Below are 57,671 nucleotides of genomic sequence, written 5' to 3' on the forward strand. Positions count from 1 at the left end.
CTAATAGCTGCACTAATTATTTACTATGTAGCTGATATACGAATGGATCTCGTTACCTTGCCATTAATTGGGAAGATACAGTTAGGAGTCTTTAGCTTACCCATTACATTAATATGGATATTAGCTATTACAAATGCAGTCAATTTAATAGATGGCTTAGATGGATTAGCAACCGGAGTTTCAATTATTGCTCTAACAACCATGGGTATTATTGGGTTCTTCTTTTTAACGATAGCTGATGTAGCTGTTCCAATCATGATTTTTACTCTTGTTGCAGCATCCATAGGATTTTTGCCCTATAACTTTTTTCCAGCGCGTATTTTTTTAGGCGATACAGGTGCTTTATTTTTAGGCTTTATGATATCTATTATGTCGCTTCAAGGGCTGAAAAATGCAACATTGATTACTGTTATTATACCAGTCGTTATATTAGGCATACCGATTACAGATACGGTTGCAGCTATATTAAGAAGACGATTAAATCGAAAACCAATTTCAAGTGCAGATAAAATGCATTTGCACCACCGTTTAATGACTCTGGGACTGACCCATAGACAAACAGTGCTTGCTATTTATAGTATTGCCGCTATGTTTTCATTGATTGCATTGATGTATCCTTTATCTACTTTTTGGGGATCCATTATGTTAACAGTAGGCTTATTGCTTGGTCTAGAGTTATTCATGGAATTGATTGGGTTAGTCAGCGAAGAAAGAAGACCCTTATTATCTAGATTTAGACGTTTTGCCAAAAAATTAAATCGAAAAAGATAACTAAAAAACGAGTACAAGACTAAAAAGTCCTGTACTCGTTTTTTTTAGCTTTCTACTTTTTAGTGTTGATAGCTTAGCTAAATTGACTAAAGCATATTTCTGGAGGAATAAGGTTTGCTTGCGAAGAGCTTTTTAATAAGCATAGTTTGTTAGGCCGTTTGTTTCAAATTCATAATCGTCAGCATCCCGTTCATCTAAAGAATCTAATCCAAGAGCTACTCGGAAACGATGACTGACAAAATCTACACTGTCTGGATAAAGTTCAACCATGCTTGCGCCATCCAACATGAAATCTGTCCATTCAAAAGTATAAGAGTTGAATGCGTATGAACCCTCTAATCCTGTTTGAGCTATTCCTAACATTTCATTGAAAGTCAAATCAGTACGCATGTTTGAGCCAACTGCTTCAATGACATCTGTATATTTTGATATGGAACCAGCACTTAATGCTTTTTTAACAATTGCTTGTATCAACAATTGTTGTCTTTCACCGCGCATAACGTCATTATCAATTTTTCTTGTACGAGCCAGTGCCAATGCTTCTTCACCATTTAACGTTTGATAACCCTCTTCTAAGGTGATTTGATTCATTTTGCCATCAGAATTTTGTTCTGAAAAAGCGATTGGAACATCCATTTCAATGCCGCCTAATGCATCTATGATTTTTAAAAAGGCTTCAAAATCAAAGGTCACATAATAGTGAATAGGAACATCTAACAATTCTTCAACAGTCTCAATGGTTGCTTGTTCTTCTCCTTTACCATAAGCTGCATTAATTTTATCCTCACGCACGTATTCTCCTTGATACATAATTGGAGTATAAGTGTCTCTAGGAATACTGACCATGTTAACTTCATGGTTATTTGGGTCGATAGTCAAATAAATTAATGAATCGGTTCTTGCACTTCCAAGATCGCGTTCTTCTGTATCATCAATACCCATAATTAAAATAGAAGTGGTTTCTTTAATTGGATCTACTACAACTTCTTTACTACGGTCTAGTTCATGATAAGAATCATCAATTGTTTTTTGAGCAGTTGCATAAAGCTTAGCTGCATAAATAGCTGCCCCTAAAATAATAATCATAATTGGAATCAGGATACTAAGAATGATCGTATTCTTTCTTTTTTGTCGTTTATCAATATATGACGCGCTTCTACTAGTATTAGGATGTTTCTTCACACTCATTCTCCTTCAGAAAAATCATTTGCTTTTGAATTGATCATGGCGGTGCTTGTTATCTAGACACATATAGTCTAAAATATCCTGTTCATTTTATCACGAATAAAAACAAGTAGAAAGAATATTCGGAAAAAGTAATCATTTCTTAACATTTAATTTACAATTCTTTTGTCACAATAAACGTCTTTTCCTATTTCAAATGTCACTTGACCATTAAGCCATTCAATAACAGCTGCTTGGAAAGTGGTTAATTGTTCGTGATCGATGAGACATAAAAAGGAAACAACATCAGAATAAAGAGTATCCTCAATGGCATAGTTCGCTTCGCGAAGAGAATTTTCCAATTTCCCTGAGGCTGGATAAGTCACAACAATCGTTACTTGAGTGTGCAAACGTCTTTCAACAACTCCAATCGCATTCAAACCTTGACTGACAGCTTTTCCATAAGCCCGTATTAAACCTCCTGCACCAAGCTTGACACCTCCAAAATACCGAGTGACAACAACGACAACATTTTTAAGATCTTTTTTCTTTAGGACTTCTAACATAGGAACCCCAGCTGTACCTGAGGGTTCTCCATCATCGTAAGCACGTTGGATTTCATTATAATCGCCAATTAAGTAAGCCACACAGTTATGGTTGGCTTTGACATGTTCTTTTTTTATTGACTGAACAAACTTTTGAGCTTCTAATTCATTCGATACTCGTTTTAAGTGACAAATAAAACGAGATTTTTTAATTTCAAATTCAAATTGACCATCTTTTTCAATGGTATTGTAATGAGTTAACATAATTTTCCCTTTCATCAAACTGAATAATTGCCTTATACAAATAGTGTACCTTTAGTGTAAGAGTTGAACAAGAACAATAGAAAAGAATTAGGAAATGTACCTTCCTAAAGAAGACGTTTTAACAAAAAAAAAAGTGTGCTATAATTTTAACTTAGCGACTATACTGCGTAAGTACTTAATAGAGAGGTGAGAATTTGAAAATTGCAGTGGTAACAGATAGCACAGCGTATCTAACGGATGAACAATGTGAGCTGTATTCTATCTATCGATTGCCTTTATCGGTCATAATGGAAAATGAAGTAATAGAAGAAACGGAAATAAGTCCAACTACTTTTTTTGAAGCTGTTAAGTCGATGGAGACTTTACCAACCAGTTCACAACCGCCTATCGGTCAAGCATCAGTATTGTTTAATGAGTTATCTAAAACGTATGATGCTGTGATAAGCATACATTTATCGAGCGAACTGAGTGGAACTTATAATACCATTAAAAGTTTATCTGGCATCTATGAAGATTTTAAAATTTACCCGTATGATTCGGGAATCAGTTGTTCAGCGCAAGGTTACTTTGTGCTAGAGGCTGCAAGAATGGCTAAAGAAGGATATACCGTTGAAGAGATTTTTCAAGTGTTTGAAAAAATACAAAAAACCTTGCAGGCTTATTTTGTGGTGGATGATTTAAACCATCTGGTGCGCGGAGGACGACTTTCTAATGGGTCAGCGCTGCTAGGCTCATTGTTGAAGATAAAACCTATTTTGCATTTCGAAGATAAAAAAATTACGGTTTTTGAAAAAATAAGAACGAAGAAGAAGGCTCTTAAAAGAATCGAACAACTATTAGAAGAAGATGTCGAAAAAGGTTATCCAATCGTTGCAACGATTATTCATGCTAATGCTGAGAAAGAAGCTTTAGCGTGGATGGAAGTTTTAAAACAGCAATACCCAACATTACGTTATGAAATGAGTTATTTTGGTCCAGTTATTGGCACACACTTAGGTGAAGGTGCTTTAGGTCTGACTTGGGCAGAAGATCTGACAAGCAAATAAAGCCATTATATTAGTTTATATAAATAAAAGTAACTGTCATTTTAGAGCGGATAATTGAGTAGGTAAAGGTTTGGGATAAATAGATTCTCAAGCCTTTTTTTGCGTACAGTAAAAAAGAGGTGATAAAAAATGACTCATTTTTTGATGGGAAGAGAGCTGTTAGTGAGTGAATTAAAAGAAGATTGTCTTAAAGAGAACAAAAGTATAATTTCAAGTGGTTTTATAGAAGCAGGAAAACAACAGACTTGCCGGCGTTGTGGATCTAATCAACCAAAAGATCGACAAATAGCTCCTTGTACCTGTGGGGAAAAGTGTTTTTATTGTATTCGCTGTCTTCAAATGGGAAAAGTTAAACAATGTAGTGAGCTTTACCATGTTCCTGAAAAAAATGAGTTTATTCCAGTAAAAGAACCTATTTTGACTTGGCAAGGTCGACTATCGCAACAGCAAGAACATGCATCTAAAGAAATTGAAACATCTATAATATCTGGTCAAACGAGACTGATATGGGCTGTTGCTGGAGCTGGAAAGACTGAAATGCTCTTTAAAGGAATAGAAGGGGCAATCAGAAGTGGGAAAAGAATCTGCATAGCTTCTCCGAGAACGGATGTCTGTCTAGAACTAGCTCCTCGTCTAAAAAGCGCATTTCAACAGGTAGAACAAATCACTCTTTATGGAGAGATGGAAGGAGGTTACAGCTACACTCAATTAGTTATTGCAACTACTCATCAGCTTATGCGATTTAGAGAGGCATTTGATGTCTTGATTATTGATGAAATTGATGCTTTTCCGTTTGATACAGATAAAGCTTTACAATTTGCTGCACAAAAAGCTAAAAAAACTGACGGAACCATTATTTATTTATCTGCTACCCCTAATAAACAAATGAGGCAAGATATTGCACAAAAAAAATTAGCCGCTTCAATTCTGCCAGCTCGCTATCATGGATTTGCGTTACCTGAACCTAAAGCTATTTGGGTAGGCGATTGGCGCAAATCAATTCTGAAAAGGCATAAAAAAGCTGCAATTTTCAAAGAAGTCCAGCGTTTGTTACAAGCAAACCGACGATTCCTAGTATTTGTGCCTAATATTGAGTTGATGCTCGAATTTTCGCGTTGTCTTAAAGATTTTTTTCCCGACTGTTCATTTACAAGCGTTTCTTCGGAGGATGAACAGCGCAAAGAAAAAGTACAGAAGATGCGTGATGAAAGTTATCAGTTCATATTGACTACAACTATTTTGGAGCGAGGTGTTACTTTTCGAGATATTGATGTCCTTGTGTTAGGTGCTGAAGATCGGACGTTCACAGAAGCCGCATTGATTCAAATTGCCGGTCGTGTTGGCAGACATCGTGATTTTCCAGCAGGAGAAGTACGATACCTCCATTATGGACAAACAAAAGCACTGAAGAGTGCTATCACCCAAATAAAAAAAATGAACACATTAGCTCATGAAAGGGGATTGTTGATAGAGAAATGAACTGTCTATGGTGTGGAAAGACAATTAAAGAAAGCATACAATTAAGAGAATTGGTGACTTTTAAAAAAGTTGAACCAATGGTCAGATGTGATTCTTGTTCAGATAAATTAGTGTCGTTACAAAATGGTCCAGTTTGTCGAGGTTGCAGTCGGCACTGGGTAGAAGAAGGACTCTGTCCAGATTGCCAGAAATGGAAAGCTGACTATCCAAGCTATCCCTTCAAACATACAGCGTTGTATCAATACAATACATTCATAAAAGAGTGGATAGAGGCTTACAAATACACGGGTGATTACCAGTTAGGTGAATTATTTAAAAAAGAGATTCAAACTTTTTTTTTAAAGCAAAAGAAACAAGTTGTCCCCATACCGATAAGTGATAAAAGCAAACAATTAAGAGGGTTTAACCAAGTAGAAGGTTTGCTAGACTTTGCCGGAGTAACTTACACTGCCGTTTTAATTCATTGCGGGACCGGAGAAAAACAATCAAGTAAAGATCGGAAAATGCGTATGCTCTCACCCCAACCATTTATGATTGACAAAAATCTTCAGGGTAACATAAAAGGAAAACACCTAATCCTGGTGGATGATATTTATACTACGGGTCGTACCTTTTTTCATGCAGCTGACTGTTTGAGGAGAAGCGGAGCGCAAAGTATTGAAACATTTTCTATTTCTCGTTAAAATTAGTCAAATGTAATCGATTTTATTTGCAATCTTTGGGTGTTGATATATAATAAATTTAAGCATATCATCATTTGAGTGGTCCAATTGATGATGCTGATTCTGATACACAGTCAGATGAAAGGGGAGAGTGTTTATGTTTAAATATAATGTTCGTGGCGAAAATATTGAGGTAACTGCAGCTATTCGTAGTTATGTTGAAAAAAAAGTGGGGAAAGTTGAAAAATATTTTAATGATGTACCTGAAGCAACAGCCCACGTTAATTTAAAAACGTATTCCGATAAAACAGCTAAAGTGGAGGTAACGATTCCTTTACCTTATTTAGTTTTACGCGCGGAAGAAACCTCGCCTGATTTATATGGAAGTGTTGATTTGGTAACAGATAAACTTGAACGCCAAATGAGAAAATATAAAACTAAAGTTAACCGGAAATCTCGTGGATCCAACGTTATTCCACCTGCTTTACCAGGGGAAGAAGAAGTAATGGAAGATGAACTGAATATTGTTAGAACGAAACGCTTATCATTAAAACCAATGGACAGTGAAGAAGCAGTGTTACAAATGGATATGTTAGGACACAATTTCTTCATTTTTGAAGATGCGGATACAAATGGCACAAGTATTGTATACCGTCGTAAAGACGGAAAATATGGATTAATTGAAACTGAATAACTTAAAGTATTGAAAATGAAAAACTTCAAGGCAAGAGAAACTTCTTTCTTGCCTTGAAGTTTTTTTGAATTTTCTTTTTTTTGTTAAAAAGCATCTAGGTAAGGAACGCTTAATGTGGATAAAAAGGTTTCAATTGTGAATCAGTAATGATAGAATTAATAAGAATATTGACTATTATCATAAAAAACGAAAATTCTATCGTGAAGCTGAAGTCAACTTGTCTACTAACAAAGTGAAATTTAACTTAAACTAAACAGAACTATAGATCAAGATATGATAGATCAAAGGAGAAAGATTAATGGCTAATTTTTTACGTAACCTAATTGAGAACGATAAAAAAGAATTAAAAAGTTTAAGCAAAATAGCTAAGCAAGTTGAAGAATTTGCAGATGAAATGGCTAATTTGTCTGATGATGAATTAAAAGCAAAAACACCTTTATTTAAGAAAAGATACCAAGATGGAGAAACGTTAGATGCATTGCTGCCTGAGGCTTTTGCAGTTGTCAGAGAAGCAGCTAAACGCGTATTAGGGTTGTATCCCTATCATGTCCAATTAATGGGTGGGGTCACGTTGCATCGTGGAAACATTCCTGAGATGAAAACTGGTGAAGGTAAAACGTTGACTGCAACAATGCCTGTTTATTTAAATGCGTTAACAGGAGAAGGCGTCCACGTTGTAACCGTAAATGAATATTTATCTAGTCGTGACGCTACTGAAATGGGTGAATTGTATGAATGGTTAGGCTTAACAGTAGGCTTAAACTTAAATTCAAAATCTTCAGAAGAAAAACGTGAAGCTTATTTAGCGGATGTTATGTACAGTACGAATAACGAATTAGGGTTTGATTACCTTAGAGATAACATGGTTGTCTACAAAGAACAAATGGTTCAGAGACCATTAAATTATGCGATTGTCGATGAAGTCGATTCTATCTTAATTGATGAAGCTAGGACACCATTGATTATTTCAGGTCAAGCAGCGAAATCAACAGCGCTATACAATCGAACAGATTTCTTTGTTAAAGGATTGAAAGAGGAAGAAGATTTCACAATAGATATTCCTTCTAAGACGATCGCTTTAACGGAAAATGGAATTGAGAAAGCTGAAAAAATATTTAGAATAGATAATTTATATGACGTAGAGAACCAAGCATTGACGCACCATATCGATCAAGCTTTAAGAGCTAACTTCATTATGCATCATGACGTAGATTACGTTATTCAAGACGGTAAAGTAATGATTGTAGACCAGTTTACTGGTCGTATCATGGAAGGTCGTCGCTATTCTGACGGCTTGCACCAAGCTATTGAAGCCAAAGAAAATGTAGAAATACAAAATGAATCAAAAACAATGGCGAATATAACGTTCCAAAACTACTTCCGTATGTATAGAAAATTAGCCGGTATGACAGGTACAGCTAAGACAGAAGAAGAAGAGTTCCGTGAAATTTACAATATTCACGTAGTAGCTATACCAACCAACAAACCATTGATTCGCGATGACAAACCAGATTTACTTTACCCAACATTAGAAAGTAAGTACCATGCTGTGGTTGAAGAAATCAAAGAACGACACGCTAATGGACAGCCAGTATTGGTAGGGACGGTAGCGGTTGAAACATCTGAACTAATAGCTGGTTATTTAAGAAAAAATAATATTCCTCATCAAGTATTGAATGCTAAAAATCACTTTAAAGAAGCTGAAATCATTACAAATGCTGGTCAAAAAGGCGCAGTAACAATTGCGACCAATATGGCTGGACGTGGGACAGATATTAAATTAGGTGCAGGTGTTCGAGAAGTAGGTGGACTTTGTGTTATTGGTACAGAACGACATGAATCACGTCGTATTGATAACCAATTGCGTGGACGTTCTGGACGACAAGGAGATCCTGGTGTTACTCAATTTTATCTTTCATTAGAAGATGAATTAATGAAGAGATTTGGTTCGGAACGTATCCAAGCAGTTCTTGAACGCCTTAAAGTGAGTGAAGAAGATGCTGTCATTCAAAGTAAAATGATTTCGCGTCAAGTTGAATCTGCTCAAAAACGAGTGGAAGGTAATAACTATGATACACGTAAAAATGTTTTGCAGTATGATGATGTTATGCGTGAACAACGCGAAATTATGTACAATCAACGACTTGAAGTGATTATGGCTGAAGATTCATTGAAACATGTCACTGTTCCAATGATCCAACGGACAATAGCACGCATTGTACAAATCAATACTCAAGGACCAAAAGAAGAGTGGAAATTACAAACTATTCTAGATTTTGCACAGGCTTCACTAGTTCACCCAGATGATATCTCAATGAGTGATTTAGAAGGCAGAACAGTTGAAGAAATTGAAACAGTCTTACTGGACGCTGCAAAATCAATCTATGCTGAAAAAGAGAAACAATTAAATGGTAAAGAACAAGTTCTAGAATTTGAAAAAGTTGTTATTTTACGTGTGGTGGATAGTAAATGGACAGAGCACATTGATACAATGGAACAACTGCGCCAAGGTATTGGACTTCGTGCATATGGTCAAAGCAATCCATTAGTTGAGTATCAAGCAGAAGGGTTCAAATTGTTTGAAGAAATGATTGGTTCTATTGATTACGAAGTGACTCGTCTATTAATGAAATCACAAATTCGTCAAAACTTGCAAAGAGAACAAGTTGCCAAAGGAACAACGGCACGTTCAACAGGTGACGGACAAGTTGTTAAAGAAGCTCAAAAAAAACCAATGAAAATAGATAGTTCAAAAGTAGGTCGCAATGACCCTTGCCCATGCGGAAGCGGTAAAAAATATAAAAATTGTCATGGGAAATTGGATTAAACAAACCATTAATGGGTTGTTCAATTGCCACGTCAACAAAAAATATCATATAGGAAAGAACACGATTTGTAAGATGAGTCGTGTTCTTTCTAAATTGGAGTGAAGATAATGGAATTAAGTGATATTAGAAATAATTTAGAAACTGCGGATAAAAAAATAAACGGTTTTGGGAGGTCTCTTTGACTTAGAAACATTAGAAAGAGACATCGCTGAATACGATGATAAAATGACAGAGCCAACGTTTTGGGATGATGCACAAAAAGCTCAAGCAATGATCAATGAAGCGAATGAGTTGAAAGAAAAATACAATCAATATAAAGACCTTTTAACTGAAAAAGAGGAATTAGACCTATTACTAGAAATGGTAAAAGAAGAAAATGATGAAGAACTAGTAAAAGAATTGGATAGCAAAATCAATCCCTTCCTAGATAAACTAGATCAATATGAGCTGAATCTACTATTGAGTGATCCCTATGATAAAAACAATGCGATTATTGAACTGCACCCAGGAGCAGGTGGAACTGAATCACAAGATTGGGGCAACATGTTGCTTAGAATGTATACACGCTGGGCTGAAAAAAAAGGATTTAAGATTGAAACACTAGATTACCAATCTGGTGATGAGGCAGGGATTAAAAGTGTAACTTTACTGATTAAAGGAATGAATGTTTATGGATACTTGAAAGCTGAAAAAGGCGTCCATCGTTTAGTTCGAATTTCCCCATTCGATTCTGCAGGTCGCAGACATACCTCGTTTGTTTCAATTGATGTTGTCCCTGAGCTAGATGACAGTGTGGATATAAAAATCAATTCGGATGATTTAAAAGTTGATACCTATCGGGCAAGTGGAGCTGGTGGACAGCACATTAATACAACAGATTCAGCTGTCCGGATCACGCATATGCCAACCGGAGTTGTAGTGGCTAGTCAAGCACAACGATCACAATTGAAAAATAGAGAACAAGCAATGAGTATGTTAAAAGCGAAATTGCATCAGCTTGAGGTAGAAGAGCATGAAAAAGAAATGGCGGCTATTAGAGGCGAACAGCTAGAAATTGGTTGGGGATCACAAATTAGATCCTATGTCTTCCATCCTTATTCAATGGTAAAAGATCATCGTACAAATTATGAAACAGGTAATATCAGTCAGGTTATGGACGGCGGAATTGACCCGTTTATACAGGCATATCTGAGAAGTAAAATCTCGAAAACTGAAGAATAACAGAGAAAAGTCAAAATTCCGACAAATTTAGCTTAGTTGTCAGAATTTTGATTTTTTTGTTTGTAATAAAAGAAATTTATCGAATCCCAAAAAAATAGCAAATTTAAGGATAAAGTGGTAATATGAATCCTTTTTTAATCGTATTTAAGTCTTTTTTTAAAAAAAAAGACTTAAAATCGTCTAACACATATAAATAAGACAGTAACGTTACAAAAGGAATACAGTTTGAAATGAATTTGTAAAGTAAATACAACTGACAGAATTTTTTATAGTGCTATAATGATTAAGCATTGAGGCAAAATACCCATGACGGTAGAATAAACACCTGAATTGTGTGTTAGAAACTAAAAAAGTTAGGTGATAAAAAAAATGATTGAAATGCAAAATGTCTATAAGAAGTACCCAAACGGTATTACAGCAATCAATGGTTTATCTGTTCGTATAGAACCAGGTGAATTTGTATATGTTGTCGGACCTAGTGGAGCTGGTAAATCAACTTTTATAAAGATGATTTATCGTGAAGAAAAAGCAACTAAAGGAACAATTAAAGTCGGAGATTTTGATTTAATGACGATTAAAGAAAAAAATATTCCTTTTTTAAGACGTTATGTCGGAGTTGTTTTCCAAGATTTTAAATTGCTTCCAAAATTAACAGTTTATGAAAATATTGCCTATGCGATGGAAGTTGTCGAAAAAAACCCTAAAGCCATTCAAAAAAGAGTATTAGAAGTTCTCGAACTAGTCGGTTTAAAACACAAAGTGCGTATGTTTCCTAATGAATTATCAGGAGGAGAGCAACAGCGAATTGCCATTGCAAGAGCCATTGCAAATACTCCTCATATCTTAATTGCAGACGAGCCAACAGGGAATCTTGATCCGGATACTTCATGGGAAATTATGAAAATATTGGAAGAAATCAGTAATCAAGGAACGACTGTGATTATGGCAACTCATAACAGTCAAATCGTTAACGTCGTTAAACACCGTGTACTTGCGGTTGAGAATGGGCGCATTGTCCGAGATCAATTGGAAGGAGATTACGGTTATGAAGCTTAGAACAGCAAAAAGACATGTTATTGATAGTTTCAAAAGTTTGAAAAGAAATGGTTGGATGTCACTTGCAGCTATCAGTGCTGTAACAGTAACTCTACTATTAGTTGGATCATTTATTGCTATGCTAATGAACGTAAATAAGCTAGCTACTGATATTGAAAATGATGTAAGTGTCAGAGTATATATTGATTTAGCCGCAAATGAAGAGCAACAAAAACAATTACAATCAGAATTAGAAACGCTTGACAATGTTGAGTCGGTTGAATTCTCAAGTCGTGAAGATGAATTAGAGCAAGTAGTCGGCAGTTATGGTGATGAATTTAATTTATTTGATGGAGACGATAATCCTTTATACGATGTATATATTGTAAATACAGATGTCCCAGAAAATACAGCACCTGTTGCAAAACAAATTGAAGAGTTAGATTATGTTACTCAAGTCAATTATGGTGGAGCAACTGCTGATAACTTATTTAAAACAATGAATACAGTTCGTAATGTTGGAGCAGTAGTAATTGTTGCATTGATCTTGACCGCTGTATTTTTGATTTCAAATACGATTCGAATTACGATCTTTTCACGTCGTACTGAAATTGAAATTATGAAATTAGTCGGTGCAACAAATTGGTATATCAGATGGCCTTTCTTAATTGAAGGAGCTTTAATAGGACTGATTGGCGCCGTTATACCAGTAACAATTTTGAGCTTTGTATATATTGCATCATTTGATGCATTAACAAATTTCTTAAAAGGTACGTACTTTGCACTCCTAACACCAAATCCATTCTTATACCAAGTTGGCGGATTAATGTTGGCAATCGGAGTTGTTATCGGTGCAATCGGATCATTTATGTCAATTAGAAAATTCTTAAAAGTATAATCATTTTAACTAAAGACAAAAACTAAACTATTTGGGAAAACGGGGGATACAAAATTGAATAAAAAGTTCATTAATCTAGCATTAGTTGCAGCATTAGGTTTTTCAACCTATGTTGCACCTATGACAGCATTTGCAAGTACAGATGAGGCTATCCAAACATCTACAGAAAAATTGGTTGATCTTGAAAAGAAAGAAGCTTCAGCAGAATCTCAGTTAGCAACCATTGCAGCAACCATCACTGATAACGAAAATAATGCGACATCATTGATAGCTGAAATGAAAGAAACACAAACAAGTTTAAAAGAATTGGAAATAGAAGTTTCTGATTTGACTACTGCTATTGAGCAACGTGAAGCTAAATTGCAAGATCAAGTACGCTCTGTACAAGTTGATGGAGATAATCAAAATTATATAGATTTTGTACTAAATGCTGAATCAATTGCTGATATTATTGGACGTGCTGATGTCGTTTCCCAAATAGTATCTGCAAATCAAGAGTTAATAAAAGCTCAAGCAACTGATAAAGAAGCGGTAGCTGTAAAACAAAAAGAGACTGAAAAAAAAGCTGAAAAGCAAACGTTATTGGCTGCAAAATTAGAAGCTTCTAAGACTGATTTAGAACAACAAAAATTAGAAAAAGAAGCAGTTGTTGCATCAATTGCTGCTGAAAAATCTATTGTAACAAATGAAAAAGAAAAGTTTTTAGCTGTTAAAGCTGCAGCTGAAAAAGGAGCAGAAGAATTAGCACTTGTTAAAACAACATCTTCTGTTGAAAATACAAGTTCTGCAACTGTTGAATTAACGAGTTCTGAAACTAAAGCAAGCGATGCTTCAGAATTAACAGCTAAACCAGTTGAAACAACAAAAGCAGCTACAACAGCAACAAGTCCTTCAAATGGTTCATGGGCAGCAATTAAAAATGCAGCTTATGGGGTTCTTGGAACACCTTATCTTTACGGTGGAACAACTACCAGCGGTTTTGACTGTTCTGGTTTCACTAGCTATGCATTTGCAGCAGCTGGCATCAGTCTTCCACGTACAGCAGGTGCTCAATATGCAGCTTCAACAAAGATTTCGCAATCTGAAGCACAACCTGGTGATTTAGTATTCTTTAACCAAACAGGAAGTATTGATCATGTAGGTATCTATCTTGGAAACAATCAATTCATTGGTTCACAATCTTCAAAAGGTGTTTCAGTTACAACGATTAGTCAAGCTTACTGGGCTCAATACCTAGTTGGTTTTGGTCGTATAAATTAATTCACTTAATAAAATAAAGAATTTTAATCTAACCGTTTCCCAAAAACGTTTTAAACCAATCGCTAACATCATGTTAGCGATTGGTTTTTTTTAGAAAAAAAATAAATATGAGGTATAAACTGCTTTTCATTGTAAAAATCAGGTAAACTATATTTAGAAATAGATAAATTCATGATTATATTGATTTAGTTTGATAAAATAGAAAAGAAGAGAAGGAGTAGATGCAAATGGCAGCAAACTTTTTAATTGCATTAGTGCTATTTTTTATCCAACCTACATTTTTAGTGGGGTTAGTTTTTGCAATTTGGACAAGCCACCGTCGAATCAACCATGAAAGAAGTAATCATCGTGTAGCTGTTTATAGTTCATTGTACGAAATTAAAAATTATTTACTTTTAGGGATTCTTCCAGGAGTGATTGGCTCAGTTCTTTTAACCATTGTTGGTATTCCAGTTACAATGGACTGGATTATTGTGTATCAAATTGTAACAATTTTGAGTTTGATTGTTGGTTATCGATTTGTTCATCCAATATTTACAGTTTCATTAAGTACATTAATTCTGGTAGGACTACCATTAGTTTTAGACAGTTCTAATTTTTCTTTTATACCGAATAACTGGTACCAGCCTTTAAGTCAGAGTGAATTTATTCGTACGCCATTATTTGTGAATAGCTTTATTATTCTTATTCTTTTATTAGGGATTTCTATTGTCACCATTAAAAGAAAAGCGGATACTCATTTATCTGCCCGCTTTTTAAAAACGAAACGTGGAAAACGGATTGCGAAATATCCAATAAAACCATTTTGGGTAATGCCATTGTTATTAGTTGTTCCAGGTGAAGGTTTTCAAGCATTCTTTAGCTGGTGGCCAACTTTTTCAATCGGTAACGAATTGTATTCTTTCTTTTGGCTGCCGATTTTAATTGGTTTTCAATTTACTATTCAATCTCAAGTTCCAAAAGTTGCTGTTTCCAAGTTGGTTAATGATTTAGCAGTAATAACAGGGGTGGCAGTAATAATTGCCATAGCTTCTATTTGGACTCCTTTTGCTCCAATTTTTGGATTTGTTTTTTTGCTTATTGGTGGAGGAGTTGTATTATATCGTCACCGTAAACGAGAAAAAAACTGGAGTGTCCTTTTTGGACCAGCTGAAAATGGGATAAAAATTATTGGTATTCGCCCAGATACGCCCGCGGAAAAAATGAATTTAGTCGTTGGAGACACAATTATTAATTGCAACAATTTGCCGATTGAAACCGAATTTGACTTTTATCAAGCATTGTCAAAGAACAGTGTCTATTGTCATTTGAAGGTTAGAGGAGTAGATGGCGAACTTCGCTTAACAGAAACAGCTATTTATGCAGATTCTCCTCATGAAATTGGTGTAGTGATCTTAGGAAAATAGGTTAAAGCAAAAGAGAAAATTTAAAAATATCAATATAGGCGGGATAAAATGAAAAAGGTATTAATTGTCGATGATGAACAATCTATTTTAACATTGTTAGCTTTTAATCTGGAAAAAGAAGGTTATCAAGTAGATACAGCTTTGGATGGTTTAGAAGGATATGAAATGGCTGTAGCTCACCCGTATGATTTTATCATTTTGGATTTAATGCTTCCGTCAATGGGCGGAATGGACATTTGCAAAAAGTTGCGACAAGAAAAAATTGAAGCGCCGATAATGATGCTAACAGCTAAAGATGATGAACTTGAAAAAATTATCGGTCTTGAATTAGGTGCGGATGATTATATGACCAAACCATTCAGCCCGCGTGAAGTGCTTGCGAGAATGAAAGCTATCATGAGACGGATGAGCAGTAAAAGTAAGGCGGAAGAAGCTTTAAAAGAGTCTGCTAGTACAGCAGAACAAGATGAATTAATTAAAGTAGGAGATATCCAAATAGACCCTAGCCAGTATGAAGTGATTGTAAGAGGAGAAAAAATAGATGTTACTCCTAAAGAATTCGAGTTACTGATGTATATGATCAAACGAATCAATCGAATTCTAAGCAGAGAACAACTGCTGGATGCAATATGGAATTTTGATTATGCTGGAGAAACACGAATCGTTGATGTGCACATTAGTCACTTAAGAGAAAAAATAGAAGTAGACACAAAAAATCCAGTTTATATTCGAACAGTAAGGGGATTTGGCTATAAATTTGAGGCTCCAAAAAAATGAGGAAACTTCAATTTCGGATTTTAGCTATTTTCATTGCGATATTTACTATTTTTAGTTTATCTATTGGACTTTTTTCAATTAATTTACTACAAGATTATGCTGGTAACAGCCAAGAAGAAGAGTTGATTAAACAAGCTAAAACAATAGCAAGCTTACTTCCTATGAATGCTGATAATCCAACAAATTTAGAAGCTGTTACAAATGAGGCGACAGCTCTTGAGATGCAATCAGATGAAAGATTAACGATCATTGATCTTTCTGGTGTTGTTGTTTTCGATTCAGCAACAAATAGAGAAGACTTGGAAAATCATAGCAATCGTGAAGAATTTCAAGCAGTGTTAGCTGGAAACGAAGTAGGAGTTTCAGCAAGGAACAGTGAAAGTACCAACGAAACATTGTATTACGTTGCAGTACCTTTGCTGGGAGAGCAAAATGAACTAACGGGGGTCTTACGTTTATCTAGACCAGTAGCTGAAATCAATCAAATTAGTGAACAAATAAAACACTCTCTTTTGCTGTTCAGCTTATTAGCTCTTATTTTAACGACCTTAATCACACTAATTATAACAAAACGTATTGCAAGACCCATTAATGATATTATGATTGTTGCTAAAAGTCTTTCTGATAAACAGTATGAAGTCAGGTATAATGGGAATGCGTATGGTGAAGTAGCCGATTTAGGGCAAACAATCAATGAACTAGCAACAAGTTTAGAAGAACAAACACAAGAGATTGAGCAAAATGACAAAAGACTGTTTGAATTGATCAATCATTTGGTCATTGGTGTAATGCTGATAGATGAACATCGAACCATAAAAATGGTGAATCCTGCTATGAGTGTTATTCTAGGAGAAGATGTCACTAAACTTGTTGGGAATTCTTATGTTGAAGCAACAAAAAGCTATGGATTAAGCCACTTGATTGAAGTAGCTTATCAACAAAATAAAAAACAAAATGATGAAATTTACTTTTATTATCCCAAAGATAAAATTGTTGATGCGAATATTGTTCCAATTGACGGGAAAGAACCAGGAGAGCAAAATTTAATTGTCTTGTTGTATGACATAACAGAAATTAGAAGGCTGGAAAAAGTCCGGACAGATTTTGTAACCAATGCTTCACACGAATTAAAGACTCCTGTTACAGCTCTTAAAGGATTCTCGGAAACATTGTTGGATGGAGCAATGGAAGATAAAGAAGTATTGAAACAATTCTTAGAAATTATGCTGGCTGAAAGTAGTCGCTTAGATTTTTTAGTGAACGATATTTTAGAGTTGTCGAAATTGGAACAAAAACAAGTTCCTATGAACATGCAAGAAGTCAATCTTAGCGAAGCAGTCTTAGCTACTTTTCAACTCGTGAAACAAACAGCAGATGAAAAAGAGATGGAACTAAACCTGCTTGAAGAAGACACTTTATTTATTACAGTAGACAATAGTCGTTTAAAGCAAATATTGGCTAATCTCATTAATAATGCAGTTGTTTATACTCAAGAGAGCGGAAAAGTAACAGTTACGATAAGGAAAGAAAATGATCAAGCTGTTATCTTGGTTTCAGATAACGGAATAGGAATACCGGAAGATGAACAAGACCGAATTTTTGAACGTTTTTATCGAGTTGATAAAGCCCGCAGTCGCAATTCTGGCGGGACAGGATTAGGATTATCAATCGTGAAGTATTTAGTAGAGAACTTGAATGGGTCGATTACTATTAAAAGTAAACTTGGTTTAGGAACAACATTTATTGTAAGGTTGCCTATCCAACCAAGATAACTAGTTCTAGTTACAGGTAATGCATCATTAAACTAAAATATAGAAAAAAGTCTTGAGTAACTCTCAAGGCTTTTTTATTGTTTAACAAATGGTTGTGCGAATTTCAACTATCTCTAATAAAAATTAGCGATTCTATATCGATAGGTAAATTTAGCGATCTTTACATAAAATTAATACTCTTTACAATAATCTACAAAAACGTTACATAATGCGAGAGTAAAATTAATATTCATTCGTTAAGATATGTATGTGGACAAGAGGTATGGATGTCTAACACTAATACTAAAAGGATGGGTAAAATGACTATTACAAAATTATCAAAATTAACATTAACTTTAGGGCTAGGCTTAACTTTAGCAGCTTGTGGAGCAGAGTCTGATTCTGCTGGTTCAACAGAAAACACGGAAGAATTTGACGCAACTCAAACAATCAATGTTATTTCACGTGAAGATGGTTCTGGTACTCGTGGAGCATTTACTGAAATTACAGGTGTATTAGTTGAAGACGGCGATACTGAAACAGATAACACATACTCTGGAGCGACTATTCAAAACAGTACTAGTGGTGTGATGACAACTGTAACTGGAGACTCAGCATCAATCGGGTACATTTCTTTAGGGTCATTAGATGACAGTATTAAAGCTGTGAACATTGAAGGCGTAGAAGCAACTCCTGAAACTGTACAAGATGGTTCATATGCTATTTCTCGTCCATTCAATATTGCTTACAATGGAGAATTAAGTGAAGTTGCCCAAGATTTTTGGACATACATTATGAGTGCTGAGGGACAAGAAATTGTTGTAAGTGAAGGATACGTTGAAGCAGTAACAGAGGCTCCTGCGTATGAAGCAGCTGAAGATATGACTGGAAATATCAGTATTGTTGGTTCAACTTCAGTAACACCAGTAATGGAAGTACTAGTTGAAGAATATACAGCTCTTAATCCAGAAGTTACGATTGATGTTACGTCAAATGGTTCTTCTGCTGGTATGACTGCTGCAATGGACGGATCGGCTGATATCGGAATGGCTTCTCGCGAATTAAAAGATGAAGAATTAGAAGTACTAACAGCTGAACCACTTGCTATTGATGGTATCGCTGTAATTGTTAACAGCGAAAATTCATTTGAAGATTTAACAATGGAACAAGTAAAACAGATTTTTACAGGAGAAGTAACAACCTGGGATGAAGTTGCTAAATAATCATTAGGTAAAACATAAAAATAACCAGAGAAATTCTGGTTATTTTTATGAAGTGAGTTTTAGTCAATTGGGAAATTGGCAAATGAATTCAGCCTATCAACTTGTATCCATCAAGATAGGCTGTTTTTTCATATATGGGGATAAAAGTAGGTAAAAAATTTACAATTATCCATAAATACAATTGAAAAAGAATGTGTTTATGGATGATTTATTCTGTCTTATGTTAAAGGAGATCAATATGAAGACGAAAAAATTAGATGGATTTATGAAAGGTGTCTTTTTTGTATCTGCACTGACATCAGTCTTAGCTATCATCTTAATCTGTATCTTTATTTTTGCAGGCGGCGTTCCGTTTATGGTTGAATATGGAGTTTTTGATTTTTTATTCGGTCAAAAATGGACACCTTCTAATACCCCTGCCTCATTTGGAATATTGCCAATGATTATGGGATCTTTAGCTGTAACATCCGGGGCGATCGTTGTTGGGGTACCAATCGGAATTTTAACGTCTATCTTTATGGCAAAGTTTTGTCCAGCTTGGTTGTACAAAATTCTAAAGCCGGCTGTTAACTTAATGGCAGCTATACCTTCCATCGTTTATGGATTCTTTGCATTACAAGCTATTGTACCAATCATGCGTAATCTAGTTGGTGGTACGGGTATGAACATGCTGACAGCCATCATTTTGCTTGGAATCATGATCTTGCCAACGATTATCGGCTTGTCAGAATCATCCATACGAGCTGTTCCAGAAAGCTACTATACTGGAAGCATGGCTCTAGGAGCGACGCACGAACGCTCAGTTATAAAAGTAGTTGTACCAGCTGCTAAATCTGGAATCATTTCCTCTGTTATTTTAGGAATTGGGCGTGCAATTGGAGAAACAATGGCGGTTGTCTTAATTGCTGGAAACCAACCCATTATGCCAGAAAGTCTAACGCTAGGTGTTCGTACATTAACAACAAATATTGTATTGGAAATGGCTTATGCGAGTGGTTCTCACAGAGAAGCACTCATTGCAACGGCAGTAGTATTATTTGTATTTATTTTAATCATTAATGGCACTTTCTTAATGATTAAGAAAAAGGGGGCTAGATAATCATGGCTAGTAAATTAATGAGAAGTTTAATTTATTTAGCAGCAACCATAACTTTTGGGTCCTTGTTTTATATTGTAGGATTTATTTTAGCCAAAGGGATACCGTATATTACTCCGGAAATGTTTGCTTGGAAGTACACAACAGATAATGTTTCATTGATGCCGTCTCTAATTACAACTTTTATTGTAGTGGGTATGACTTTACTGATTGCAACCCCTCTAGGTGTGTTTACAGGATTTTATTTAGTAGAATATGCTCAAAAAGGAAATAAAGTCGTTGAAGTTATTCGTATTGCAACGGATACTTTAGCAGCTGTTCCTTCGATTGTATATGGTCTTTTCGGAATGCTATTTTTTGTTACTTTCTTAAACTTTCAATATTCCGTTTTAGCAGGTGTGCTAACTTCGGTAATAATGGTTTTACCATTGATTATTCGTTCCACAGAAGAAGCGTTGCTATCAGTAAATGACTCTTTACGAGAAGCAAGCTTTGCTTTAGGAGCAGGAAAATTAAGAACCATTTTTAGAGTGATATTACCCGTTTCAATGCCTGGAATTTTATCAGGAGTCATACTTGCAAGCGGACGAGTTGTTGGTGAAACAGCTGCATTATTGTATACGCTTGGAAGCTCAACAAATTTACCAGACAGCTTATTTTCATCAGGAAGAACATTGGCTTTGCACATGTATGTTCTATCAAGTGAAGGAATGCATGTAAATGAATCCTATGCAACAGGAGTTGTTCTGATTGTATTTGTTTTAATGATTAATGGTTTGTCAACAATATTAAGTAATAGACTGACAAAGGGGACCAAATAATGAGTAAATTAAGTATTAAAAATGTAGATTTATTTTATGGTGAGTTTCAAGCCTTGCATAATGTGAATTTAGAGATTCCTAAAAATCAAATTACAGCTTTTATTGGGCCATCTGGTTGTGGAAAATCAACATTGATCAAGAGTTTAAATCGTATGAATGATTTGATTGAGGGTTGCAAGATAAAAGGATCTATCTTATTAGATGAAGAAAACATTTATAAAAAGGACTTTGATGTTAATGAGTTGCGTAAAAAAGTCGGTATGGTTTTTCAACAACCGAATCCGTTTCCGATGAGTATTTATGATAATATTACTTATGGGCCAAGAACACATGGAATCAAAGATAAAAAAGTACTAGATGCTTTAGTTGAAAAAAGTCTTCGAGGAGCAGCCATTTGGGAAGAAGTAAAAAATGATTTGAAAAAAAATGCGTTGTCTTTATCAGGCGGACAACAACAAAGAATTTGTATTGCACGTGCGTTAGCCGTTGAACCTGAAATTTTACTGATGGATGAACCTACAAGTGCATTAGATCCCATTTCGACTGCTAAAATAGAAGAATTGGTTACAGTTTTGAAAGAAAATTATACTATTGTAATGGTTACGCATAATATGCAGCAGGCTTCTCGTGTATCAGATAGAACTGCCTTTTTCCTAAATGGAAAAATTGTGGAAACTGGTGAAACAAGAAAAATATTTACAAATCCTCAACAAAAGCAAACAGAAGACTATATCTCAGGACGTTTTGGTTAACCATTTTAATAAGGATTGGAGGGAAATGATTTGAGAAGAGTGTATGAGGAAGATCTGGTAAATTTACATGTTCATTTTTCGGAGATGGGTATGATGGTTAATGAAGCTGTTTACAAGTCAGTGAAAGCATTTACTAATCATGACAAAGAACTTGCCCAGCAAGTGATTGATAACGACATCATGATTAACGCACGTGAAACTGAATTAGAAAAAAAATGTTTTGAGTTGATTGCATTGCAACAACCCGTTACAAGTGATTTGCGTAAAATAGTAACGGTTATGAAAGCCAGTGCTGATTTAGAAAGAATGGGGGATCATGCAGTAAGTGTCGCAAAAGCCGCCATTCGCGTTAAAGGTACAAAACGTGTTCCAAAAATCGAAGCCGATATAGCAGAACTTTCAGAGAAAGTAAAAGTAATGGTTGAAGGTGTTCTAGAAGCTTATATTAAAGAAGATGCCAATAAAGCAAAGAATTTATCCACAGCTATTAATGGTATTGATCAGGATTTTTATGGCATTTATCAGCAATGTATTGATGAAATGAAAGTAGATCCTGAATTGATTTTAGGGGCAACAGATTACATGTTGGCTGCAAGGTATTTGAAGCGCATCGGTGATTATGTTACAAATATTTGTGAATGGATTGTTTATTTAAAAACCGGTAAAGTTGTAGAGTTGAATACAAGTAAACGATAAAAAGAATTAATTTAAGTTGTTTTCTACAACTTTTAAGTAGATTTAAGTTGGAGAGAGATAAAAAAATTCTCATTTGATTTTTTAGCAGTAGATTAGAGAAGTAAATTAGAGAAGTAAAAAAAAGCGGTAGACTAGAGGTGAAACTCTTTCTACTGCTTTTTTCTTTGCTCTTTTAATTTAAAAAAGCTAAAATGATAATAGCATACATTGTGCCTTTACATAAAATTTACAATTATGCTATTTAATTTTTACAATAGTACGTTATTATTAAGAAGTATGTAATTTAGGTAAATACCTAGGAGGTATAAAATGAAATTAATAAATAGTCGATTTCTGTTGATCATTGCATTTGGATTTATTCTAACAGCATGTGGACCTGTAGTAGAAGAAGAATCGATTACTGCAGTTGGGTCATCTGCTTTACAACCACTTGTAGAAGCTGCTGGTGAACAATTCAGTACTGAAAATGTTGGGAAATTTATTAACGTACAAGGCGGAGGTAGTGGAACTGGGTTAAGCCAAATTGCTGCAAATGCAGTAGATATTGGGAATTCAGATATTTTTGCTGAAGAAAAAGATGGCATCGATGCCTCTAAATTAGTTGATCATCGTGTGGCTGTTGTCGGAATCACACCCATTGTGACCCCTGGTACTGGAGTTAGTGATATTAGTATACAAGAACTGCAAGACATCTTTACAGGGAAAATTACGAACTGGTCAGAATTAGGCGGGAAAGATTTACCAATAACGGTTTTAAACCGTGCAGCCGGTAGTGGAACACGTGCTACATTTGAACAATGGGTCTTAGAAGAAGGTCAAAACAGCATTATTACGCAAGAGCAAGAATCAAGTGGGACAGTACGTCAAATTGTTGCTAGTACGCCTGGAACGATCAGTTATGTAGCTTTCTCATATGTAAATGAAGATGTGGAATCTTTATCAATAGATGGAGTAGAGCCAACAGACGAAAATGTAAAAACAAATGAATGGCTAATTTGGTCTTATGAACACATGTATACAAATGGAGAACCGACTGGTTTAACAAAAGAGTTTCTGGATTACATTTTATCAGATGACATTCAGTCTACGCTAATTGGAGCTTTAGGGTATATTCCAACTAGTCAAATGGAAGTTGAACGAGATGTTGAAGGAAATACAGTACCTATAGAGTAAAGCGCAAAAAAAATAAATAATGAACTAGAAAAGATAGCATGAAGCTGAAGACGATCTTTCAATATGAAAAACCGTCTTTCAGCTTGTTGTATTTGAGATAAGAGGAGGGCTTCTTTTGGAAGAGATTCAAGCAAGATTACTTGGAAACTCAAAAAAAGGTAGACTGGAAAAATTAGGAAAAACCGTTAGTTTTATTTGTATCGCTATTATCGTACTTGTAGTTGTTTCAATCTTGTATTTTGTTACGAGCAAAGGTCTTTCTACTTTTTTTACTGATGGAGTTTCTTTTTGGGACTTTTTAACGGGTTCAGTCTGGAATCCAGGAAATGTTAGTGAAGACGGATTGCCTCTTGTAGGTGCCCTTCCAATGATTACAGGGTCCTTTTTAGTGACACTGTTATCGGCAGCACTAGCGACACCATTTGCAATCGGTGCAGCAATTTTCATGACTGAAATTTCGCCATCTACTGGGAAAAGAGTTTTACAACCTGTAGTTGAATTATTAGTAGGTATCCCATCCGTAGTTTACGGATTTATTGGGCTGACTGTTGTGGTTCCTTTTGTTCGTTCTCTCTTTGGAGGAACGGGTTTTGGTATTTTATCTGCTACTTTTGTGTTGTTTGTTATGATTTTACCGACTGTAACAAGCATGGCAGTGGATGCTTTAAACTCTGTACCAAGACATTACCGTGAAGCATCTCTTGCTATGGGTGCAACAAGATGGCAAACCATATATAAAGTTGTTTTAAGAAGTGCGATGCCAGGATTATTGACAGCTGTTGTTTTTGGGATGGCTCGTGCCTTTGGAGAAGCTCTTGCTGTTCAAATGGTTATTGGTAATGCTGCATTGATGCCGACAAGTTTAATTACTCCAGCGTCAACATTGACAAGTATATTGACTATGAGTATGGGGAATACAGTAATGGGTACATTAGAAAATAATGTTCTTTGGTCATTAGCCCTAATTTTAATGCTGATGGCATTATTCTTTAATATCTTAACACGTTGGATTGGTAAGAAAGGGGCTATGAAATAATGGATGCAAAAAAATGGGATAAATTCGCAGTTGGTGTCTTATATGCTATATCTATATTCATCGTTCTTATTTTATTCAGCTTACTAGCCTTTATTTTATGGCGAGGTGTACCACAAATTTCATGGGAATTTTTAACTCAACCTGCAAGATCGTTTCAAGTGGGAGGCGGGATAGGAATTCAATTATTCAACTCGTTTTACCTGTTGTTTTTGACTATGTTGATTAGTGCACCATTAGCATTGGGTGCTGCTATTTATTTATCAGAATATGCAAAACAAAACTGGGTGACGGATATCATCAGAACAGCGATAGAAGTACTTAGTTCATTGCCTTCTATAGTTGTTGGGCTGTTTGGATTTTTAATCTTTGTTATTCAATTTGATTTTGGCTTTTCGATCCTTTCTGGTGCTCTTGCATTAACCATCTTTAACTTGCCATTGTTAACACGAACGATAGAAGACTCATTGCAAGCCATACCTGGAGTTCAAAGAGAAGCTGGATTAGCTTTAGGATTGTCTCGTTGGGAAACAGTCACTCGCATTATTCTACCTGCAGCGTTGCCTGGTATTCTAACAGGAATGATTTTAGCCGCAGGACGTATTTTTGGGGAAGCAGCAGCTTTGATTTACACAGCTGGACAAAGCGCACCGGCGTTAGATTTTGCCAATTGGAATCCACAATCGATTACAAGTCCATTGAACATTATGAGACCAGCTGAAACATTGGCTGTTCATATATGGAAGATCAACAGTGAAGGTGTTATGCCCGATGGACCACAAGTGTCTGCAGGTGCTTCAGCTGTTTTGATTATTGCAGTATTATTATTTAATTTAGTCGCTCGTTATTTAGGAAGAAAACTTCAAAAGAAAGCTACTTCTGCTTAGCAAAAAAATGTGGAAGTAAGGATTCAGTTAGATAAGGAGGATTTATGGAATGCCCAATCAAGCTAACCTAGAGACAAATGTTTTAAAGATGGCGCCCGGTACGAAAATCGATTTGTCGACCGAAGATCTACATGTATGGTATGGAGATAATGAAGCAATCAAAGGTGTTTCATTAGAATTTGAAGAAAATAAGATCACTTCTCTTATCGGACCAAGTGGCTGTGGAAAATCAACTTACTTGCGTTCTTTAAACCGGATGAATGATGAAATTGAATCAGCTAGAGTAACAGGAAAAATCATGTACGAAGGCATTGATGTAAATGCTTCAAATGTTGATGTATATGAAATGCGTAAGAATATCGGAATGGTATTCCAACGTCCTAACCCATTTAGTAAATCGATTTATGACAATATTGCCTTTGCTTTAAGACGACATGGAGTCAAAGACAAAAATACGTTAGACGAAGCAGTGGAAACGAGTTTAAAACAAGCCGCTTTGTGGGAGCAAGTGAAAGATCAATTAAATAAAAGTGCTTTAGCCTTATCTGGAGGACAACAACAACGTTTATGTATCGCAAGAGCGATTGCTCTCAAACCAGACATTTTACTATTAGATGAACCAGCAAGTGCCTTGGATCCAATATCTACTAGTCAAGTAGAAGAAACACTACTACAATTGAAAGAAGATTATTCAATTATTATTGTTACTCACAATATGCAGCAAGCTTCAAGAATCAGTGATTACACAGCTTTCTTTTATGTTGGAAACGTGATCGAGTACGATGAAACGAGAAAAGTTTTTACTCGTCCAAAAATTCAAGCAACAGAAGATTACGTATCTGGTCATTTTGGGTAGGAGGAAAAAGAGTGAGTAATGAAAAATTTATTATTGAATCTAAAGACGTTCATTTATACTATGGAAATAATGAGGCACTAAAAGGTGTTTCGCTAGACTTTAAACCTAAGGAAATTACGGCATTGATTGGACCAAGTGGTTGTGGAAAATCTACCTTTTTAAGAACTTTAAATCGGATGAACGATTTGATACCGAATGTGACAATCACAGGTAACGTAAAGTTTGAAAATAAAGAAATATACAGTCCTAAAATGGACACTGTTGAATTAAGAAAAAAAGTCGGGATGGTATTTCAACAACCGAATCCTTTTCCATTTTCAATTTATGAAAATGTTGCTTATGGTTTGAAAATTGCAGGAATGAAAGACAAAGCTAAGATAGATACCATCGTGGAAGAAAGCTTGAAAAAAGCCGCAGTTTGGGAAGATGTGAAAGATAAATTGCATAAAAGTGCCCTTTCGCTTTCAGGTGGACAACAACAAAGAGTCTGTATTGCACGAGTATTAGCAATTGAACCATCTGTTATTCTATTAGATGAGCCGACAAGCGCTCTAGATCCTATTTCAAGCGCAAAAATTGAAAATATGTTATTAGAACTGAAAAAAGATTATACCATGATAATCGTTACCCATAATATGCAACAAGCATCAAGAATATCGGATAATACAGCGTTTTTCTTAAATGGACACTTGATTGAACATGGGGAAACAAGACAAATTTTTACAAGACCTAAACAAAAAGAAACAGAAGACTATATTTCTGGACGTTTTGGGTAATTCGTTGCATAATTAAGAAAATGGTATAGGAGTGATGAAAAGTGAGACGAGTATTTGAAGAGGAACTAAATGATTTACACGTTCATTTTTTTGAAATGGGAAAAATGGTTAACGAAGCAATTTATAAATCAGTAAAAGCCTTTGTAAATCATGATAAAGAGCTCGCTCAAGAAGTGATTGACGGTGACTTAGAAATTAATAGACACGAAGTTGAGTTAGAGAAACAGTGTTTTGAAATGATTGCGTTGCAACAACCTGTCACAACCGATTTAAGAAAAATTGTAACGGTTATGAAAGCTTGTGCTGACCTTGAAAGAATGGGTGATCATGCAGTTAGTATTGCAAAATCGACTATTCGAGTAAAAGGAAATAAACGAATCTATGAAGTGGAAGCAGAAATTGCTGAAATGTCTGAAAAAGTAAAAGTCATGGTTCAAGGCGTTTTAGATGCATACGTTAATTTTGATACAGAAAAAGCAAAACAAATAGCATTGAGTGATCGTGCAGTGGATAAAGATGCAAAAAAAATTCACCACGATTGTATCGAGCATATGAAAGCTGATTCAGAAATTGTTTTAGGTGGATCAGATTATATGCTTGTAGCTGGATACCTAGAACGAATTGGGGACTATGTAACAAATATTTCTGAATGGATCGTCTACTTGAATTCTGGTAAAGTTGTTGAGTTAAACACTCACAATAAAAATAGTCCTATAAATTAATCAGCAAAAACGACTGGGGAAAGTATTCCAGTCGTTTTTTTGTCTATTCTGACTCTTCGTCAAAGGGTGATGATAAAAGAAAATAAAAATTCTTCTGGAATAGACGAGTTTGCTTGTGGAGAGCCATGGAATCGCCTGAAGCCTAAAGTTCATAGTCTTCAGACTTTCAAGCCTTAAACAAAGCGTAATCGCCGAAGCGCCAACGCTTTGTAATTCGCATTGAATTCAATGCATGGCTACAAGCAAACCCTATTCCTCCAGAATTTTCGTGACATTAATTTAACTAAGCTATCAACACTAAAAATATAGAGCCTCTATTCTAAGATAAGAAGTATAGTTGTCAAGGTCTTTTGCTTTCTTAAGTAATCTATGTTAGGATAGTAAAAATTTAGCAAAATGGAGGATGAAGTAAAATGGGAATGCATCAGTATATTAAAAGTTTAAGTGATTTAGAAAACATCTTTCGTTGCCCAGGGAAGTTTAAATATGAAGACCATTCTGTTGCAGCGCATTCATTTAAAGTTACTCAAATTGCACAATTTCTAGGAACTGTAGAGGAACAAGCTGGCAATGAAATCAACTGGAGATCCCTGTATGAAAAAGCGCTCAATCATGACTATACAGAACTTTTTATAGGAGATATTAAAACGCCTGTTAAATATGCAACACCTGAATTAAGAGGAATGTTAGCAGATGTTGAAGACTCTATGACCGAAAATTTCGTAAAAAAGGAAATTCCGAAAGAATTTCAAGATGTGTATTCTGAACGATTAAAAGAAGGAAAAGATGAAACTTTAGAAGGTCAAATTTTATCTGTTTCAGATAAAATTGATCTGCTTTATGAATCTTTTGGGGAAATTCAAAAAGGGAATCCCGAACACGTTTTTACTGAAATATATGAAGAATCTTTAAAAACAATTTTAGAATTCAGACATTTAACAAGTGCACATTACTTTTTAAAAGAAGTCCTTCCTGATTTGTTAAGTGGGAATTTTACAAATCAAGATCAATTACAAAAAATAACACAACGAATTATGAATGATTCATTAAGTGACTAACAAATAATTAACGATGAACAAACGTTCGCTAAAAATAAGGAAACATGATAAACTAGTAAGACAAAGGTAGGATGCATGTAGCTATCCTATTTTTTGTGTTTTCGTTAAACTATTCTTATAAACTAAAATTTGAAGTGTAAAAAAATAACTAAAAAGGAAGTAAGCAAATGGCACATGATAAAATTACCGTCAAGGGTGCGCGTTCACATAATCTAAAAAACATTGATGTAACGATACCAAGAGACAAACTAGTAGTTATTACCGGATTGTCAGGTTCTGGTAAAAGTTCTTTAGCTTTCGATACTTTATATGCTGAAGGACAAAGACGTTATGTTGAAAGTCTTTCTGCTTATGCTCGTCAATTTCTTGGTCAAATGGATAAACCAGATGTGGATAGTATAGATGGATTAAGTCCGGCTATCTCGATTGATCAAAAAACAACCAGTAAAAACCCACGTTCTACAGTAGGAACGGTAACGGAGATCAATGATTACTTAAGATTGTTGTATGCTCGTATTGGCCATCCTATTTGTCCAAATGATGGTACGGAAATTTCTAGTCAGTCTGTTGAGCAAATGGTGGACCGTGTACTAGAATATCCTGAAGGAACAAGAATCCAATTACTAGCTCCTATTGTTGTTGGAAAAAGAGGTCAGCACAAGAAAGTTTTTGATAAAGTTAAGTCTGAAGGTTATGTTCGGGTACGTGTGAACAAAGAAATGTACGATATTTCTGATGATATTGAGTTGGAAAAAAATAAAAAACACGATATTGAAATTGTTATTGACAGAATCGTAGTCAAAGAAGGTATCCGTTCGCGTTTATTTGATTCCTTCGAAGCAGCCTTACGCTTAGCAGAAGGATATGCCATCGCAGATATTATGGGACAAGAGGAAGTATTATTTAGTGAACATTACGCGTGTCCTTACTGTGGGTTTACCGTTGGTGAACTAGAACCTCGCTTGTTTTCATTTAATGCGCCATTTGGTTCTTGTCCTGATTGTGATGGACTAGGCGTCAAATTAGAAGTAGATATTGATTTAGTTGTGCCAGATAAAAGCTTATCGTTAAAAGACGGGGCTATTTTGCCATGGAATCCGATTAGTTCAAATTATTACCCGCAAATGTTGGAACAAGCCTGTAAACATTTTAAAATTGATATGACTATTCCATTTGAAGAATTGTCAGAAGAAGAGCAAAATTTTGTTCTAACAGGTTCAAAAGGAGAATTATTCCATTTTCATTATAAAAATGATTTTGGTGGTGTACGTGATGTCGATATCCCTTTTGAGGGTGTATTGATGAACATTGAAAGACGGTACCGTGAAACAAGCAGTGATTTTACAAGAGATCAAATGAGGTTGTACATGACAGAGTTGGCTTGCCAAACGTGTGGTGGAAAACGATTGAATCCAGAAGCGTTATCGGTGAAAGTTGCTGGAAAAGATATTGGGGAAGTTTGTAACTATCCAATTGAAAAATCGATGCAGTTTTTCGATGAATTGTCTCTATCTGAGCATGACATCATGATTGCAAAACCTATCTTGAAAGAAGTAAATGATCGATTGAGTTTCTTGAAGAATGTGGGATTGAATTATTTAACTCTAAGTCGAACTGCTGGTACTTTATCTGGGGGAGAAGCACAACGTATTCGTCTGGCAACTCAGATTGGATCTAATTTGTCGGGCGTTTTATATATACTAGACGAACCTTCAATAGGGCTGCATCAAAGAGATAACAATCGACTAATTGAATCATTGCAAAAAATGCGTGATTTAGGAAATACACTAATTGTAGTTGAACATGATGAAGATACGATGAGAGCTGCCGATTATTTGATTGATATAGGTCCTGGTGCGGGTGAAAAAGGCGGCGAAATCATGGCCATCGGAACACCAGAAGAAGTTGCTAATAGTAAGGATTCCTTAACCGGAGCCTATTTATCGGGGAAAAAATTTATACCCGTTCCTAAAGAGCGGAGGGTAGAAGATAAAGGTGTTATTCGCGTTAAAGGGGCAGCTGAGAATAACTTGAAAAATGTGAATGTTGATTTTCCATTAGGTCGCTTTGTAGCCGTTACGGGTGTTTCAGGATCTGGTAAAAGTTCTTTAGTCAATTCTATTTTGAAAAAAACACTGTCTCGTGATTTAAATCGTTCAAAACAAAAACCTGGAAAATACAAATCATTAGAAGGTCATAAAGGATTAGAAAAAGTTATTGATATTGATCAAAGCCCAATAGGACGTACACCTCGAAGCAACCCAGCAACGTATACAAGTGTATTTGATGATATACGTGATTTGTTTGCTCAAACAAATGAAGCTAAGATAAGAGGGTACAAAAAAGGGCGTTTTAGTTTCAATGTAAAAGGCGGACGTTGTGAGGCATGTAGAGGAGACGGAATTTTAAAAATTGAAATGCATTTCCTTCCTGATGTGTACGTACCATGTGAAATCTGTCATGGTACACGTTACAATTCAGAAACATTAGAGGTCAGATACAAAGGCAAAAATATCTCTGAGGTGCTGAACATGACAATAGAAGAAGCAGTTGTCTTTTTTGAAAATGTTCCTAAAATTCGAAAAAAATTACAAACGATCATCGATGTTGGATTGGGGTATGTCACACTAGGACAACCGGCTACCACATTATCAGGTGGAGAAGCGCAACGAATGAAGTTGGCTAGTGAATTACGCAAAAGTTCAAATGGAGATAATTTCTATATCTTAGATGAGCCAACAACAGGATTGCATACAGATGATATTGCGCGACTATTAACTGTATTAAATCGATTAGTTGAAGCTGGCAACACCGTTTTAGTCATTGAACATAATTTGGATGTGATTAAAACAGCGGACTATGTGATTGATTTAGGTCCAGAAGGTGGAGCTGGCGGAGGTACAATCATCGCTACTGGAACTCCAGAGGAAGTCGCTAAGGTCAAGAAAAGTTTTACTGGACAATACCTGAATGAAATCTTGAAAAGAGATAAAAAGCGCGAAAAAATAATTGAACAGTCAATTAAATAGGATAGAAAAGAACGAATCCAGCTTTGATCTATCAGCTGAATTCGTTCTTTTTAAAGTATTTCTTTTTTAAATCTAGTTGTTTCATGTTAAACTTAACGTGAAAACTGACCTCCTGTTCAGACTATGTAACGATAGTAAAATCGTACTTAAGTCCTATGACAAAGTTCCCTAGATGACGCATAATAATGATAACAACAAAGACAGTATACAACTAACTTTTAACATTATCAGGCAAACACTAATTAGAGGAATTGAAAATTTTGAGGAGGAAATGACCATGAAACAAAGAGAAAGAATACTCGAACTAGTTAAACAAGGAATCATCTCAACTGACGAAGCCTTAGTTTTATTAGAAAATGCAGCAAAAAAAGAAGGCAAAGAAGCGATTAAAAAAGAACAAGCTCATACGCAAGAGGCGGATGAGAAAACAGCTACACCACTTAAACCTGAAATACCATTTTTTAATGAAGGAACAGAAACAGACTCAGACTCAGAGTTCTTAAAATCAGAAGAACCCAATCAAGATGAAGCGTTTTCTGCTGAAGAACAAAGAGATCGTGATCAACTTGAAAAAATATTAGAAAGTTTGTCTAATGAAGCATCCTTTTATTCTGTTAAATTGGACGAAAAGAATCTAGAAATTGCTACACTTAAAACTAAACTTAAAATGGTACAAGAGAAATTAATGGTACTTGAAACCAAAGAAGATTTAGATGAATTGCATCCTGAAAAAGCACCTGAAATGAATCAAATGAAAAATGAAATCAATGAGTTAGATATTCAGCTAAAAGACTTGGAACAAGAAAAAGCTGAATTGGAAAATCAATTAAGAACGGTAAAAAGAAAACAATGGGGTACTCAAAAGAAACAAATTTCAGAAAAATTTGAGATACCAGAAGATTGGAAAGAAACCGCCAATGAAACATTGAATCAAGTAACAGGAAAAGTAGTGGATACTGGAAACCAATTTGGCAAGTTCATGAAAGAAACGTTCTCTACAGTGATGGAAAATATGGACTGGAAAGATGTTAATGTTCGTGTGCCTGGTTTAGCTTCAACAAAATTCACACATGAGTTTAATTATCCTGAAAGTACAGCTTCTATTTTAGATGTAAAAGTTGCAAACGGGAATGTACTATTTAAAAATTGGAACAGCCAAGATATTAAAATTGAAGCTGATGTTAAAATTTATGGTAAATTAGACACAGCAACGCCTTTAGAAGCTTTTGAGAAGCGCAGTACTGTGGAAGTGACCGATGAAAAAATGGTATTCCACGTTCCAAACAAACGGATACGTTGTGACTTAGTATTTTATCTTCCTGAAAGAGTGTACGATCATACCGCAATCAATCTTTTGAATGGAAATGTAAAATTTGAAGATTTCGAAGGAAAAGATTTCTATGTTAAATGCACAAATGGAAATGTGTTTTTCCAAAATTTAACGGCTACCATGTTGGAAACTGATGGCGTTAATGGTACCGTTACAGTATTAGATAGCACAGTAAGAGATCTGATGGTGAAAAGTGTTAATGGTGGAATCGTTACACAAGGTAAAATTAAGAGTGGGAATCTTTCAACAGTCAATGGTACTGTAAAAGTTACATTAGAAGGTGAAGATTTAACACGTATGGCAGCATCTTCTGTTAACGGAAGCGTAAAAGTATCTTTTCCTAAACAGTATAGTATAGAAGGCGAAGCAAAAAGTAATTTAGGAACAATCCAAAACAGAGTTGCAAATCTAGAAACACTTAAAGAAAGAAAAGATCGTACAAGTCAACTTCTAGAGTTTAGAAGAATAGCGGATACGCAACTATTAGTGTTGAAATTAGAAACAACAACAGGTAATATTTTATTAAAAGAAGCAGATGAACTAGTTTAAAACGATATGAAACTCAGAGAGGTGAATGAAAATGAGAAAATTAACTAAATCAAGAGACAATAAAATGGTGAGCGGTGTCTTAGCTGGGATTGCAGAATATTTTGGATTTGATCCAACGATACTTCGTATTATTTATGGAGCAGCTACTTTAATCGGAGTAGGTTCGCCTTTTATTCTGTATATCGTACTCGCTATTGTGATTCCAGAAGCTCCTAGAACGAATCGTTCAGAAAACACTGGAACGTATGGATTCAAACCAGGAAATAATCGACCAGAAAAAAAAGAACCACGTAAAGAAGCTGAGAAAGTTAAAGAGGAAGACTGGAGTGACTTTTAGTGAGATTTTGGCAAAAAATTATTGTTAATGCACTGATTTTCTTGGCCTTAGCTGGTTTTTTGCAAAATATGTTCTATGTGGAAAGTATATGGGTAGCATTAGGAGCCAGCCTTGTCTTAGCTATTTTGAATATGGCTGTAAAGCCGATTTTATTCATCTTATCCTTGCCTATTACTCTTTTAACTCTTGGACTATTCACTATTGTTATTAATGCAGCCATGTTGAGTATGACCGCTGCGATTGTAGGAAGCGGTTTTGAATTTTCATCATTTGGAGCAACGATGCTTGTGGCTATCTTAATGTCGCTAGTTAATATGTTATTAAATAGTCAATTAAGACAGCCTAAGTGATTTAGAAATGTAAAAAACTAACGTGACCCGTGTCTTTTAGATGAGACAGCGGGTCTTTTTTTTGAAGCCATTTTAGTGAAATAATTAGATAGGCATAGAAACTGGAACGTTTGTCTCATTTCTTAGGCTTATTTTTTGTTGTTAAAAGAAATTTAAACTTATAAAATGAGTAAAGTTGAAGCTTTTTACTATTTGAATCGATTTTCTTTCGATTTCCTTTAAACAGAAAGATTAAAATGGTAAAATGAGGAGCATGTAGCAGTTTTAAACAATTAAAATGAAAGTAAAAAAAGATCTTTAAACAGAGGAGAAAAAATTATGACCAAAAGTGTAACTGTACAACAATTAGTAAACTCTCTGAAGTTAGAAGTACATAACGGAGAGGAATTTCTTGATCGTAAAATCTTAACAGATGATATTTCACGGCCAGGTCTTGAACTTACTGGTTATTTTAATTATTATCCTCAAGAACGGATACAATTATTTGGCAGAACAGAAATTTCTTTTTCTGAGCAAATGACTAGTGACGAGCGGCTGATTGTGATGCGAAGAATGTGTCAGTCTGATACACCTGCGTTTCTTATTTCAAGAGGTCTGACTCCTCCAAAAGAGTTGGTACAAGCAACAACTGAAAAAAGCATTCCTTTACTCTTATCCCCACAATCAACTACGCGTTTATCTAGCAATGTAACGAATTTCTTAGAAGCTGAGTTAGCTGAACGTATTGCTATGCATGGTGTGCTAGTAGACATTTATGGAATGGGCGTTATGATCACTGGAGATAGTGGAGTAGGTAAAAGTGAAACGGCTTTGGAATTAATTAAAAGAGGACATAGACTTGTAGCCGATGATCGTGTTGAACTATATGTCATCGATGATAAAAAAGTCGTAGGCGAACCACCTGAAATATTAAGCCATTTAATGGAGATTCGAGGAATAGGTATTATTGATGTCGTAAATCTATTCGGAGTTGGATCGATTCGTTTAAGCAAAGTCGTTAACTTAGTCGTTAATTTGGAGCTTTGGGATAAAGAAAAAACGTATGATCGATTAGGTAGTGGAGATGAAAAGCAACGTATTTTAAATGTTGACGTACCAAAAATTTCGATTCCAGTTAGAACGGGACGTAATTTGGCAATCATCATTGAAAGTGCAGCAATGAATACCAGAGCAAAAATCATGGGATATAATGCCACTGAAACATTCGAACGTAATTTAGAAAAACTAATCAAAAAAAATTCAACTGAACAGTAAGATTGGAGATTAAAGTATGAGTAATCTGTTAGGAGCAATTAATCCAATTGCCTTTTCATTAGGACCTCTTGATGTCTATTGGTACGGAATCATTATCGCTGCAGCTATATTTGTAGCAATTTTTTTAAGTACGCGAGAAGCTGAAAAAAGAGGGATTGATGGAGAACATATCGTGGATATGGCTCTTTGGGCGCTCCCGATAGCTTTCATTGGAGCACGTTTGTATTATGTAATATTTGAGTTAGGCTACTACCTTCAAAATCCTGGTGAAATTATAGCAATTTGGAATGGCGGTATAGCGATTTATGGCGGCTTGATTGCGGGAGGATTAACTGTCTTCTGGTACACAAAGAAACATGGAATTCCGTTATGGTTAATGCTGGATATTTTAGCACCAAGTGTATTGCTAGCGCAAGCAATTGGGCGTTGGGGAAATTTTATGAATCAAGAAGCTCATGGAGGAGAAGTAACGAGATCGTTTTTAGAAAATTTATACTTACCTGAATTTATTATCAAGCAAATGGAAATTAACGGCATGTACTATCAACCTACTTTTTTATATGAGTCTTTATGGAGTTTAATTGGTTTTGTACTGATTATTATCTTGCGAAACAAAAAGCAGTTGTTTAGACAAGGTGAAGTGGCTTTGAGTTATGTACTCTGGTATTCTCTTGGACGATTCTTTATTGAAGGTCTTAGGACAGACAGCTTATGGATTTTTAATCTTATTCGCGTATCGCAAGCGTTATCCGTTGTCTTATTTATAGGAGCACTCAGTTTATGGATTTATAGAAGAAGAGATTACCCGCCTGTTCCATACTATTTAGATGGAATGAATCAATCAAAAAAGAAACAGTCGAAATAAAGGAGCCTAAGTAAAATGACAAAGAAAGTAGCCATTTTAGGAGCGGGTTCTTGGGGAACCGCTTTAGCAATGGTATTAGAAGAAAATGGACATGATGTTCGCATATGGAGTCATAAAGCAAAACAAGCAGATGAAATCAATTTTAAACACACCAATAAATTTTATTTGCCTGCAGTTGTCTTAGCAGACAGTATTAAAGCGACTCATCATATTGAAGAAGCAATTAAAGATGTTGATGTGATTGTTTTTGTGGTTCCAACAAAAGCCATTCGTGAAGTCGCTAAGAAAGTTGTACCATTTTTAACTAAGCCAATGGTCATTGTTCATGCAAGCAAAGGGTTAGAGCAAGAGAGTCATAAACGTATTTCAGAAATTTTAGAAGAAGAAATTCCTGAAAGCAAACGCCAAGCTGTAGTAGCTCTATCTGGACCAAGCCATGCGGAAGAAGTAGCACTTAAAGATCTAACAACTATAACTGCAGCTTCAACAAATGAAGATGCGTCTAAAGTCGTACAAGAATTATTTATGAATGATTATTTTAGAATTTATACCAACGATGATATTATCGGTGTTGAATTGGGTGCAGCTTTAAAAAATATTATTGCAGTAGGAGCCGGAGCACTTCAAGGATTAGGTTATGGCGATAATGCAAAGGCTGCTTTAATGACTAGAGGGTTAGCTGAGATAAGTCGTTTAGGTGTTGCTTTTGGTGCAGATTCAATCACTTTTCTTGGTTTAAGTGGTGTGGGTGATTTAATTGTCACTTGTACAAGTACCCATTCTAGAAACTGGCGAGCTGGTCACATGTTAGGCAAAGGAAACAGCTTGAAAGAAGTTCTTGAAAGTATGGGAATGGTTGTAGAAGGAATTGCAACCACTAAAGCAGCATATGAATTAGCTCAGGAAAAAGGAATTGAGATGCCAATCACTGCAGCAATTTACGAAGTATTGTATAATGGAGCTAAAGTCGAAGATATTATCGTCTCATTGATGCAACGAGAAGGAAAATCTGAAGCATAAGGAAAGAAATACCTATTATCTAAATCAATTGGAGGAATAAAAGACATGCAAAAAGTACGTAAAGCAATTATCCCCGCAGCAGGATTAGGAACACGATTTTTACCAGCAACAAAAGCTATGGCTAAAGAAATGCTGCCAATTGTAGACAAACCCACGATTCAGTTTATTGTAGAAGAAGCAATCAATTCAGGGATTGAGGATATTTTAATTGTCACTGGGAAAAGCAAACGCCCTATTGAAGATCACTTTGACTCAAATCCAGAATTGGAAGCTAATTTAAAATCTAAAGGAAAAATGGAACTTTTAGAATTAGTCGAAGAAACAACCGGCTTAAATTTATTTTTTGTTCGTCAATCGTATCCAAAAGGATTAGGTGATGCAGTCTTACAAGCTAAAGCATTTGTGGGAAATGAACCATTTGTTGTTATGCTTGGAGATGATTTAATGGAAGATGAAGTTCCACTAACCAAACAACTGATTAACGGATACGACAAAACCCATGCATCAAATATTGCCGTAATGAAAGTGCCTCATGAGGAAACCTCTAAATACGGAATCATTGATGTTGAAGGACAAGTAGACGAAACAACTTATAATGTTCGTCGTTTTGTTGAAAAACCAAATCCAGAAGATGCACCAAGTGATTTAGCGATTATCGGACGTTACTTATTAACGCCTGAAATCTTTGATATTTTAGAAACACAAGAACCAGGTGCTGGAAATGAAATTCAATTAACGGATGCAATCGATACTCTAAATAAAACACAACGCGTTTTTGCACATGAATTTAAAGGAACTCGTTATGATGTTGGAGATAAATTTGGCTTCTTGAAAACAAGCATTGAATATGGTCTGAAGCACCCTGAGATAAAGGATTCTTTAAATGAATACATTATTGAATTAGGAAAAAGATTAGAAACTGAATAATTTACACTAATTAAATCACAAAGAAGTGAACGAGAATTCGTTCACTTCTTTGTGGTTTAATGCCCTTGAACAAGACCTATTAAAAGTAACACCTATATGCTATACTGGTTAGTAAATGTTACTTTAGAGGAGGATTGCATATGTCTGAAATTGGAAATCAAAAGGCGACGATTATAGAAGTTATTCCAACAAGTGAATTCTATTTTAAGCGTGGAATTGCTGCATTTCAAAAAAATGAAATGGATCGTGCAAAAAAATACTTCTCACGAGCGGTAACCTTATCAAAGAATGAAGAGGAGAGTATTTTTGCCTCATGCCAATTAGCTATTTGTTATCAACATACTGGTGAATATGATGAATCAATTGAAATTTTAGATGAATTAATTAAAAGTAGCGGCGATATTTTTGCAGAAGCCTACTATTTCCAAGCCAATAACTATGCTTTTTTAGAAGACTTAGAACAGTCATTACTATTAGTAGAACAATACCTGACTCTAGATCCAGATGGTGACTTCGTTGACGAAGCATCCGAGTTGCAAGAGACGCTAAAAATGGAATTAAATGAATTTTAAGAACGAATGCTCATTCACTTCTAATTTGTAAGCAAATAAATAGCAATTCTTTTCAAAAAGATGTAAAGTAAGATGAAATGATTAAGGAAAATGAGGGATTATACAATGGAAATAGAAGAAAAAATTTATGACGTCGTTGTTATTGGAAGTGGCCCAGCAGGAATGACAGCTGCTTTATATTCTTCAAGATCAAATTTATCTACGCTGATGTTGGAACGTGGAGTACCCGGCGGACAAATGATCAATACAGCAGAAATCGAAAATTATCCTGGATTCAATAGTATCGTTGGACCTGAGTTGTCTGAAAAGATGTTCGAAGGTTCTAAACAATTTGGAGCAGAGTATGCATATGCTGATGTTCAAGAAATCCAACAAGGAACAGAATACAAAACAATTATTGCAGGAAAAAAAACCTTTAAAACTCGTTCAATCATTATTGCAACTGGTGCAGAACACCGAAAATTAAATGTTGGTGGCGAAAATGAGTACAATGGTCGTGGTGTTTCTTACTGTGCCGTTTGTGATGGAGCTTTTTTCCGTAATAAAGAGTTAGTAGTTGTTGGCGGAGGAGACTCAGCTGTTGAAGAAGGAACTTATTTAACTCAATTTGCTAAAAAAGTTACGATTATTCATCGTCGTGATGAGTTAAGAGCCCAAAAAATTCTTCAAGATAGAGCTTTTAAAAATGAAAAAGTTGATTTCATTTGGGATTCTACCGTAGAAAATATTTATGGTGATGACAACAAAGTAACAGGTGTCAAAGTTAGAAATGTTCACACAAGTGAAGTCAAAGAATTTCCTGCAGATGGTGCATTTATCTATGTTGGTATCTTGCCAAATACAGATAAATTTAGAGACTTAGGTATTACGGATGAAGAAGGTTGGATTCCAACTAATGAAACAATGGAAACTTCACAACCTGGAATTTTTGCTATCGGAGATGTTCGCTTAACTCCTTTGCGTCAAGTTGCAACAGCTGTTGGTGATGGCAGCTTAGCTGGAAATGCTGTTTTCCACTATGTTGAGAAACTGAAGGAAAGTTTAGAAGCAAAAGCGATTAGTTCAAAATAATAGCAAAGTAAAAATAATGATTTGAAAAAGCCACAAAAAAGAAACAAGAGAAATCTTGTTTCTTTTTTTGTGGAAATAATTGTTATCTATAGAGATTAATTTTTGTAATTAGAATGGTTATTAAATCAAAAAGTCAACTGACCATTTGAATTGAAATGTGTGCCAGGATGAATAAGAAGTGGTATACTTATAAGGGAAGCGTTAACGAAAAAAAATACAACTAATTATGTAAAGGGTGAATTGAAATGAGCTGGAGAGAGACTTATCAACTTTGGGAAAATTTTAATGATTTAGAAATTGAATTAAAAGAAGAATTAAAATCTTTGAAAGATGATTCGGATACATTAGAAGATGCATTTTATGCTCCTCTTGAATTTGGAACGGCAGGCATGCGTGGAATCATTGGTGTGGGTGTTAATCGTATGAATGCTTACACAGTAAGACAAGCAACAGAAGGACTAGCTCGTTTTATGGACAGTCTTGGAGATGAAACGCAAAAACGTGGAGTCGCAATCGCTTATGATTCAAGACATAAGTCTCCAGAATTTGCTATGGAAGCAGCAAGAACACTTGGAGCACATGGAATTCCAGCTTTTGTTTTTGAAAGTCTTCGCCCGACACCAGAATTATCTTTTGCTGTTCGTCATTTAAATGCATTTGCAGGAATCATGATTACTGCAAGTCACAATCCAGCTGAGTACAATGGATACAAAGTGTACGGAGAAGATGGCGGACAAATGCCACCTAAAGAAGCAGATGCTTTAACAGACTATGTTCGTAGTGTCGAAAATATCCTTGAAATTGATGTGTTATCACAAGAAGATCTTGAATCACAAGGATTGCTTACGATTATTGGAGAAGATGTAGATAGTGAATACTTAAAAAACGTGAAAAAAGTTACGGTTAATCCAGAGTTAGTGAAGGAAATGAGCAAAGAGATGAAATTAGTCTATACGCCACTTCATGGAACTGGAAAAATGTTAGGTGAAAAAGCTTTAAAAAATGCCGGGTTTGAATCTATTTACCTTGTTCCAGAACAAGCTGAAGCAGATCCTGATTTCTCGACAGTTAAGTCTCCTAATCCCGAAGAACCTGGTGCATTTGAATATGCAATCAAGTTAGGTAAAGAAATTGATGCTGATGTATTAGTGGCAACAGATCCAGATGCTGACCGATTGGGAATAGCTGTTAAAACTGCAGAAGGTTATTACGAAGTGTTAACTGGAAACCAAATTGCCAGTTTGATGTTGCACTATTTATTGACTGCACATAGAGATGCAGGAACGTTGCCTGGAAATGGTGTCGTGCTTAAATCGATCGTTTCGAGTGAATTGCCTACCGCTATCGCCGAAAGTTTTGGTGTTAAAATGGTAAATGTTTTAACTGGATTTAAATTTATTGCTGAAAAAATTAAACAATATGAAACAGATAACAGTCAAACATTCTTATTCGGCTTTGAAGAAAGTTACGGCTATCTTGTGTCGCCATTCGTACGAGACAAAGACGCTATTCAAGCCCTTGTGCTGATTGCAGAAGTAGCTGCTTATTATAAACAAAAAGGTGACACATTATATGACGGATTGAAACAAATTTTCCATAACTATGGTCACTTTAAAGAAAAAACAATCTCCATCAGCATGCAAGGAATCACTGGAGCTGAAAAAATCAAAGCATTAATGGTGAAATTCCGTGAAGAGTCACCAAAAGAATTTGCTGGAATTGAAGTCGAATACGTAGAGGACTTTTCACTCGCTAAACGTACGCTTAATGATGGGACAACTGAAGATATTGACATGCCTACAGCCAACGTCTTGAAATACAAATTAGTCGACAACAGTTGGATTGCTATCCGTCCTTCAGGAACAGAACCTAAAATTAAATTTTACATTGGTGCATGTGATGATTCAGGAGTAGAGATTGAAAATAAAGTCATTCGTCTTGAAGAAAGCATTAATTCAATCGTTAACGAATAAAAAGACAGCAAAAAAACAACGCAAAGTAGTTTAAATTGCGTTGTTTTTTTTTTTTGCTGTCTAAAAAATGTAGTATCTTTAGCAACTTGACTAAGGAATGATTAAGTTTTAAGGAAAAGCTTGAGATAACTATACACGACACACCCGGCATGCTATAATGATTTAGGTGAAGTCCAAAGAACCAAAAGAAAGAGGCGAATAAGATGGTAGATAGTCTACAATTAGTCATTCTTACTGGAATGAGTGGAGCAGGTAAAACTGTGGCAATGCAGAGTTTTGAGGACATGGGTTATTTTTGTGTGGACAATATGCCGCCAAGTTTACTGCCGAAATTTTGGGAACTCGTTAAAGAATCTGGCAAATTAACAAAAATTGCTTTAGTAATTGATTTACGTTCCAGAGCCTTCTTTGAAGAAATCGTAACAGCTTTGGAATCAATGGATAATACCTCTTTTGTGACGACAAAAATAGTTTATTTAGATGCAAGTGATGAAGAATTGGTCTCGCGTTATAAAGAAACACGACGTACACATCCTTTAGCAATGAATGGACGTCTGATAGTAGGAATAAAAAAAGAGAGAGAATTGTTAGAAGACATAAAAGGGCGAGCTCAACTTGTAATTGATACAACGAAATTGACGCCGCGACAATTAAGAGAAAAAATTAATAGTAATTTTAAAACCGTCGATACAGAGTTGTTCAGAATTGAAATGGTATCATTTGGTTTCAAATATGGCTTACCAATTGATGCAGATGTAGTGATGGATGTTCGCTTCCTACCTAATCCGCATTATATCGATAATTTAAGGCCGTTAACAGGCCAGGATAAGCCTGTTTATGACTATGTAATGAAACAACCAGAAACAGAAATTTTTTATCGTAAATTCACAGATCTGTTAGAGTATATTTTACCAGGATACAAAAAAGAAGGTAAAAACAATGTTACCATTGCTATCGGGTGTACGGGTGGAAAACATCGCTCAGTAGCTTTAGTAGAACGGATTGCTCAGAAAATTGAAATCGATGGGTACCCTGTTCATGTTACTCATCGCGATAAAGGAAAGGTTAAAGAATCGGTGAATCGTTCATGATACAAGAAAGAAAGAAGCATAGACCTAAAATTGTGGTTATCGGTGGAGGTACCGGGTTACCCGTTATTTTAAATGGTTTAAAATTAAAAGAAGCAGATGTAACAGCCATTGTGACTGTTGCTGATGATGGAGGAAGCAGCGGAACGTTAAGAAATTATGCCAATATCGTTCCGCCAGGAGATATTCGAAATGTGCTGATTTCACTTTCTAATATCCCGCCTGTTCAAAAAGGAATTTTCCAATATCGATTTGATACAAATGATAACTTTTTAGCAGGACATTCAATTGGGAATCTGATCATTGCGGCCATGTCTGAAATGAGAGGGAGTATTTTTGAAGCCATTCAATTATTGTCTAAAATGATGTTAGTGGATGGACATGTTTACCCAGCAGCAGAAGAACCGTTAACACTGCATGCTATTTTTGAAGATGGGTCTAAAATTTCAGGCGAATCAAAAATTGCCAAAGAAAGAAAAAAAATAGAACGTGTCTATGTAACAACAGTAGAAGATAATCATAAAGCTAAAGCTTCTAGAAAAGTCATTGCAGCTATTCATGATGCTGATATGGTCGTTTTAGGACCTGGAAGCTTGTTCACGAGTATTTTACCCAACTTAATGATCGGTGATTTAGGGGAAGCAGTCAAAGAGACTAAAGCAAAAGTTGTTTACATTTGCAATATCATGACTCAACTTGGCGAAACCGAAAATTTTACGGATGCTGATCACATATGCGTGCTGCATCAACACTTAGAAAAAAAATTCATTGATACAGTTTTAGTCAATATTGGGGAAGTTCCAGAAAATTATATGGATGCCGAACGCTATAATGAGTATTTAGTACAAGTAGCTCATAACTTTAAAGGATTAGCTGAGGAAGTTCCTTCCATTATATCGGATGATTTCCTTGAATTAAGAGACCAAGGAGTCTTTCATAATGGGACAAAAGTTGTGGATGAATTATTTAAATTGGCTTTTGACAATAGACGGTTGGAAAAAAGAAATGCTTATTAACTAAATAAAGAATAGAAAGGAGGTTACTTTATGTCTTATGCTTCAGAAGTAAAAAAAGAATTAACTCAATTAGAAGTTCATAGAGAACACGCCAAAGCTGAATTAGCAGCTTTGATTCGCATGAATGGAACAGTTGGGTTAGTAGATAAAAAATTTATTTTGAACGTACAAACTGAAAATGCAGCTATCGCAAGAAGAATCTATGTGTTGCTGAAAGATCATTTTGATGTTGAAAGTGAATTATTGGTTCGGCGGAAAATGAAATTAAAGAAAAATAATGTATATATTGTTCGGTTAAAACAAGGTACTAAGGAAGTGCTCTCAGATTTATCTATTATGGAAGGGATGTCTTTTCATAGTCATGTTTCAGATGAAGTAATGATGAATACTCAAAAAGTAAAATCGTATTTACGAGGCGCTTTTTTAGCAGGAGGATCCGTGAACAACCCAGAAACTAGTCGTTACCATCTTGAGATTCATTCAAGTTATGAAGAACATAATGATGATATTTGTCAAATGATGAATCAATTCGATATGAATGCACGTACATTAGAAAGACGCAATGGGTATATTACTTATTTGAAAGAAGCAGAAAAAATTGCAGATTTTTTAGCGTTGATTGGCGCAACAAGCGGTATGCTTAAGTTTGAAGATGTACGAATTATCAGAGATATGAGGAATTCAGTAAATCGTTTGGTCAATTGTGAAAATGCCAATTTAAATAAGACGATTGATGCGGCAAGTAAACAAATTGAAAGCATTAAATTTATCGATGAGATGATTGGATTAGATAAAATTCCAACAAAACTAAGAGAAATCGCGCTTGTGCGTTTAGAATACCCAGAAGTAACGCTAAAAGAATTAGGAGAAATGATCCCTAGCGGAACGATTAGTAAGTCAGGAATCAACCATCGCTTGCGCAAGTTGAATGAGATGGCAGAAAACTTAAGAACTAAGGAACGTACAAGATCCTTTGTAGGCAATTAAAAAGAGGAATAGATAAAGATATGCAAGAAATATCGCGGTTCGAAGAGAACTGTAGACTTCGTCAGTCTATAAATTCTCCTTGTTTTTTCATTATAACTGGGCTACACTGTAATAGTTGGTATTTTGACGATCGTCAGAATAGGACAGCTTCTTAAATAAGTTCGTTTGAGTATAGCAGTCCCCTTAGTGTAATGGATATCACGCAAGATTCCGATTCTTGAAATGGGGGTTCGATTCCCTCAGGGGGCATTTAAGTATGCTAATGATGGTGGGATAACAAAACTTGAAATGTGTGTCGTATCATTACCACATACGGTTGAAGAGAATACATGTAAAATTCAGACCCGAATTTCGTGGGAATACTTACGATTTTTGGATCTTTTTTTCTATCTCATTTGTTCTATGTTATTTTTTGGATTTTCAGTGACTTGAAGTTTTAATAAAATTGCTAATCGATTTTTAGAAGCGGAACGAAAAGGTAGAGCATCTAAAGGAAACGAATTGGACTTATTTTACAAATGGCTGTATAATTCCAACTGTTAAAAAACCATTATTAAAAGGCTATATAGTTAGTGTATATCATTTGGGTGAAAGTATAAGCTGATAGCCCGTTATGGAAGGATCGATTATTGAAAATGAAAGAAAATTTTTGGCAAGATTTGCCACGTCCGTTTTTTATATTGGCACCGATGGAAGATGTAACGGATGTCGTGTTTCGCCATGTAGTAAGTGCAGCAGGCAAACCAGATGTATTTTTTACAGAGTTCACAAATGCTGTTAGTTATTGTCATCCAGAAGGACGTGATAGTGTCCGTGGTCGTTTAACATTTACTGAGGACGAACAACCGATGGTAGCTCATATATGGGGAGACGAACCAAAACACTTCCGCCAAATGAGCATTGGTATGGCAGAACAAGGTTTTAAAGGAATCGATATTAATATGGGCTGTCCGGTACCGAATGTAGCAGGTAAAGGAAAAGGTAGTGGCCTTATTCGCCGAGCTGCAGTTGCTGCAGATTTAATCCAAGCAGCAAAAGCAGGAGGGCTACCGGTAAGTGTCAAGACCCGATTAGGTTATACAACTATCGATGAATGGCGTGATTGGTTGACACACGTTTTTGAACAAGATATTGCCAATCTTTCTATCCATTTACGAACAAGAAAAGAAATGAGTAAAGGCGACGCACACTGGGAAATGATTTCAGAAATCAAAAAATTACGTGACGAAATTGCACCTCAAACACTTTTGACAATCAATGGAGACATTCCGGATCGCGAAACTGGGTTGAAGCTGGTTGAAGAATATGGTGTGGATGGTGTTATGATTGGGCGAGGTATTTTTCACAACCCTTATGCGTTTGAAAAAGAACCAAAAGAGCACAGCAGCCAAGAATTGCTGAATTTGTTTAGATTGCACTTAGATCTTTTTGATAAATATACCGTTGATGAACCTCGTGCATTCAGACCACTTCGCCGCTTTTTTAAAATCTATGTTCGTGGTATTCGTGGAGCAAGTGACTTAAGAGTGCAGTTGATGGAAACAGAAACAACTAATGAAGCTCGCGTATTACTTGATGAATTTGAAGAAAAAAATCAGGATATCTTAGGAGAATAAAAGAATATCACTCATTAAAAGTATCTTTTTTGTGATGGATAAAAGAAAAAATAAGTCATAACTATCTGTAAGCTTTTAATTTTTTGAATAAACTATTTATGTTATAATTATTTTATTCAAAATGATTGAATTTTATTAAAGATTTAAAGATTATTTTTGTGATTAGAGGATAAATTCTAATCACTTTTTTTTCAAAGTTAGCAAACGAAAAAAATTGACCTTTTTTGACCAATGGAGTAAAATACACTTAGTAACTCATAGTGTGAATCATTTAGTTACGCTATAAAAGAAATGAACAATTGAGGAGGAAACAAATTATGAATTTAGTCCCTACAGTAATCGAACAGTCATCTAGAGGTGAACGTGCCTATGACATTTATTCGCGTCTTTTAAAAGACCGCATTATTATGTTAAGTGGTCCAGTAGACGATGATCTAGCAAATGCTGTAATCGCTCAGCTGTTATTTTTAGATGCACAAGACTCTGAAAAAGATATTTATATTTATATTAATTCTCCAGGTGGCAGTGTAACTGCTGGTTTAGCGATTTTTGATACAATGAACTTTATCAAAGCAGATGTACAAACTATCGCAATGGGAATGGCGGCTTCAATGGGTAGTTTCTTATTGACAGCTGGTACAAAAGGAAAACGTTATGCGTTGCCGAATGCTGAAATCATGATTCACCAACCATCGGGCGGATCTCAAGGGCAAGCTACGGAAATTGAAATTGCTGCTCGTCACATCCTTAACACACGTGAACGCTTGAATAAAATTTTATCAGATCGTACAGGACAACCAATAGAAGTCATTCAACGTGATACAGATCGTGATAATTATATGTCTGCAGAAGATGCGAAGGCTTATGGTTTGATTGATGAAATCATGGAAAATAGCTCAGCTTTAAGCTAAAACGTTTAGATGAGATTCGTCTAGCTAAGTATTTCAATTGAAGAGTAAAGAAAAAAGAGATTGGAGCAACGCTTTAGTCTCTTTTTTTTGCTCCATTGGTCAGTAGGAAAACTAAATAAGTCAAATCCATTTAATTGATTCAATATTATCTGTATAATGAAATCATTAAGTAAATAAAGGAGGATATTTAATGGATATTAGCAACATTAAAACAGACAAAGTGAATACAACCCATGGAATTAAAATTGGAAGTGATGATGCTCCAGTTAAGGTAATCGAATTTATTAACTTAAAGTGCCCCTATTGTAAAATGTGGTATGAAGATTCAAAAGATGTACTAAACGAATATGTTTCTGCTGGGAAAGTGCAACGAATCATTAAACATTTTGATAAAGAAAAACCGAGTTTGAAAAAAGGGAATATCGTGCACCGTTATTTAGATTATTCAAACCCTGAAAAAGCGCTTAAAGACATTGATTTCTTTTTTGCTCACCAAGAAGAGTGGGGATATTTAGAATCGTTTGATGCTATAGCTGCTTATGTAGTTGAGAAAAGAAATTTATCCATACAGTCAAATGAATCAGTAGCTCAAGAAATTATTCAAGAAGCAAACCAAGCAAATGTTGTATTTGTACCAACCGTGTTTATTGATGAAGAGATTTTCGATGAACATATTACGCAACAAGAACTTAAAAACTTGATTGAAGCACGCCTTTAAGAAATCGCTTGTAAAAAAACAGGTCTTTTACACAATTTTAATGAAAAACTTATAAACATAACAGTTGAAAGATGAATAGATAACTGGTACAATTATTGTTGTGAGAGATGGCAATAGTGCTTCGTTTAGTGCAGTTGTTGAATGATAAGAAAACAAGTACAGGAAACTGAAAGTTTGATTTTCATTTTTGATTCTCTTGTTTTTTTAAGTAACAATGGTCGCTGAACGACTGACGCGGTCACAAAACGACCAGATGGAAAGAGGTCGCTTATGCAAAATGTATTATCTGTTATCGAAGAAGTCATTCCAGATATCATGTATAAACTTCAGAATCGTTACCAAATTTTGCGCAATGTTTTTTTATTAGGTCCAGTTGGAAGAAGAGTCGTATCTGAACGTATGGGAATTACAGAACGTGTTTTACGTACAGAATCAGAAGGCTTAAAGAAACAAGGATTGATAAAAACTTCAAAAATGGGCATGGAGCTGACTGAAAAAGGCGAAGCCGTTTATCACCAACTAGATCAGTTAATGGGACAACTGTTGGGGATGAAAGAGAAAGAGAAAAAACTCGCTTCTTATTTGGAGATTGAACACTGTGTAATTATTTCTGGTGATGTAGATGAACAGTCGAAATTACATGAAGAGATGGGCCGTGCTGCAGTAGAAGCATTAGACTTTTTACTTCCAGAAGGCACTAATATTATTGCTGTTATGGGTGGTACTACTATGGCAGAAGTGGCAAATCAAATGAATGAAACTCTTTCACGCAAAAGAAAGTTAATGTTTGTTCCTGCCAGAGGTGGATTAGGAGAATCGGTCGATATTCAAGCCAATTCTATTAGTGCTTTAATGGCACAAAAAACGGGTGGCGAAAACCGTGTTCTTTATGTTCCGGAACAAGTAAGCGTAGAAACTTATAAACCGCTATTACAAGAACCGGGAATAAAAAAAACACTCAAGTTGGTTGATGATGCGAATTGTGTTCTATATGGCATCGGAGACGCTAAGCTTATGGCAGAACGCAGAGGGATGAATGAAGAAGTTCTAGCTCTGATTGAAACTAAAGCAGCAGTTGGGGAAGCGTATGGAGAATTTTACAATCAGTCTGGTGGAGTGGTGTACAAAATACCACGCATTGGTTTGCAATCTGATAAATTAGCAGATATTGCTAGTGTGATGGTAGTAGCTGGTGGTAAGTCCAAAGCAAAAGCAATTGAGGCTCATATTAAAAAAGCACCACGTCATACGTGGCTCATCACAGATGAGGGTGCTGCTAACGAGATTTTAACAGGGATAACCCTTTAAAATAAATATATTGCATGATTCCTAAAGGAGGAAATCTATTTATGACAGTTAAAGTAGGTATCAACGGTTTTGGACGTATTGGACGTCTTGCATTCCGTCGTATTCAAGAATTAGAAGGTATTGAAGTCGTAGCAGTTAACGACTTAACAGATCCAAAAATGTTAGCTCACTTATTAAAATATGATACAACACAAGGACGTTTCAACGGTGACGTTGAAGTTAAAGATGGCGCATTTACTGTTAATGGTAAAGACGTTAAAGTTTTAAGCAACCGCAACCCAGAAGAACTTCCATGGGGAGAGCTTGGAGTTGAAATCGTATTAGAATGTACTGGTTTCTTCACTACTCAAGAAGCTGCTGAATTACACATCAAAGCAGGAGCTAAAAAAGTTGTTATTTCTGCACCAGCTACTGGTAACATGAAAACAATCGTTTACAATGTAAACCACGAAACTCTTGACGGTTCTGAAACAGTTATCTCAGGTGCTTCTTGTACTACTAACTGTTTAGCTCCTATGGCTCAAGTATTAAATGACAAATTTGGTATCGAATTAGGATTAATGACAACTATCCACGCTTACACAGGTGACCAAAATACATTAGATGCTCCACATCCAAAAGGCGACTTCCGTCGTGCTCGTGCTGCAGCAGCTAATATTATTCCTAACACAACTGGTGCTGCTAAAGCAATCGGTGAAGTATTACCAGAATTAAAAGGTAAATTAGATGGAGCTGCACAACGTGTTCCTGTTGCTGCTGGTTCATTAACTGAATTACAAACAGTATTAAGAACAAAAGTAACTGCTGAAGAAGTAGATGCAGCAATGAAAGCAGCTGCTAACGAATCTTACGGATATACTGAAGATGCAATCGTTTCTTCTGATATCTTAGGAATGTCATTCGGTTCATTATACGATGCAACACAAACGAAAGTTATCACTGTTGGTGACAAACAAATCGTTAAAACTGTTGCTTGGTATGACAACGAAATGTCATATACTTCACAATTAATTCGTACTTTAGAATACTTTGCTAAATTAGGTTAATCTTTAACGAGAAACTTAAATTAGGATAGAGAATAGTAAAAAGCGGGGAGGCAGCGCGCTTCCTCGCTTTTCTTTTTTCAAAGATTAGTATTTACACATAATCGCTCTTTAGAGGAGGAACCTTAATGGTAAAAAAAGTTGTAACTGATTTAGACCTTAATGGTAAAAAAGTTTTAGTACGTGCAGACTTCAACGTTCCAATGAAAGACGGAGTTATTACTAATGACAACCGTATTCAAGCAGCATTGCCGACTATTCAACACGTGATCGAACAAGGTGGAAAAGTTATCTTATTCTCTCACTTAGGCAAAGTAAAAACTGAAGAAGATAAAGAAGGCAAAAGTCTTCGTCCAGTCGCTGAGCGTTTAAGCGAATTATTAGGAAAAGACGTTACATTTGTACCTGAAACACGCGGCGAAAAATTAGAAAGTGCTATTGACGGCTTAAATGCTGGTGATGTATTAGTATTTGAAAACACGCGTTTTGAAGATATTGATGGTAAAAAAGAAAGCAAAAACGATCCTGAACTTGGCAAATACTGGGCAAGCTTAGGCGACGTTTTCGTTAATGATGCATTTGGTACGGCTCACCGTGCACATGCTTCAAACGTAGGAGTTGCTTCTAACCTTGAAACAGCTGCTGGTTTCTTGATGGATAAAGAAATCAAATTCATCGGTGGAGCAGTTGACGAACCAAAACGTCCGTTTGTGGCGATTTTAGGTGGAGCAAAAGTCAGCGACAAAATCGGCGTTATTGAAAATCTATTAAGCAAAGCGGATAAAGTTCTTATCGGTGGCGGAATGACTTATACTTTTTATGCTGCAAAAGGCATTGAAATTGGTAAATCATTAGTTGAAGAAGACAAAATTGAATTAGCTAGAACATTGATTGAAAAAGGCGGAGACAAATTGATCTTACCAATTGACTCTGTTACATCTCCAGAATTCAGTAACGATGCACCAACTGAAATTCATGATGGAGCTGTACCAGCTGATCAAATGGGTCTTGATATTGGACCGAAAACAATTGAATTATTCACTAATGCATTACAAGGTGCTAAAACAGTTGTATGGAACGGACCAATGGGTGTATTTGAAATGTCTAACTTTGCTCAAGGAACAGTTGGTGTTTGTGAAGCAATCGCTAATTTAACTGAAGCAACGACGATTATTGGTGGAGGAGACTCTGCAGCTGCAGCAATGCAATTAGGTTTTGCAGATCAATTTACTCACATCTCTACAGGTGGCGGAGCATCATTAGAATACCTTGAAGGTAAAGAACTTCCAGGTGTTGCATCAATTTCAGATAAATAATTCAATTCAATTAGAGAAAGGAAGTTATGTTATGCGTAAACCAATTATTGCCGGTAACTGGAAAATGAACAAAAATGCTACTGAAGCTGCTGAGTTTGTAGAAGCAGTTAAAACAAAAGTCCCTTCTTCTGAGCAAGTAGATTCAGTTGTTGGAGCTCCTGCTTTATTTTTACAATCTTTAGTTAAAGCATCAGAAGGAACAGAATTAAAAATTGCTGCTCAAAACAGCCACTTTGAAGAATCTGGAGCATTTACAGGCGAAATCAGCCCTGCTGCTTTAGGAGACTTAGGAGTAAACTACGTGATCATCGGTCACTCTGAACGTCGTGAGTTCTTCCACGAAACGGACGAAGACGTTAACAAAAAAGCACATGCTATTTTCAAAAATGGTATGGTTCCAATCATTTGCTGTGGTGAAACGTTAGAACAACGTGAAGCTGGAGAAACAAATGAATGGGTAAGCGGTCAAGTTAAAGCTGCAATCGTTGGCTTAACAGAAGGCCAAGTAGCTGAATCTGTTATTGCTTACGAACCTATTTGGGCAATCGGAACTGGTAAATCTTCTACTTCAAAAGACGCAAACGACACTTGTGCCGTTATTCGTCAAACAATTGCAAAAGAAGTTTCTCAAGATGCTGCTGATGCTGTACGTATTCAATACGGCGGTAGTGTAAAACCTGAGAATATTGCTGAATACATGGCTGAATCAGATATTGATGGAGCTTTAGTAGGAGGAGCAAGCTTAGAAGCAGGATCGTTCTTAGCATTATTGGAGGCTGTTAAATAATGACAAAAGCACCTGTAGCCATCATCATCTTAGATGGATTAGGATGGCGTAATGAAATGATGGGTAATGCTGTAGCTCAAGCCAATAAACCAAATTTTGACCATCTTTTAGAAAAATACCCTCATGGTACATTAAAAGCTTCTGGATTAGATGTAGGTCTTCCAGAAGGCCAAATGGGAAATTCTGAAGTTGGACATACAAATATCGGAGCTGGACGCATTGTTTATCAAAGCTTGACTCGTATCGATAAAGCTATTGAAGATGGTGAATTCCAAACGAATCCCGTTTTAAGTGATGCAATGGAAAGTACGATCAAACATCAATCTAATCTACATTTGTTTGGATTGTTATCAGATGGTGGAGTGCACAGTCACATCAATCATTTGATTTCATTGATCAAAACAGCTAAAGAAAAAGGTGTGCCAAACATTTATGTTCATGCTTTTCTTGATGGCCGTGATGTAGCACCTAACTCTGGTATCAAGTATGTTGCACAATTAGAAGAAGCTATTAAAGAAATCGGAGCAGGCGAAATTGCAACTGTTTCTGGTCGTTTTTATGCAATGGACCGCGATAAACGTTGGGAACGTGTAGAAAAAGCTTATAACGCTTTAGCTCATGGTGAAGGCGAAAAAGCAACCAGTGCACTAGAAGCAGTACAAACAAGCTACGACAAAGAAAAATTTGACGAATTTGTTATGCCGACCGTTATTGAAAAAGACGGAAAACCTGTAGCAACGTTACAAGATAATGATTCAATCATTTTCTTCAACTTCCGTCCTGACCGTGCGATCCAATTGTCAAATGCTATAACAGATGATGAATGGACTTTCTTCGATCGTGGACAACGTGCACAAAACCTTAAATTAGTTACAATGACAATGTATAACCCAAGCATCAAAGCTGAAATAGCTTTCCCACCAACGGCATTGAAGAATGTTATTGGAGAAGTTCTTTCAAATAAAGGACTTTCTCAATTGCGTATTGCGGAAACTGAAAAGTATCCACATGTTACTTTCTTTATGAATGGTGGACGTAATGAAGAGTTCCCAGGCGAAAATCGTATCTTGATTCCATCTCCTAAAGTGGAAACATATGATTTGAAACCAGAAATGAGTGCTTACGAAGTTACAGATGCATTAGTGGCAGATATCGAAGCAGACAAACACGATGCGATCATCTTGAATTTTGCTAACCCAGATATGGTTGGACATTCAGGCATGCTTGAACCAACGATCAAAGCGATTGAAGCGGTGGATGAAAACTTAGGTCGCGTGGTAGATGCGATTACTGCTAAAGGTGGATATGCAATTATCTTTGCCGATCACGGTAATGCAGATACAATGCTTACACCTGAAGGGAAACCACATACTGCGCATACAACTGTGCCAGTTCCTGTAATTGTAACCAAAGAAGGCGCAACGTTAAGAGAAGGCGGACGTCTAGCTGATATTGCACCAACGATGTTAGACTTGTTAAACATTGAAAAACCAGTTGAAATGACTGGAGAATCATTGATCCAAAAGTAAAAACCAAGCAAACTATTAAGCGAAAGACAACCATGTAAAAGCTGCAGACTTTGCATGAATCTTTCTATTAAACAAGATTAATAAATAAACTGTCAGATAAGACCTAAAGTGGTTGCATTTGACAAGCAAACTCACTAAAATGTAGCTATGGGCAAAGCCCTGGCACTAAAAATTTTGTACACTCAAAGGAGAGAAATTAAATGCCATTTATTACAGATATTTTAGCTCGTGAAGTATTAGACTCACGCGGTAACCCAACAATCGAAGTAGAAGTTTACACAGAAAGCGGAGCATTTGGCCGCGGTATGGTTCCATCAGGTGCTTCAACTGGTGAACATGAAGCACATGAATTACGTGATGAAGACAATTCTCGTTACCTTGGAAAAGGTGTTTTGAAAGCAGTAGAAAACGTAAATAACGTTATCTCTGAAGCTCTTATTGGATTTGACGTTCGCGATCAAATGGCAATTGACAAAACAATGATCGATTTAGACGGAACTCCAAACAAAGCTAAATTAGGCGCTAACGCTATCTTAGGCGTTTCTATCGCTGTAGCACGTGCTGCTGCTGATTACCTAGATGTTCCTTTATACCAATACCTAGGAGGCTTCAATACTAAAGTATTGCCAACTCCTATGATGAACATCATCAATGGTGGATCTCACTCTGATGCTCCAATCGCATTCCAAGAGTTCATGATCTTGCCAGTTGGAGCTCCAACATTTAAAGAAGCATTACGTTGGGGAGCTGAAATTTTCCACGCATTGAAATCAATTTTGAAATCTCGTGGTTTAGAAACATCTGTTGGAGATGAAGGTGGATTTGCACCTCGTTTTGACGGAACTGAAGATGGAGTAGAAACTATTCTTGAAGCAATCAAAAAAGTTGGTCTTGAACCAGGTAAAGATGTTTATTTAGGTTTTGACTGTGCTTCTTCAGAATTCTACGAAGACGGTATTTACAACTACGCTAAATTCGAAGGCGAAAATGGTGCTAAACGTACTGCTGCTGAACAAGTAGATTACTTGGAAGAATTAGTAAACAAATACCCAATTATCTCTATCGAAGATGGTATGGATGAAAATGACTGGGATGGTTGGAAACTATTGACTGAACGTTTAGGCGACAAAGTTCAATTAGTTGGTGACGATTTATTCGTTACAAACACTGAAATCCTAGCTAAAGGTATCAAACAAAACATTGGTAACTCAATCTTAATCAAAGTTAACCAAATCGGTTCATTAACAGAAACATTTGATGCTATCGAAATGGCTAAAAAAGCTGGTTACACTGCAGTAATTTCTCACCGTTCTGGTGAAACTGAAGATTCAACTATTGCTGATATTTCAGTAGCTACAAATGCAGGACAAATCAAAACTGGTTCATTAAGCCGTACTGACCGTATTGCTAAATACAACCAATTGTTACGTATCGAAGATCAATTAGGCGATTTAGCTGTATACGAAGGTTTACAAGCTTTCTACAACCTAAAAAACAAATAAGAATTTAAGTTAAACTAAATTCTTGAATAGAGAAACACTTCATTAGTTGAGGCAACGCAACTAATGTCCTTAGTGATACTCAATGTTTTTTAAAACCCTCTTTTTTCTACTACAAAGTAGATTAAAGGGGGTTTTTTTGTCGTGTTTTTAGATAGTTTGCTTGAAGAATTTTTAATACACTGTCAACTTAAAAACCTTTCTATGAGAACAGTAGAATCTTATCAAAACAGTATTTTAAATGTTTTAAAATACATGGAAGAAATGAAGGGTATTACTAAATTAGAACAGCTAAAACGTAAAGATTTTCAAGATTATAACTTTTATATGTTAAAGGGTGGCAGAAAAGCTACTCACATAAATGGAATTAATAAGCGAGTGCGTTCTTTCTTTAATTATTTAGTAGCAGAAGAATACTGCGAGGTCAATATACCTAAACAGTTGCCTACCTTGAAGGAACAAAAGCAACTCCTTACAACTTTTAATGTTGAAGAAGTAAAAAGAATGATGAACTTTTACAAGAAAAGAACGTTCCTAGACGCCCGCAACCAAGCTATTTTAGCGCTTATGTTCGATACAGGAATACGAGTAGGTGAGTTGCTAGGAATCAAAAACAGCAACATAGAAAGCAACTTTATACGCGTTTTGGGTAAGGGCGATAAGTGGAGAGTGGTTCCAATCTCTTTATATCTTAGGAAAACTTTTATTAAGTATGAAAGAGAAAAAGAGAAGTATATTAAGCGGTTGAAAAAAGACAAGTCAGAAATTGAGGACTATTTTTTTCTAACTAAGAGCCTTGAAAAAATGGCTTCAACAGTAATGATTGAATATATTGTACGAGATTGTGCGCTAGGTGTAAGTGTGAGAAGTGAAGTAAGAGCAAGTCCACATACGTGTAGACACTTTTACGCTATAACAGCTTTAAAGAACGGGCAGGACATCTTCACAATCTCAAAAATTCTAGGACATTCAAGTTTAAATACTACAAGAATTTACTTGCAAAGTATAACCGATGAAGAAGTTATTACTTTAGCAATTCCTAAAAGTCCACTTATGAATTTGTAACTAATTCGATCCTAAACAACTAAAAAAATAGCAAACAAAAAAACCTACTAAATAGCGGAAACTATTTAGTAGGCACGTGCAAAAGTAAGGATAAAGCTTACTACTGCTTACCTAATCATTTTACATGATTAAGTGCATTCTATCAACAAAAAAGAATGTAGGCATTAGTATTTTAATATACTTTTGTCTATGTTTTTTTGTTTCAACCGTCCGCATGGCTTCATTCTAGCTACCATACGGACGTTAAAGGGACAACGAACCCAACGTGCTAGACTTTGTAAAATCGTTGCGTATGGTACTATCGAAAGGTACTAGGCGGAGACTGCCTTCTATCTACCATTTTTATGTAAAAGGTCTGGAGGTCACTTGATTTAGGTGGCTGTCTTTCCTTTGTCACTAGGCTAACCTTTAAACGGGTTACAGCGGTGTTTTTATAGGCTTTGACCGGAAGTAAACTCAAAGTGTGGCAAAAGGTTTTGCGGGGCAAGTGACGCATAGAAAAGACGGCTAAAGGCTATACTATCAACATTCTAGTAAAGTTTTCATTCTTTACTAGGGTAAGTCTACCTATCAGCCCTACAGGCTAACAATCAAACAACAACAAAGACAAACAACCT

The 57,671-nt window shown here is 35.7% G+C and carries 50 protein-coding genes, 1 tRNA gene and 2 pseudogenes (1 of these 53 only partly in view); 51 read left to right on the forward strand and 2 right to left on the reverse strand.

All coding sequences use genetic code 11. The features are described from left to right. Window positions 1–771, forward strand: partial view of a glycosyltransferase family 4 protein gene (locus tag BLT48_RS10525; RefSeq protein WP_280513135.1) — the 3' portion only. Its footprint begins 309 nt before the window's first position; only the last 771 of its 1,080 coding nucleotides appear in the window; the start codon falls outside the window, past its left edge; the stop codon is at window positions 769–771. Between the two features lie 132 nt (window positions 772–903). Here the strand turns inward: BLT48_RS10525 and BLT48_RS10530 are convergent, their stop codons facing one another. Together BLT48_RS10530 and BLT48_RS10535 are read right to left on the reverse strand one after the other, a co-directional pair. Beyond that, entirely contained in the window at window positions 904–1,959 is a 1,056-nt protein-coding gene (locus BLT48_RS10530; protein ID WP_226776730.1) for an LCP family protein, read from the reverse strand. 146 nt (window positions 1,960–2,105) lie between these two features. Continuing rightward, window positions 2,106–2,744, reverse strand: coding sequence for a YigZ family protein (locus tag BLT48_RS10535; protein WP_089977809.1), 639 nt, complete (start codon window positions 2,742–2,744; stop codon window positions 2,106–2,108). Window positions 2,745–2,938: 194 nt separating this feature from the next. On the opposite strand from BLT48_RS10535, the gene BLT48_RS10540 reads away from it, so the two are divergent. The 50 genes and pseudogenes from BLT48_RS10540 to BLT48_RS10780 all read left to right on the forward strand — a co-directional run bounded on the left by BLT48_RS10540 (window position 2,939) and on the right by BLT48_RS10780 (window position 57,054). Then, window positions 2,939–3,790 (forward strand): DegV family protein, encoded by an 852-nt coding sequence (locus tag BLT48_RS10540; protein WP_089977811.1) that lies wholly within the window; start codon window positions 2,939–2,941, stop codon window positions 3,788–3,790. A 129-nt stretch (window positions 3,791–3,919) separates the two neighbouring features. Further along, the gene (locus tag BLT48_RS10545) at window positions 3,920–5,269 is read left to right on the forward strand and encodes an ATP-dependent helicase ComFA (RefSeq protein ID WP_089977814.1); all 1,350 of its coding nucleotides are present in this window, start codon (window positions 3,920–3,922) and stop codon (window positions 5,267–5,269) included. Next, window positions 5,266–5,952, forward strand: a complete 687-nt coding sequence (locus tag BLT48_RS10550; RefSeq protein ID WP_089977817.1) for a ComFC family protein — start codon at window positions 5,266–5,268, stop codon at window positions 5,950–5,952. Before BLT48_RS10545 ends, BLT48_RS10550 begins: the two co-directional genes overlap by 4 nt. A gap of 136 nt (window positions 5,953–6,088) precedes the next feature. Beyond that, a complete protein-coding gene (hpf, locus tag BLT48_RS10555) occupies window positions 6,089–6,625 on the forward strand; it encodes a ribosome hibernation-promoting factor, HPF/YfiA family (RefSeq protein WP_089977821.1) in 537 nt (178 codons plus the stop codon). A gap of 298 nt (window positions 6,626–6,923) precedes the next feature. Beyond that, a pseudogene (secA, locus tag BLT48_RS10560) lies at window positions 6,924–9,306 on the forward strand (preprotein translocase subunit SecA); the annotation flags it as partial. A gap of 65 nt (window positions 9,307–9,371) precedes the next feature. Further along, window positions 9,372–9,452 (forward strand): annotated as a pseudogene (locus tag BLT48_RS14590) (SEC-C metal-binding domain-containing protein); the annotation flags it as partial. A gap of 108 nt (window positions 9,453–9,560) precedes the next feature. Further along, a protein-coding gene (prfB, locus tag BLT48_RS10565) for a peptide chain release factor 2 (RefSeq protein ID WP_143019113.1) occupies window positions 9,561–10,674 on the forward strand; the annotation gives its coding sequence in 2 pieces (ribosomal slippage) (window positions 9,561–9,632 and window positions 9,634–10,674; 1,113 coding nt in all). Between the two features lie 369 nt (window positions 10,675–11,043). Next, window positions 11,044–11,730 (forward strand): cell division ATP-binding protein FtsE, encoded by a 687-nt coding sequence (ftsE, locus tag BLT48_RS10570; RefSeq protein ID WP_035021387.1) that lies wholly within the window; start codon window positions 11,044–11,046, stop codon window positions 11,728–11,730. After that, window positions 11,720–12,607 carry a permease-like cell division protein FtsX gene (ftsX, locus tag BLT48_RS10575; RefSeq protein WP_035021389.1) on the forward strand — a complete coding sequence of 296 codons (888 nt, stop codon included), beginning with the start codon at window positions 11,720–11,722 and terminating at the stop codon, window positions 12,605–12,607. The genes ftsE and ftsX overlap by 11 nt, the downstream gene beginning before the upstream one ends. A gap of 54 nt (window positions 12,608–12,661) precedes the next feature. Beyond that, complete coding sequence (locus BLT48_RS10580; protein ID WP_089977825.1) at window positions 12,662–13,867, forward strand: C40 family peptidase; 1,206 nt, start codon at window positions 12,662–12,664, stop codon at window positions 13,865–13,867. Window positions 13,868–14,094: 227 nt separating this feature from the next. Next, window positions 14,095–15,273, forward strand: coding sequence for a PDZ domain-containing protein (locus BLT48_RS10585; RefSeq protein WP_226776729.1), 1,179 nt, complete (start codon window positions 14,095–14,097; stop codon window positions 15,271–15,273). Between the two features lie 48 nt (window positions 15,274–15,321). Beyond that, window positions 15,322–16,050 (forward strand): response regulator transcription factor, encoded by a 729-nt coding sequence (locus tag BLT48_RS10590; protein ID WP_035021395.1) that lies wholly within the window; start codon window positions 15,322–15,324, stop codon window positions 16,048–16,050. Next, entirely contained in the window at window positions 16,047–17,822 is a 1,776-nt protein-coding gene (pnpS, locus tag BLT48_RS10595; RefSeq protein WP_089977829.1) for a two-component system histidine kinase PnpS, read from the forward strand. The genes BLT48_RS10590 and pnpS overlap by 4 nt, the downstream gene beginning before the upstream one ends. Before the next feature lie 299 nt (window positions 17,823–18,121). Continuing rightward, window positions 18,122–19,024: a substrate-binding domain-containing protein gene (locus tag BLT48_RS10600; RefSeq protein WP_176944114.1), complete on the forward strand. Its 903-nt coding sequence runs from the start codon at window positions 18,122–18,124 to the stop codon at window positions 19,022–19,024. 238 nt (window positions 19,025–19,262) lie between these two features. After that, the gene (pstC, locus tag BLT48_RS10605; protein WP_089977832.1) at window positions 19,263–20,123 is read left to right on the forward strand and encodes a phosphate ABC transporter permease subunit PstC; all 861 of its coding nucleotides are present in this window, start codon (window positions 19,263–19,265) and stop codon (window positions 20,121–20,123) included. 2 nt (window positions 20,124–20,125) lie between these two features. Next, window positions 20,126–20,941 carry a phosphate ABC transporter permease PstA gene (gene pstA, locus BLT48_RS10610; protein ID WP_035021402.1) on the forward strand — a complete coding sequence of 272 codons (816 nt, stop codon included), beginning with the start codon at window positions 20,126–20,128 and terminating at the stop codon, window positions 20,939–20,941. Further along, a complete protein-coding gene (pstB, locus tag BLT48_RS10615; protein WP_035021404.1) occupies window positions 20,941–21,693 on the forward strand; it encodes a phosphate ABC transporter ATP-binding protein PstB in 753 nt (250 codons plus the stop codon). Before pstA (BLT48_RS10610) ends, pstB (BLT48_RS10615) begins: the two co-directional genes overlap by 1 nt. Window positions 21,694–21,723: 30 nt before the next feature. Beyond that, on the forward strand, window positions 21,724–22,389 hold the full coding sequence (gene phoU / locus BLT48_RS10620) for a phosphate signaling complex protein PhoU (protein WP_035021406.1): 666 nt from the start codon (window positions 21,724–21,726) through the stop codon (window positions 22,387–22,389). 309 nt (window positions 22,390–22,698) lie between these two features. After that, the gene (locus BLT48_RS10625; RefSeq protein WP_035021407.1) at window positions 22,699–23,562 is read left to right on the forward strand and encodes a phosphate ABC transporter substrate-binding protein PstS family protein; all 864 of its coding nucleotides are present in this window, start codon (window positions 22,699–22,701) and stop codon (window positions 23,560–23,562) included. Window positions 23,563–23,677: 115 nt separating this feature from the next. Then, on the forward strand, window positions 23,678–24,598 hold the full coding sequence (pstC, locus tag BLT48_RS10630) for a phosphate ABC transporter permease subunit PstC (RefSeq protein ID WP_035021408.1): 921 nt from the start codon (window positions 23,678–23,680) through the stop codon (window positions 24,596–24,598). Beyond that, on the forward strand, window positions 24,598–25,482 hold the full coding sequence (pstA, locus tag BLT48_RS10635) for a phosphate ABC transporter permease PstA (protein WP_089977836.1): 885 nt from the start codon (window positions 24,598–24,600) through the stop codon (window positions 25,480–25,482). Before pstC (BLT48_RS10630) ends, pstA (BLT48_RS10635) begins: the two co-directional genes overlap by 1 nt. A gap of 49 nt (window positions 25,483–25,531) precedes the next feature. Beyond that, the gene (gene pstB, locus BLT48_RS10640) at window positions 25,532–26,338 is read left to right on the forward strand and encodes a phosphate ABC transporter ATP-binding protein PstB (protein ID WP_035021410.1); all 807 of its coding nucleotides are present in this window, start codon (window positions 25,532–25,534) and stop codon (window positions 26,336–26,338) included. Between the two features lie 11 nt (window positions 26,339–26,349). Beyond that, complete coding sequence (gene pstB, locus BLT48_RS10645) at window positions 26,350–27,114, forward strand: phosphate ABC transporter ATP-binding protein PstB (protein WP_089977838.1); 765 nt, start codon at window positions 26,350–26,352, stop codon at window positions 27,112–27,114. A gap of 41 nt (window positions 27,115–27,155) precedes the next feature. Then, window positions 27,156–27,836, forward strand: coding sequence for a phosphate signaling complex protein PhoU (gene phoU, locus BLT48_RS10650; RefSeq protein ID WP_035021413.1), 681 nt, complete (start codon window positions 27,156–27,158; stop codon window positions 27,834–27,836). Window positions 27,837–28,249: 413 nt separating this feature from the next. Then, complete coding sequence (locus BLT48_RS10655) at window positions 28,250–28,894, forward strand: HD domain-containing protein (protein ID WP_035021414.1); 645 nt, start codon at window positions 28,250–28,252, stop codon at window positions 28,892–28,894. 167 nt (window positions 28,895–29,061) lie between these two features. Beyond that, window positions 29,062–31,923 carry an excinuclease ABC subunit UvrA gene (gene uvrA / locus BLT48_RS10660; protein ID WP_089977842.1) on the forward strand — a complete coding sequence of 954 codons (2,862 nt, stop codon included), beginning with the start codon at window positions 29,062–29,064 and terminating at the stop codon, window positions 31,921–31,923. 277 nt (window positions 31,924–32,200) lie between these two features. Continuing rightward, the gene (gene liaX, locus BLT48_RS10665; RefSeq protein ID WP_089977846.1) at window positions 32,201–33,802 is read left to right on the forward strand and encodes a daptomycin-sensing surface protein LiaX; all 1,602 of its coding nucleotides are present in this window, start codon (window positions 32,201–32,203) and stop codon (window positions 33,800–33,802) included. Between the two features lie 31 nt (window positions 33,803–33,833). After that, on the forward strand, window positions 33,834–34,139 hold the full coding sequence (locus BLT48_RS10670; RefSeq protein ID WP_035021418.1) for a PspC domain-containing protein: 306 nt from the start codon (window positions 33,834–33,836) through the stop codon (window positions 34,137–34,139). Beyond that, window positions 34,139–34,489 carry a phage holin family protein gene (locus tag BLT48_RS10675; RefSeq protein WP_035021419.1) on the forward strand — a complete coding sequence of 117 codons (351 nt, stop codon included), beginning with the start codon at window positions 34,139–34,141 and terminating at the stop codon, window positions 34,487–34,489. The genes BLT48_RS10670 and BLT48_RS10675 overlap by 1 nt, the downstream gene beginning before the upstream one ends. Window positions 34,490–34,807: 318 nt before the next feature. Continuing rightward, window positions 34,808–35,743, forward strand: coding sequence for an HPr(Ser) kinase/phosphatase (gene hprK / locus BLT48_RS10680; RefSeq protein WP_035021420.1), 936 nt, complete (start codon window positions 34,808–34,810; stop codon window positions 35,741–35,743). Window positions 35,744–35,759: 16 nt separating this feature from the next. Continuing rightward, entirely contained in the window at window positions 35,760–36,608 is an 849-nt protein-coding gene (gene lgt, locus BLT48_RS10685) for a prolipoprotein diacylglyceryl transferase (RefSeq protein ID WP_035021421.1), read from the forward strand. A 15-nt stretch (window positions 36,609–36,623) separates the two neighbouring features. Continuing rightward, window positions 36,624–37,628 (forward strand): NAD(P)H-dependent glycerol-3-phosphate dehydrogenase, encoded by a 1,005-nt coding sequence (locus BLT48_RS10690; protein ID WP_035021422.1) that lies wholly within the window; start codon window positions 36,624–36,626, stop codon window positions 37,626–37,628. Between the two features lie 45 nt (window positions 37,629–37,673). Beyond that, a complete protein-coding gene (galU, locus tag BLT48_RS10695; RefSeq protein WP_035021423.1) occupies window positions 37,674–38,555 on the forward strand; it encodes a UTP--glucose-1-phosphate uridylyltransferase GalU in 882 nt (293 codons plus the stop codon). Window positions 38,556–38,695: 140 nt separating this feature from the next. Beyond that, on the forward strand, window positions 38,696–39,127 hold the full coding sequence (locus tag BLT48_RS10700) for a tetratricopeptide repeat protein (RefSeq protein WP_035021424.1): 432 nt from the start codon (window positions 38,696–38,698) through the stop codon (window positions 39,125–39,127). A 105-nt stretch (window positions 39,128–39,232) separates the two neighbouring features. After that, window positions 39,233–40,198, forward strand: coding sequence for a thioredoxin-disulfide reductase (trxB, locus tag BLT48_RS10705; protein ID WP_089977849.1), 966 nt, complete (start codon window positions 39,233–39,235; stop codon window positions 40,196–40,198). Window positions 40,199–40,443: 245 nt separating this feature from the next. Further along, a complete protein-coding gene (locus BLT48_RS10710; protein WP_035021427.1) occupies window positions 40,444–42,171 on the forward strand; it encodes a phospho-sugar mutase in 1,728 nt (575 codons plus the stop codon). 203 nt (window positions 42,172–42,374) lie between these two features. After that, entirely contained in the window at window positions 42,375–43,262 is an 888-nt protein-coding gene (rapZ, locus tag BLT48_RS10715) for an RNase adapter RapZ (RefSeq protein WP_035021428.1), read from the forward strand. Next, window positions 43,259–44,275 carry a gluconeogenesis morphogenetic factor MgfK gene (gene mgfK, locus BLT48_RS10720; RefSeq protein WP_035021430.1) on the forward strand — a complete coding sequence of 339 codons (1,017 nt, stop codon included), beginning with the start codon at window positions 43,259–43,261 and terminating at the stop codon, window positions 44,273–44,275. The genes rapZ and mgfK overlap by 4 nt, the downstream gene beginning before the upstream one ends. A 30-nt stretch (window positions 44,276–44,305) precedes the next feature. Then, the gene (gene whiA / locus BLT48_RS10725) at window positions 44,306–45,262 is read left to right on the forward strand and encodes a DNA-binding protein WhiA (RefSeq protein ID WP_035021431.1); all 957 of its coding nucleotides are present in this window, start codon (window positions 44,306–44,308) and stop codon (window positions 45,260–45,262) included. A 177-nt stretch (window positions 45,263–45,439) separates the two neighbouring features. Beyond that, a tRNA-Arg gene (locus BLT48_RS10730) sits at window positions 45,440–45,511 on the forward strand. Window positions 45,512–45,897: 386 nt separating this feature from the next. Continuing rightward, the gene (locus tag BLT48_RS10735) at window positions 45,898–46,878 is read left to right on the forward strand and encodes a tRNA dihydrouridine synthase (protein WP_089978761.1); all 981 of its coding nucleotides are present in this window, start codon (window positions 45,898–45,900) and stop codon (window positions 46,876–46,878) included. A gap of 317 nt (window positions 46,879–47,195) precedes the next feature. Next, window positions 47,196–47,789 carry an ATP-dependent Clp endopeptidase proteolytic subunit ClpP gene (gene clpP / locus BLT48_RS10740; protein ID WP_035021433.1) on the forward strand — a complete coding sequence of 198 codons (594 nt, stop codon included), beginning with the start codon at window positions 47,196–47,198 and terminating at the stop codon, window positions 47,787–47,789. Window positions 47,790–47,979: 190 nt separating this feature from the next. Next, window positions 47,980–48,507: a DsbA family protein gene (locus BLT48_RS10745; RefSeq protein WP_035021435.1), complete on the forward strand. Its 528-nt coding sequence runs from the start codon at window positions 47,980–47,982 to the stop codon at window positions 48,505–48,507. A gap of 270 nt (window positions 48,508–48,777) precedes the next feature. Continuing rightward, window positions 48,778–49,815: a sugar-binding transcriptional regulator gene (locus BLT48_RS10750; protein WP_089977852.1), complete on the forward strand. Its 1,038-nt coding sequence runs from the start codon at window positions 48,778–48,780 to the stop codon at window positions 49,813–49,815. 41 nt (window positions 49,816–49,856) lie between these two features. After that, a complete protein-coding gene (gene gap / locus BLT48_RS10755; RefSeq protein WP_035021437.1) occupies window positions 49,857–50,861 on the forward strand; it encodes a type I glyceraldehyde-3-phosphate dehydrogenase in 1,005 nt (334 codons plus the stop codon). A 125-nt stretch (window positions 50,862–50,986) separates the two neighbouring features. Beyond that, on the forward strand, window positions 50,987–52,174 hold the full coding sequence (locus BLT48_RS10760; RefSeq protein WP_089977856.1) for a phosphoglycerate kinase: 1,188 nt from the start codon (window positions 50,987–50,989) through the stop codon (window positions 52,172–52,174). Between the two features lie 31 nt (window positions 52,175–52,205). Beyond that, the gene (gene tpiA / locus BLT48_RS10765; protein ID WP_035021441.1) at window positions 52,206–52,961 is read left to right on the forward strand and encodes a triose-phosphate isomerase; all 756 of its coding nucleotides are present in this window, start codon (window positions 52,206–52,208) and stop codon (window positions 52,959–52,961) included. Beyond that, window positions 52,961–54,490 carry a 2,3-bisphosphoglycerate-independent phosphoglycerate mutase gene (gene gpmI / locus BLT48_RS10770; RefSeq protein ID WP_089977860.1) on the forward strand — a complete coding sequence of 510 codons (1,530 nt, stop codon included), beginning with the start codon at window positions 52,961–52,963 and terminating at the stop codon, window positions 54,488–54,490. Before tpiA ends, gpmI begins: the two co-directional genes overlap by 1 nt. 200 nt (window positions 54,491–54,690) lie before the next feature. Continuing rightward, the gene (gene eno / locus BLT48_RS10775) at window positions 54,691–55,992 is read left to right on the forward strand and encodes a phosphopyruvate hydratase (RefSeq protein WP_089977863.1); all 1,302 of its coding nucleotides are present in this window, start codon (window positions 54,691–54,693) and stop codon (window positions 55,990–55,992) included. Window positions 55,993–56,133: 141 nt separating this feature from the next. Further along, window positions 56,134–57,054 carry a tyrosine-type recombinase/integrase gene (locus BLT48_RS10780; RefSeq protein ID WP_089977866.1) on the forward strand — a complete coding sequence of 307 codons (921 nt, stop codon included), beginning with the start codon at window positions 56,134–56,136 and terminating at the stop codon, window positions 57,052–57,054. Window positions 57,055–57,671: the final 617 nt, after the last annotated feature.

Source organism: Carnobacterium viridans, from assembly GCF_900102725.1.
In the GTDB taxonomy this organism is placed as follows: Bacteria; Bacillota; Bacilli; order Lactobacillales; family Carnobacteriaceae; genus Carnobacterium_B; species Carnobacterium_B viridans.

Bases quoted from the DNA above. Each gene is read 5' to 3' on its own strand.
- trxB (WP_089977849.1), top strand. From the start codon at position 39,233: ATGGAAATAGAAGAAAAAATTTATGACGTCGTTGTTATTGGAAGTGGC.
- pstB (WP_035021410.1), top strand. From the start codon at position 25,532: ATGCCCAATCAAGCTAACCTAGAGACAAATGTTTTAAAGATGGCGCCC.
- BLT48_RS10600 (WP_176944114.1), top strand. From the start codon at position 18,122: ATGACTATTACAAAATTATCAAAATTAACATTAACTTTAGGGCTAGGC.
- gap (WP_035021437.1), top strand. From the start codon at position 49,857: ATGACAGTTAAAGTAGGTATCAACGGTTTTGGACGTATTGGACGTCTT.
- pstA (WP_089977836.1), top strand. From the start codon at position 24,598: ATGGATGCAAAAAAATGGGATAAATTCGCAGTTGGTGTCTTATATGCT.
- BLT48_RS10585 (WP_226776729.1), top strand. From the start codon at position 14,095: ATGGCAGCAAACTTTTTAATTGCATTAGTGCTATTTTTTATCCAACCT.
- BLT48_RS10530 (WP_226776730.1), bottom strand. From the start codon at position 1,959: ATGAGTGTGAAGAAACATCCTAATACTAGTAGAAGCGCGTCATATATT.
- BLT48_RS10745 (WP_035021435.1), top strand. From the start codon at position 47,980: ATGGATATTAGCAACATTAAAACAGACAAAGTGAATACAACCCATGGA.
- BLT48_RS10760 (WP_089977856.1), top strand. From the start codon at position 50,987: ATGGTAAAAAAAGTTGTAACTGATTTAGACCTTAATGGTAAAAAAGTT.
- rapZ (WP_035021428.1), top strand. From the start codon at position 42,375: ATGGTAGATAGTCTACAATTAGTCATTCTTACTGGAATGAGTGGAGCA.
- BLT48_RS10710 (WP_035021427.1), top strand. From the start codon at position 40,444: ATGAGCTGGAGAGAGACTTATCAACTTTGGGAAAATTTTAATGATTTA.
- eno (WP_089977863.1), top strand. From the start codon at position 54,691: ATGCCATTTATTACAGATATTTTAGCTCGTGAAGTATTAGACTCACGC.
- ftsE (WP_035021387.1), top strand. From the start codon at position 11,044: ATGATTGAAATGCAAAATGTCTATAAGAAGTACCCAAACGGTATTACA.
- BLT48_RS10700 (WP_035021424.1), top strand. From the start codon at position 38,696: ATGTCTGAAATTGGAAATCAAAAGGCGACGATTATAGAAGTTATTCCA.
- BLT48_RS10750 (WP_089977852.1), top strand. From the start codon at position 48,778: ATGCAAAATGTATTATCTGTTATCGAAGAAGTCATTCCAGATATCATG.
- hpf (WP_089977821.1), top strand. From the start codon at position 6,089: ATGTTTAAATATAATGTTCGTGGCGAAAATATTGAGGTAACTGCAGCT.
- BLT48_RS10690 (WP_035021422.1), top strand. From the start codon at position 36,624: ATGACAAAGAAAGTAGCCATTTTAGGAGCGGGTTCTTGGGGAACCGCT.
- whiA (WP_035021431.1), top strand. From the start codon at position 44,306: ATGTCTTATGCTTCAGAAGTAAAAAAAGAATTAACTCAATTAGAAGTT.
- BLT48_RS10545 (WP_089977814.1), top strand. From the start codon at position 3,920: ATGACTCATTTTTTGATGGGAAGAGAGCTGTTAGTGAGTGAATTAAAA.
- tpiA (WP_035021441.1), top strand. From the start codon at position 52,206: ATGCGTAAACCAATTATTGCCGGTAACTGGAAAATGAACAAAAATGCT.
- BLT48_RS10550 (WP_089977817.1), top strand. From the start codon at position 5,266: ATGAACTGTCTATGGTGTGGAAAGACAATTAAAGAAAGCATACAATTA.
- BLT48_RS10625 (WP_035021407.1), top strand. From the start codon at position 22,699: ATGAAATTAATAAATAGTCGATTTCTGTTGATCATTGCATTTGGATTT.
- BLT48_RS10590 (WP_035021395.1), top strand. From the start codon at position 15,322: ATGAAAAAGGTATTAATTGTCGATGATGAACAATCTATTTTAACATTG.
- clpP (WP_035021433.1), top strand. From the start codon at position 47,196: ATGAATTTAGTCCCTACAGTAATCGAACAGTCATCTAGAGGTGAACGT.
- pnpS (WP_089977829.1), top strand. From the start codon at position 16,047: ATGAGGAAACTTCAATTTCGGATTTTAGCTATTTTCATTGCGATATTT.
- pstC (WP_089977832.1), top strand. From the start codon at position 19,263: ATGAAGACGAAAAAATTAGATGGATTTATGAAAGGTGTCTTTTTTGTA.
- liaX (WP_089977846.1), top strand. From the start codon at position 32,201: ATGAAACAAAGAGAAAGAATACTCGAACTAGTTAAACAAGGAATCATC.
- pstB (WP_035021404.1), top strand. From the start codon at position 20,941: ATGAGTAAATTAAGTATTAAAAATGTAGATTTATTTTATGGTGAGTTT.
- BLT48_RS10735 (WP_089978761.1), top strand. From the start codon at position 45,898: ATGAAAGAAAATTTTTGGCAAGATTTGCCACGTCCGTTTTTTATATTG.
- galU (WP_035021423.1), top strand. From the start codon at position 37,674: ATGCAAAAAGTACGTAAAGCAATTATCCCCGCAGCAGGATTAGGAACA.
- lgt (WP_035021421.1), top strand. From the start codon at position 35,760: ATGAGTAATCTGTTAGGAGCAATTAATCCAATTGCCTTTTCATTAGGA.
- uvrA (WP_089977842.1), top strand. From the start codon at position 29,062: ATGGCACATGATAAAATTACCGTCAAGGGTGCGCGTTCACATAATCTA.
- pstA (WP_035021402.1), top strand. From the start codon at position 20,126: ATGGCTAGTAAATTAATGAGAAGTTTAATTTATTTAGCAGCAACCATA.
- gpmI (WP_089977860.1), top strand. From the start codon at position 52,961: ATGACAAAAGCACCTGTAGCCATCATCATCTTAGATGGATTAGGATGG.
- mgfK (WP_035021430.1), top strand. From the start codon at position 43,259: ATGATACAAGAAAGAAAGAAGCATAGACCTAAAATTGTGGTTATCGGT.
- ftsX (WP_035021389.1), top strand. From the start codon at position 11,720: ATGAAGCTTAGAACAGCAAAAAGACATGTTATTGATAGTTTCAAAAGT.
- BLT48_RS10670 (WP_035021418.1), top strand. From the start codon at position 33,834: ATGAGAAAATTAACTAAATCAAGAGACAATAAAATGGTGAGCGGTGTC.
- hprK (WP_035021420.1), top strand. From the start codon at position 34,808: ATGACCAAAAGTGTAACTGTACAACAATTAGTAAACTCTCTGAAGTTA.
- BLT48_RS10655 (WP_035021414.1), top strand. From the start codon at position 28,250: ATGGGAATGCATCAGTATATTAAAAGTTTAAGTGATTTAGAAAACATC.
- BLT48_RS10535 (WP_089977809.1), bottom strand. From the start codon at position 2,744: ATGTTAACTCATTACAATACCATTGAAAAAGATGGTCAATTTGAATTT.